This is a genomic window from Fibrella musci (assembly GCF_041321105.1).
Classification (GTDB): Bacteria; Bacteroidota; Bacteroidia; order Cytophagales; family Spirosomataceae; genus Fibrella; species Fibrella musci.
In genome coordinates, this window is record NZ_JBGGWD010000002.1 from 288,358 (window position 1) to 343,592 (window position 55,235).

The following is a 55,235-nucleotide window of genomic DNA, read 5'->3' on the forward strand; positions in this document are numbered from 1 at the left end:
CAAACACAAAGCCCCGGCTCTCTTTCGATGGCCGGGGCTTTCTTATGTTGATGTTTGCGGAATCGCTTACGCGTAGGTATTCAGCATGACGGGCATGACCAGCATTAGAATATCTTCGTGTTCTTCCTTATCGGCGGGGATAATCAGCCCGGCGCGGTTCGGGGCCGACATTTCCAGCGAAATCATCTTGGCGCTCAGATTGCTCAGCATTTCTGACAGCAGCTTGGCGTTGAAACCAATCTCCATTTCGTCGCCGTCATATTCACAAAGCAGTTTTTCGTTGGCCTCGTTCGAATAATCCAGGTCTTCCGCCGAGATAGTCAGGCTGTTAGCCTTCATCGACAACCGAATCTGATGCGTGGTCCGGTTGGCGTAGATCATAATCCGCTTCAGCGAGTTCAGCAGATCGACGCGACCAATCGTCAACACATTGGTGTTGTTGGTCGGAATGGCGTTTTCGTAGTCGGGAAAACGCTCGTCGATCAGGCGGCAGATCAGTTGGGTCGGGCCAAACGAGAACGACGCGTTGGCCTGGCTCAATTCGACTTTCACATCGGCACCTTCCGGCAATGATACCTTCAGCAACGACAGGGCCTTGCGCGGGATAATGAGCGAGGTACTGGCCGTGGTTTGAATGTCGGTGCGGCGGTACCGGATCAGCCGGTGGCCGTCGGTCGCGACAAAGGTGGCGTTATCGCTATTCAGTTGCAGATAAACCCCCGTCATGGCCGGGCGCAGGTCGTCGGTGCTGGTAGCAAACGCCGTGTTGTTGATAGCACTCAGCAGGGCATCTGACGATAGCTCAACCGACAGGTTTTTATTGACGCCCGGAATTTTCGGAAAATCGATCGGGTTCTCGCCCGATAGTTTGAAGCGGCCGTTATCGGTCAGGATTTCGGTGCCAAACGTATCGGTGTTGATATTGATCGTGATGGGTTGTTCGGGCAGGCTCCGCAACGTATCGAGCAGCAGCTTAGCCGGAATGGCGATCGCTCCGTTCTCCGACGCATCCACCGGAATCTGCGTCGTCATGGTGGTTTGCAGGTCAGAGGCCGTTACGGTAAGGGTGCCCTCTTCAATCCGAAACAAAAAGTTTTCGAGAATCGGGACGATCGGGTTCGCCGCCACCACACCGTTGATGTTCAGCAGGTTCTTGAGCAGTACGGAAGAGGATACAATAAATTTCATAAGCCGCTTTCTAGCAAAATCTTGTAAGACAAAAGTAACGAAAATAAGTCCATTTTCGACCCGCCGCTGACTCAATTATCGGGCATATTGTCGCCGTCTGACAGCCTGCCAGATCAGGCCCATCGCCAGCACCAGCGCCAGTGGGCCAAGCACATTCAGGCCCTGCCATTGGGTACGTTCCGCACCGATTTTCACGTTGTCGAGCGGGCGTAGCGGCACTTCACGTTGCCGGGCCATAATCAACCCTTCCGGGTCAACCAAATAGTCGATCGCGTTCAGCACAAAGTCTTTGTTGGCGAACTGGGTACGTGTAAACCGGTCGTAACCCAGCGGTAAGGGTGCTTTGCGTTTATAATCGACATCGTTGACAACCAGATCGCCATCCGAGCAAAGCAGCACTTTTGCCACCGCCCCGGTTTCGCGGTAGCCGTTCTTCAACGAATCCGGCAGAATCTGGTTGGCAAAGAGCGAGGTAAATGAGCCTTCCAGCAACGTACCCACCGACCGCACACCGCCCAGGTACGTTGCCGGGTCAGGCTGCTGTCGGGCTTCATTATAGGTGACCAGCGTGGGGGTTTTCAGCACTTGGGTGTAGGCGGATGTTTTCAGCAATACCGTTTTGCGGATGCCGTTGGCTCGCACGGTGTCGATGGTGCTGGCGAAACGACCGTAGATAGCGTCGAGGTTACGCGTGATGGGGCCGTCGCCAAACGAATTCAGCACCGGATAGAACCGCCACGGCACCAGTTGAATATTGGGCTTGTCGCCCATATTCCCCACGTTGAGGGGAATCACGCCGCAGTTCAGGTCCTTGACAACGTCTTTGTTCACACGGGCACCCCAGTTGAAGAACAGGTCATCGAGGCCCAGCACGAGCGGTTGGGCATACGATCCTTCGGTACCGACGCTGTCAATACGTTGCCCGTCTACGACAAACAGCGCCCGCCCTCCTTTTACTACGTACTGATCGAGTTTAAAGACCTCGCTTTCGACAAAAGGCTGATCGGGCTTCAGTACCAGCAAGGCATCGACCCCCTCAACCGGGCCGGGCTTCCGCAGATCGACAAAAAACAGGTCGTATGTCTCCTGAATCGATGCCAGGATATCGGAGAACCGTTCGGGGGGCACCTGCGTGTGACCAAACACCAGCCCAACCCGACGTCGGCTACCTTCGGGCTGCGTAAGCCGCCGGATAGCCGACGCCAGTTGGTATTCGACGCCCTCATACGATTGATTGAGCTGCTCTTCGGGTGAGGCCGCTTTGTTGCCTTTCAGGAGCAGTACGCCAAGCTGCTTGCCTTCGTAGTGTACCACAGCACCCGGCACCACAAGCTGCTCGGTGCGCTTGCCACCCTGATTGGCAAACAAATTGGTGGGTTGGAGGCCCAGTGCTGCCAGTTCTTCCAGCCGCTTGTTTTGCTCGGCCGTTGTGCCGGTAATCGGATCAATGAAGCGGTAGCTGATGTTGCTTTCGCCTTCGGCCTTAAACCCTTCCAGCGTTTCGCGCACAGCCGTTTCGAGGCGGCGGAAACCAGGCGGCAGGTTTCCTGTCAGGTACACGTCGACATGCACACGGGCGGGAAGTGTCGTCAACAGGCGGCGCGTGCCATCCGTGAGGGTGTAACGTTTGTCGCTGGTCAGGTCGAGCCGGGCATAGACGAATGCCGAGAGCAGGTTGATCACGACCAGCCCAAGCAGAAGCCCCAAAAAGCGTTTGGTGGATAGAGACATACGGCTTAGTAACGAAAAAGCCTCCGCCGGTGAGGCGTTGGCTTTTCAAAATTAGTACGATACGGGTTGGATGTTTTACTGCATCAGCTTCACGAAATCGTCGAACAAATAGCGCGAATCGTGCGGCCCAGGCGAAGCTTCCGGGTGGTATTGTACCGAGAAAGCTGGTTTGTCTTTCCGACGAATACCCTCGATGGTGTTATCGTTCAAGTTGATGTGCGTTACCTCCACGTTGGCATGGTCCTGCACCTCGTCGGCTTTCACGGCGAATCCGTGGTTCTGCGACGTCACCTCACAAAGACCCGTAATCAGGTTTTTGACGGGGTGGTTCAGACCACGGTGGCCGTTGTGCATTTTGTAGGTGTCGATGCCACTGGCCCGCGACAGAATCTGGTGACCCAAGCAAATCCCAAACAGCGGCTTCTCGGTTTCCAGTGCCTGCTTTACCGTTTCGACGGCGTAGGGCATGGCAGCCGGGTCGCCGGGGCCGTTCGAAATAAAGAACCCATCGGGGTTGAAGGCTTGTAATTCCGCAAACGGAGTTTGCGCCGGGAACACTTTACAATAGGCACCCCGATCGGCCAGGTTTTGGACGATGCTTTTCTTCACACCCAAATCGAGCACTGCTACTTTCAAGCGCGCGTCTTCCTGCCCAACTGTGTAGATTGCTTTCGTGCTGACTTCCGACGACAGTTCCAGCCCGGCCATGTCAGGTACGTTGTTCAGTTCGGCCAGCAATTGATCTGGGTCCAGGATGGCCGACGAGATAATGCAGTTCATGACCCCTTTGCTGCGGATGTGCCGCACCAGTTGCCGCGTGTCAATTCCGTGAATCCCGACGATGTTGGCTTTCTCGAAGTAATCCTGCAAGGAACCATCGGCCAGGTGACGCGAGAAAACGGGCGAAAAGAAATTACACACCATCCCCCGGATTTTTACTCCGGTCGACTCTTCTTCCAGCCCAAGCTGAATGCCGTAGTTGCCGATGTGTGAAGTTGTATTCACGATCACCTGCCCGTAGTAGGACGGATCCGTGTAAATCTCCTGATAACCGGTCATGCCGGTGTTAAAGCAAATTTCGCCACCAGCGGTACCGATCTTACCTAAGGCAAAACCGTCAAAGACGCTACCATCCTGCAATACCAATAATGCCTTGGGTTGTTGGGGACGTGTCATGAATCTCGTTGGGTATCTGTTTATTGGTTAAAAAAAAGGGTTAACCGATGACCGGCTAACCCAATTTCTGTATGACATTTGGTTCTGTCATTATTCAGCAGCTTGTTCACGACCCCCTTTCAGGCGATCGGTCAACGCTTTGAACTCATCTGTTTTTCCGTCGCGGAGCAGGGCAGCCTGCTCGTTCCACGTCGTTACATCAGCAATGTTGAATTGGTTCCCGGCCGCATCCAGAATAGTCCGTACGTCTTCGTCTTTGGCATCGGCCAGTTGAGCGAAAGTCGTGATACCGGCATTATTCAGCACCTCGGCGATTTTGGGGCCAATGCCTTCGATGATTTTCAGGTCATCGGCAGCGGGCGTTTCTGTAGCTTCAGCCACCGGAGCAGCCTCGACAGCAGCTGGTGCTTCGTCAGCAGCGACAGCCGCTTCAGGAGAAGCATCACCGGCGTTGTCAGCCTTACGACCTGAACCACCCCGACGGCTACGACGCGTTTTGGTAGCAGCCTGTTCGGCAGCTGCCGTCAGCAGCGTTTCGTTGAAGTCAACGAGTTCAATCAGGCAGGTATCGGCGCCATCACCTTTCCGGTTACCCAGTTTGATGATCCGCGTGTAGCCCCCCGGACGAGTTGCGATCTTATCCGACACCGTGTCGAACAGTTCTTTCATCCCTTCTTTGTGGTTCAGGGATTTGAAGACAATCTTCCGGTTCTGGTTGTTGTCTTCTTTAGCACGCGTCAGGATCGGCTCAACGTATTTGCGAAGCTCTTTTGCTTTCGCCACCGTTGTCTCAATGCGCTTGTGCATAATCAGCGAAACGGCCATGTTCGACAGCATTGCTTCGCGGTGCGAATGGGTCCGGCTGAGGTGATTATCTTTCTTACCGTGTCTCATTGGAAAATGAGTTCAATGTTTAACGCCCAACGTCCAAAGTCAGCACTGGTCCAACTTTAGACGTTGGCCATTGAACGTTGAACAAAATTTTTAGTCTTCGTCTAAGCGGTACTTCGCTACGTCCATGCCGAACGTCAGGCCCTTATCGGCTACCAGTTGCTCCAGTTCCGTGAGTGACTTCTTACCGAAGTTGCGGAACTTCATCATGTCGGAAATTTCCAACCGAACCAGATCGCCCAGCGTCCGTACTTCTGCCGATTTCAGGCAGTTGTAGGCCCGCACCGACAGATCGAGGTCTGATAGCGACGTTTTCAGCAGTTTCCGCATGTGCAGCATCTCTTCGTCGACAACGCTGTCTTCTTCCGGCTTCACCGTGTCGAAGGTCATCGTCTGATCAGAGAACAACATGAAGTGCTGAATCAGAATGTAAGCGGCTCCTTTCAAAGCCTCTTCCGGGTGCACTGAACCGTCCGTTTCGATGTCGAGCACCAACTTTTCATAGTCGGTTTTCTGCTCAACCCGCGTGTTTTCAACGGCGAATTTCACATTCTTGATCGGCGTATAAACGGCGTCGATCGGGATGTGGCCAAATGGCAGTTCGTTGGCACGGGGTTCATCGGCGGGAACGTACCCACGACCTTTCTCAACGAAGATTTCCATCTCCAGATCGCGTGTATCGTCAATGTGGCAAATCACCAGTTCAGGATTCAATACCTCAAACGAAGCCGAAGCTTTCGAGATATCGCCAGCCTTCAGCACCGACTTACCTTTAATATTGACCGTAATCTTGTTATCGACAACGTCGTTGATCCGTTTGAACCGAACCATTTTCAGGTTCAGGATGATCTCCGTCACGTCTTCAACAACGCCTTCAATCGAAGAGAACTCGTGCAAAACGCCCGGAAACTTTACGCTCGTAATAGCATAACCTTCCAGCGACGATAACAGGATGCGACGAAGCGCATTGCCAATCGTTACGCCGTAACCCTTTTCGAGAGGCTTGAACTCAAATACACCGTGAAAGTCGTCGGCTTTTTCCATTACGACTTTATCGGGCATTTGGAAAGCTAATATTGACATACGTTTTCGTGGTTAACAGCCTAAAATTAAGTATGCAGTTGGCATCGACTGCGGGCCAGCAGGCTGCGTTTGCCAGCACCAACTGCTCACTGGATTACTTCGAGTACAATTCAACGACGAGCTGCTCGTTGACGTTCTCAGGGATCTGATCGCGCTCGGGGTAGCTGATAAACGTACCTGCGAGTTGCTGCTGATCCCACTCCAGCCAATTGTACCGCTTGGCGTTGCGACCGGCCAGGCTAGTTGTAACGGCTTCCAGTGACTTTGATTTCTCACGCACACCGATGATCTGACCGGGCTTGAGTGAGTATGAAGCGATGTTAACCACTTCACCGTCGACAGTGATGTGTTTGTGCGACACCAGCTGACGAGCCGCCCGGCGCGTCGGCGCAATACCCAGGCGGTATACGGTGTTGTCGAGGCGTGCTTCACACAGTTTCAGCAGGTTTTCACCCGTGATACCTTCACGCACGGCGGCGCGGTGGAACAGCCCCCGGAACTGACGCTCCAGAATACCGTAGATGTATTTTACTTTTTGTTTCGCCTGAAGCTGCTCAGCATATTCTGAGGTCTTGCGCTTCCGGCCACGACCGTGCATGCCCGGTGCGTAGTTTTTCTTTTGTAAGGCTTTCGACGGGCCAAGGATAGGCTCACCGAACTTACGTGATATCTTAGCCTTAGGGCCAATATAACGTGCCATTATCTGGAATGAATAAGGTTTGACAATGATCGGACACAACTCAATGTCGCCCGACCGTATTCATTGCTTCGGCAACTGACTGAAATAGTTACTATGACTGTCAAATACCCGCAAACAACTCGGTTTTACTATACGCGACGGCGCTTCGGAGGACGGCAGCCGTTGTGGGGCAGCGGCGTAATGTCGCGGATTGTCGTTACTTCGATACCCGTGTTTTGGACGGTACGGATAGCTGACTCACGACCAGCACCAGGGCCTTTTACGAACACCTCTGCTTTGCGCATACCAAGTTCGTGGGCAACCTGAGCACAGTTTTGAGCGGCAGTTTGAGCAGCATACGGCGTGTTCTTCTTAGAACCCCGGAAACCCATCTTACCAGCCGATGCCCATGAGATCACCTGACCATTCATGTTGGTGATCGAGATAATGATGTTGTTGAACGTAGCCCGGATGTGAACCTGACCAACCGACTCCACAACGACGACCCGCTTCTTAGCTTTGTCTTTACGTTTTGCTTGTGCCATTTCTTTAAAAAAAGTCTGACGTTTGATGTCTGTGGTTTGACGTCTTAGCGAACTTCAGACGTTAAACGCCAAACGTCAAACTGTTACTTCGTTGCTTTCTTCTTGTTGGCAACCGTCTTACGCTTCCCTTTCCGGGTCCGTGAGTTGTTCTTGGTTTTCTGACCACGAACAGGCAGACCTTTCCGGTGACGCAGACCCCGGTAGCAACCGATATCCATCAACCGTTTGATGTTGAGCTGCACCTCTGACTTCAGCGCACCTTCAACTTTAAACTCTTCGCTGATAATGTTACGGACGGCGTTCGACTCTTCGTCATTCCATTCAGCTACTTTCTTATTCGCGTCAACACCAGCTTTAGTCAGGATCGTCACGGCTGCACTCCGGCCAATGCCGAAGATATAAGTCAATGAGATCGCGCCACGCTTCTTGTCGGGAATATCAACACCTGCGATACGTGCCATGTGTGCTTAACCTTGTCTTTGTTTGTAACGGGGATTCTTTTTGTTGATCACGTACAGCTTCCCTTTCCGACGGATCACGATGCAGTCTTCACTGCGCTTCTTGATGGATGCTTTAACCTTCATGGTTTGAATTTGAGTTCAATGTTCAACGTCTGCCAGTTAACATTAACACGTCTGAAGCCTGCGCTATCAAGTCAAGCAACGTTAACTGATGGACATTGAACCTTAAACGTCTATTTGTACCGGTACACAATCCGCGCCTTACTCAAATCGTAGGGCGACATCTCCAACTTTACACGGTCTCCGGGCAGGATTTTGATGTAGTTCATCCGCATCTTGCCCGAAATGTGTGCAATCACTTCATGCTTGTTGGCCAGTTCAACCCGAAACATTGCGTTTGACAAAGCTTCGAGAATTACGCCATCCTGCTCAATCGAATTCTGTTTTGCCATATAGCTGTTAAGCCGCTACTGCGGCACTCAACTCGATTTCCATGTTGGTTCCCGCCGTAACCGCCTCGATATACTCGAATGTGGTTAGTATTTCGGCCTTCCCCCGGCGCACGGCCACCGTATGCTCAAAATGAGCAGATGGCTTCCGATCCATTGTCCGGATCGTCCAGCCATCCTTTTCTTGGACCACGCTTTTCTTACCAAAGTTGATCATTGGCTCGATGGCAATGACCATGCCCGATTTGAGCTTGACGCCCTGTCCACGTTTCCCGTAGTTTGGCACCTGTGGCTCTTCGTGCAACGTTTCGCCAACGCCATGTCCTACCAGTTCGCGAACGACAGTGTATCCATGATGCTCGGCGTAACTTTGAACGGCATAACCGATATCACCGATCCGGTTTCCGTCAATTGCTTTCTCGACACCCTTGTAAAGCGATTCTTTGGTTCGCATCAACAGTTTGCGAACACCAAGACTCACTTCACCGACTGGGTACGTATAGGCGCTGTCAGCATGGAATCCGTGGTGAAAAACTCCGCAGTCGACCGAAATGATGTCGCCATCTTTCAATTCGTACTGACTCGGAAATCCATGAACAACTACGTCATTCACTGAGATACACAACGCACCGGGGAAACGGGTAGGCGTACCGTTATTAAAATTCAGAAACGAGGGAATGCCACCATTATCCTTAATGAACGTCTGGGCAACCGTATCCAGTTCCTTCGTCGTAATACCAGGACGGATCAGCTTGGCAACCTCGGCGTGTGTTTTTCCCAACAACTGACCGTTCTGCCGGATGATCTCAATTTCTTCGTCGCTGCGTAAGGTAATCGTCATTGTTTTAGACAGTCACGCCTTCTGTGCGGCCTTTAACCCGACCTGATTGCATCAGACCTTCGTAACGACGCATCAGCAGATAGCTTTCGATCTGTTGCAACGTATCCAACACCACACCAACCATGATCAGCAACGACGTACCTCCAAAGAAGGAAGCGAAGGCTGACGTCATTCCCAGCTGACTAGCAAATGAGGGTAGAATGGCTACGACAGCCAGCATAACCGCGCCGGGCAGAGTAATGTGGTCGAGTACCGTACCAATGTATTCAGACGTAGCGAGACCAGGCTTAACACCCGGAATGAATCCGCCGCTCCGCTTCATATCATCAGAAATCTGTGTCGGGTTTACCGAAATAGCCGTGTAGAAGAAAGTAAACACGATGATCAGGAATGCGAACAGCAAGTTGTAGGGCCATGAGGTGTAGTCCTGAAACAGGTTATTCAGCGTAGCCATCGTTTCGCTCTTCTCTGCACCCATCTGGAATACGAAGCCTGGAATGAACATCAACGCCTGTGCAAAGATGATCGGCATTACACCAGCAGCGTTCAGCTTCAACGGCAGGTATTGCCGCTGTCCGCCGACGACTTTGTTGCCAACGACTTGCTTCGCGTACTGAATCGGAATCCGGCGAACAGCCTGCGTTAGCAGTACAGCACCCATAATCACGAAATAAAGCGCCACCATTTCCAGGAAGAAAATGAAGATTGACGACGTACCCCGTGACTGCGCTTCACCAATGATAGCACCCGGAAGGCGTGACACGATCCCGATCATGATGATCATAGAGATACCATTACCAATGCCTTTGTCCGTAATGCGTTCACCCAACCACATGCAGAAGATGGTACCGGCCGTTAGCACAAACACCGACGAAATGGTGAAAAGCGCGCGGTCGATCAACAAAGCTTCAGCAGGGATGGTAGTCCGGATGTAGGTTATCGCCTGAACAGCCGTCACCGCGATCGTCAGCACGCGAGTGATCTGATTCAGCTTTTTACGGCCCGACTCGCCCTCCTTCTGCATTTTCTGGAAATACGGAAGGGCCAGTGTCAGAAGCTGGATGGCGATCGATGCCGAGATATACGGCATGATACCCAACGCAAAAATCGATGCCTTACTGAAGGCACCGCCAACAAAGGCATCCAGCAGCCCAAGCAGCCCCTGCGGACGCAGATTCAGCTGAGCTGGGTTGACGCCAGGGAGCACAATGTGCGTACCCAGCCGGAAGACCGTTATAAACAAAAGAGTGTTGAGGATACGCGTCCTCAACTCCTCGATTGAAAAGATATTCTTAATAGTCTCGATGAAACGGTTCATACAACTTGTACGCGGCTACCGATAGGTTAGTTCGAGGCTTCTTCTTTTTTGGCTACTTGCTCAATCACCGTCACGGTGCCGCCTGCTTTTTCAATAGCTTCTTTCGCAGCTACCGAGAAGGCGTGGGCCGTTACGTTAAGAGCAGTCGTTACCTCACCGCGGCTCAGCACTTTGATGAGGTCATTCTTGCCAGCGAAACCATGTTCGCGCAGGAATGCGAAGTCAATAACGGTTGCATTAGCATCCGTAGCCAATGCCTGAAGCACATCAAGGTTGATAGGCTTATATTCAACGCGCGTCGGGTTTTTGAAGCCAAACTTAGGCACACGACGCTGAAGGGGCATCTGACCACCTTCGAAGTTCAATTTGCGGCTGTAGCCAGAGCGTGATTGAGCACCTTTGTGGCCACGAGTTGAGGTCCCGCCTTTTCCGGAACCCTGACCGCGACCGACTCGCTTGCGCTCTTTAACTGACCCTTTTGCCGGCGTTAGATTACTGAGATTCATTGTCAGTTATGAAATTTAAATTTCTTCAACAACAACCAGGTGCTCCACTTTGCGGATGACACCAGCAATCGACGGATTATATTCCAGTTCGATGCTCCGGTTGATCTTGCCCAAACCCAGTGACTGGATCGCCAGTTTCTGCGTCTTAGGGCGTTTGATGGTACTACGTACCTGAGTGATGCGTACCCGTGCCATGTTTCGTCTTGATTAACCGTTGAACACTTTCTTCAATGAAACCTGACGCTGGAAGGCAACCTGATGAGGCAGACGCATCTTGATCAGCGCGTCGATCGTTGCTTTCACCACGTTGTGCGGGTTTGACGAACCTTTCGATTTCGCCAATACGTCGTGGATACCAGCGCTTTCCAGTACAGCACGCATGGCACCACCAGCGATGACACCTGTACCAGGCGCTGCCGGCTTAACCAACACGAAACCACCGCCAAAGCGGCCTTCCATCTCGTGGGGTACTGTGCGCTTCAGCAAAGGTACCTGAAATAGGTTCTTCTTCGCGTCTTCAACACCCTTCGTGATTGCGTCCGTTACTTCGTTGGCTTTACCCAGACCGTAACCTACCACGCCGTTGCCATCACCCACTACGACAATCGCCGCGAAGCTGAAGCGACGACCACCTTTTACTACCTTGGCTACCCGGTTGATCGCTACTACGCGTTCTTTCAGGTCAGCCTCGTTTACTTTTGAAGGTCTTACGTTCGATACCATTCTGTTAGAAATTGAGGCCACCCTCCCGGGCACCGTCGGCTAAAGCTTTCACTTTGCCGTGATACAAATAGCCGTTACGGTCGAAAACCACCGACTGTACATTTTGAGCAGCAGCTTTTTCGGCCAGCCGCTGACCTACTTTCTTCGCCGTTTCAACGGTGAAACCACTCACCTCTGTCTTCAATTCAGCCGATGAAGCCGATGCCAGTGTGCGGCCAGCCTCATCGTCGATGATTTGAGCGTAGATCGCTTTGTTTGAGCGAAATACAGTGAGACGGGGGCGGGTTGGCGTGCCGGATACTTTTGCCCGGATGCCAAACTTAATCCGCTGACGTCTTTCTTGTTTAGTTGCCATGTTATTTGATACCGACCAAATGGGCACCGATTACTTCTTACTTGCTGATTTACCCGCTTTCCGGCGAACAACTTCACCCACAAAACGGATACCTTTCCCTTTGTAAGGCTCAACCTTGCGCAATGACCGGATTTTAGCCGCTACATCGCCCAGCAGTTGTTTGTCGCTACCTTCCAAGGTCACTTTAGGGTTCTGCCCTTTTTCAGTCAGGGTCGTCACTTTAATCTCCGCCGGGATAGCCAGGAAGATGTTGTGCGAGTAACCAAGGTTCAGTTCCAGAATGTTATTAGCGACTGATGCTTTATAACCAACCCCGATGATTTCGAGGTCAAGCCGGAAGCCCGTGCTAACACCCGTCACCATGTTGTTAACCAGCGCGCGATACAGGCCATGCATGGCTTTGTGACGCTTCTGGTCAGTGGGGCGGGTTACTTTCACCTGCGTACCGTCGAGCGATACCGTGATATCCCGGTCGACAGGCTGCGAAAGGCTACCTTTAGGGCCCTTTACCGTTACCACGTTATCAGCATCTACTGACAGCGTTACGGCTGAAGGCAGTTCAATTACTTTATTACCTACGCGTGACATAGTGCTCTTTCGATCTTAATAAACGTAACACAACACCTCACCGCCTACGTTGAGCGTCCGCGCTTCTTTGTCGGTCATAACGCCTTTCGACGTAGAGACAATGGCAATACCAAGGCCGTTCAGGATGCGGGGCATCGTGGTGGCACCTGTGTACTGACGCAGACCTGGACGGCTTACCCGTTGCAAGTCAACGATGGCCGGCTGCTTCGTGGTCGGGTTGTATTTCAACGCAATCTTGATGGTACCTTGAGGACCTGTCTCATCGAACTTGTAGTTCTGGATGAAACCTTTGTCGAAAAGCACCTTCGTGATTTCTTTTTTGATATTGGATGCAGGGATCTCAACCACCCGGTGCTTGGCACGGATGGCGTTTCTGACGCGGGTCAAAAAGTCTGCAATCGGATCTGTATTCATTTCTGCAAGGAGTTACTTGCTTGCCTGTTTTCGAAAAAGGCTTGCAAAAGTACGGAAACTGTTTGAGAAATAAAACCTTACCAGCTTGCCTTCGTTACACCCGGAATCTTACCTGCGCTGGCCATCTCGCGGAAGGTTACGCGCGAGATACCGAACTTACGCATGTAGCCACGAGGACGGCCAGTCAGTTTGCAACGGTTGTGCAACCGTACCGGCGAGGCATTACGCGGCAATTTGTCTAAGCCAACATAATCGCCTGCGGCCTTCAGAGCAGTCCGCTTTGCTGCGTATTTAGCAACCAGAGCCTGGCGCTTACGCTCTCTGGCTTTGAGTGATTCTTTTGCCATGGTTCGTTTTTATTTTTTGCTGCTGTCGGCAAACGGAAGACCCAGACCGCGCAGCAATTCGATGCTTTCAGCATCAGTATTAGCCGTTGTCACAAACGTGATATCCATACCTGAGATACGAGCCACCTTATCGATGCTGATCTCGGGGAAGATAATTTGCTCTTTCACACCGAAGGTATAGTTACCCCGGCCGTCGAAGCCTTTGTCGCTGATGCCTTTGAAGTCGCGAACGCGGGGCAGCGCCACCGACGTCAGACGATCCAGGAATTCATACATCCGGTCACCGCGCAACGTTACTTTCGCACCGATCGGCATACCCTCACGGAGCTTAAAGTTTGATACAGCTTTCTTGGCAATCGTAGCGACAGCCCGCTGACCCGTGATGGTCGTCAGCTCGTCAACGCCAACGTCAACCAGTTTCTTATCCGCTACGGCGGCACCGATGCCTTTGTTTACAACGATTTTGGTAAGCCGGGGAACCTGCATCGCCGATTTATAGGCGAATTTCTCCTTCAGCTTATCAACAACCTCGTTTACGTATTTCTCTTTCAATCGTGGCGTGCTTGCCATGTCTTTGTCCGTTTAATGTGTTTGGTCGAACACAATTGGGCGTTAGATGAGGTTGTTGGTCTTCTTCGAGAAGCGCTGCAACTTACCCTTATCGTTCAGGCGACGACCCGTGCGGGTTGGTTCGCCGGTAGCCGGATCAACCAGCATCAGGTTGCTGATATGAATCGTGCCCTCTTCTTTCCGCAGTTCACCCTGGGGTGTCTGTGCCGTCGGCTTGATGTGTTTCGTGATCATGTTCACGCCTTCTACCTTCGCCCGGTCTTTGTCGCGGAGCACCTCTTTCACTACGCCCCGCTGGCCTTTGTGGTTCCCAGAAATCACAACTACGGTATCACCCGACTTGATGTGGAATTTGTGGGGAACAACTACTTTTTTCTTTTCCATCTTGTATCGTCTGGTTTAGATAACCTCCGGGGCCAGCGAAACGATCTTCATGAACTGCTTCTCGCGAAGTTCGCGGGCTACAGGGCCGAAGATGCGCGTACCGCGCGGTTCATCGTTGTTGTTGAGCAACACGGCTGCGTTGTCTTCAAAGCGGATATATGAACCGTCTTTCCGACGAACTTCCTTCTTTGTCCGAACGACAACGGCTTTTGACACCGTGCCTTTCTTCATGTTGCTTGAGGGGATGGCTGCTTTCACCGTCACGACGATCTTGTCGCCCAACGAAGCGTAACGTTTGCCTGTACCGCCCAGCACACGGATCACCAGTACTTCTTTCGCACCGCTGTTGTCCGCTACACCTAATCTTGATTCCTGCTGTACCATGGCTCGTTACTTCGCTTTTTCGATGATTTCAACTAACCGCCAACGCTTATTCTTGCTCAACGGGCGGGTCTCCATGATCCGAACCGTGTCGCCGATACCGCACTCGTTGTTCTCGTCGTGTGCCGTGAACTTCGTGGTGCTGGTCATAAATTTACCATACTTGGTATGCTTCTCTTTCCGGTCAACGGCAACGGTGATGGTCTTCTGCATTTTATTGCTGGTTACCTTACCGATCCGTTCTTTCCGGGCACCCCGCTGGGCGGCATTCCGCTCAACCGATGCCGCCTGTTCTGCCTGCGGCTGGGTTTGCTCTTGTTGTGATTCCATAGCGATGCGTGGCTATTGATTAGGCCTGGGTTTGCTTCTGGGTTAACTCCGTATACAACCGGGCAATCAGTTTGCGACTTTCACGAATCCGCATAGGGTTCTCGATGGGAGATACCGCGTGGGCAAACGTGAGCTTTTGCAACTGCGATTTTTCGGCACTGATCTGCTCCTGGAGCTGTTCAACCGACAGGGCTTTGATTTCTGCTTTTTTCATGGCTTATCGTGCGTCCTGCTTATGCCTCTTCTTCTTGATAATCCCGGCGAACGATGAATTTCGTGCGAACGGGGAGTTTCTGTGCGGCTAACCGCAGCGCCTCCTGAGCCGTTTCGAGGGGAACACCAGTGGCCTCGAACATAATTGTACCAGGCTTCACAACGGCTACCCAATACTCGGGGGCACCTTTACCTTTACCCATCCGCACCTCAGCGGGCTTCTTGGTAATCGGCTTATCGGGGAAAATACGAATCCATACCTGGCCTTCACGTTTCATAGCGCGGGTAACCGAGATACGGGCGGCCTCGATCTGGCGGGCAGTAATACGGCCCGGTTCAAGGGATTTGATGCCGAAAGTGCCGTAGGCGATCTGGTGTCCGCGTGTAGCGAGCCCCTTGATCCGGCCTTTCTGCATCTTCCGGAATTTGGTTCTTCTTGGCTGTAACATTGCTGTTATAGTGAGTTAAGAAATCGTAGTTTGGTTCCGGGTACGTTGGCCTGGAAGCCGCCCTACGATTCGCTGATGTCTATCGACGACCACCGCCGCCACGGTTATTACCACCGCCACGGTTGTTGTTATTGCCACCGCCGCGGTTATTGTTGTTGTTACCACCGCGATCATTGCTGTTGCGGTCACGGCCACGGCCACCACGGTCACCACCGCGCTCATCGCCACGGTCACGGCCACGGCGATCGCCACGATCTGAGCTTCCGCCCGCCCGATCACCAGCCGAAGCTTGCGACATCAGGGCAGCCGGCGACAGGTCGCGCTTGCCATACAGCTCACCTTTGAAGACCCATACCTTAATGCCGATTTTACCGTATACGGTTTGTGCTTCAGACAGGGCATAGTCGATGTCAGCACGAAGGGTGTGCAGGGGCACACGGCCTTCTTTGTATTGCTCTGAGCGGGCAATTTCAGCGCCACCCAACCGACCCGATACTTTCACTTTGATGCCTTGCGCACCAACACGGAGGGCCGAGTTGATGGCCTGCTTCATGGCCCGACGGAACGAGATCCGCGCTTCCAGCTGCTGAGCGATAGCTTCACCAACCAGTTTCGCGTCGATTTCAGGACGTTTGATCTCGAAGATGTTGATCTGGACATCTTTGCCCGTGATCTTCTTCAGCTCTTCTTTGATCTTATCAACCTCACCGCCGCCTTTACCGATTACGATACCCGGACGGGCCGTATGGATTGTCAGGGTGATACGCTTCAGGGTGCGCTCAATGACAACGCGGGCGATGGCTCCTTTCGGAATACGCGCCGAGATGTATTTGCGGATTTTCTGGTCTTCAACAAGTTTGTCCGAAAACTCCTTGCCGCCATACCAGCTCGAATCCCATCCTTTCACGATGCCGAGCCGGAGACCTACTGGATTAATTTTCTGTCCCATTCGATTTATGCGTTTTCAGATGACTCGGTTGCGGTTTCAACTGCGCCCAGGCCTTGCACCTTGCTATCGATGACGATAGTAATGTGGTTCGACCGCTTCCGAATCCGGTGGCCGCGACCTTGCGGAGCAGGACGCAGACGCTTCAGCATCGTGCCACCATCAACAAAAATCGTTTTGATGTACAGGTCAGCGTCTTCGATGCGCTCGTTTTCGTATTTCTGTTGCCAGTTGGCCACTGCTGAAAGAAGGACTTTTTGCAGTACGGCAGCACCGGCTTGCGGTTGGAACCGCAGAACACCCAACGCCCGGCTTACGCGCTGACCCCGAATCAGATCGGCGATCAACCGCATTTTGCGCGGTGATGAGGGTACATTTTTAAGCTTAGCTATTGCTTCCATTTGAGAAGTTTTCAGTTTTCAGTCTGTAGTTTCCAGTTGAGTTCTCAGCTAAAACTGAAAACTGTGGACTGGAAAACTGTGAACTGTTTTTACCGTTTGCCTTTGTCTTTCTTAGCCGTGTGACCACGGAAGTTGCGGGTGGGCGAAAACTCACCCAGTTTGTGACCAACCATGTTCTCGGTCACGTAGACCGGAACAAACTTGTTGCCATTGTGCACAGCAAAGGTGTGGCCTACGAAATCCGGAGAGATCATTGACCGGCGTGACCAGGTCTTGATCACCGATTTTTTGCCCGATTCGTTCAGCACCTCCACTTTCTTGTCGAGGCGGAAGTCAATGTATGGGCCTTTCTTTAAGGAACGTGCCATTTACTGCTTACTTTTTACGACGGCTGATGATCAATTTGTTAGACGCATTTTTCGGCTTGCGGGTCTTCTGACCTTTAGCAAACTGACCGTTGCGTGAGCGCGGGTGACCACCTGAGGCACGACCTTCGCCACCACCCATCGGGTGATCAACCGGGTTCATAGCTACAGGACGTGTACGTGGCCGACGACCCATCCAACGTACCCGACCGGCTTTGCCCATCGTCACGTTCATGTGATCGGAGTTGGATACCGTACCTACTGTTGCCAGACAGGTATTCAGTACACGACGTGTTTCGCTTGACGGCAGACGCAGTACAGCGTAGCGCTCTTCCCGAGCAACCAACTGTGCATACGTACCTGCCGAACGAGCCATAGAAGCACCACGACCCGGCTGCAGTTCAATCGCGTGAACGATCGTACCGATCGGCATCTTGCCCAGCGGCAGCGTGTTGCCAACGTCGGGGGTTACACCGTCCAGGCCTGACCGTACGATCTGACCAACGGTGATGCCCTGCGGCGCGATGATGTACCGCTTCTCGCCATCTTCATACTGAACCAGTGAGATACGGGCCGAACGGTTCGGATCATATTCTACTGAGAGTACGGTAGCAGGCATATCGAATTTATCGCGTTTGAAGTCGATAATCCGGTACATGCGTTTGTGACCACCGCCGATGTAGCGCATGGTCCGGCGGCCTGAATCATTACGGCCACCTGATTTTTTGAGAGGTTCCAGCAGGCTCTTTTCAGGCTTGTCGGTAGTCAGCTCCTTGAAATCAGGAGCAACCCGGAAGCGCATGCTTGGCGTTACTGGTCTTAATTTTCTTACACCCATGATAGTGTTCGGTTTGTCAGCCTATGGGATGAGGCTATAGGTCTCCGTAAATGTCGATCACTTCGCCTTCAGCGACGGTCACGATGGCTTTCTTAACGAGGGGGGCACGGCCCGAAACAACTCGCCCGTTAATGTTTTTCGACCGCTTCTTGCCGAGGGTCCGCATGGTGTTAACGCTTGTCACGTTTACGCCATACAGTTGCTCAACGGCCTGAGCGATCTGAATTTTATTGGCTTTTGGATCAACCGCGAAGGCGTATTTGCCCAGCTTGTTCTGAGCGGACATCTTCTCGGTGACGATCGGTCTTTTCAATACGTCCATGATTTAGTTCGCTAAGAGGGTTTGCAGTTTATCCAGAGCTTCGGTGCTGATCAGCAGTTGATCGGCGTTCATCAGATCGTAGGTGTTAACCTGCGAAGCCGTCATAACACGGGCTTTCTGAACGTTACGGCTCGATTTTACTACGTTGGTGTCAACGTCGGGCAGAATCAGAAGCGTCTTTTTGTCGGCCAGCGACAGAGCGCTCAGGAAAGCCACATAATCTTTAGTCCGGGGAGCGTCGAAGGTGAAGCTTTCCAGTACCGATACGTTGTTGGCCTGTGCTTTTGCAGCCAGTGCCGAGCGGCGGGCAAGCGCCTTCACTTTCTTGTTCAGTTTGAACGAGTAATCACGGGGGCGAGGACCGAATACAGTACCACCACCGATGAAAACTGGCGACTTGGCACTACCGGCGCGGGCACCGCCCGTACCTTTCTGCTTCTTGAGTTTCCGGGTCGAGTGGGCGCTTTCGGCGCGCTCTTTCGTTTTGTGCGTACCCTGCCGTTTGTTGGCCAGGTGCTGCTTAACGTCCAGGTAAATCGCGTGCGTGTTCGGCTCGATTCCGAAAATGGCATCCGACAACTCGACTTTCTTGCCGGTGTCTTCGCCTTTGCTGTTATATACGATGACTTCCATGACGGCTTACTTCTCGATAATGACGAATGAGTTTTTAGCACCCGGTACCGAACCACTCACAACGAGCAGGTTCTGATCGGGCATCACACGCAGCACGCGCAGGTTTTGCACCGTTACGCGGTGACCGCCCATCCGGCCAGCCATGCGCAACCCTTTAAACACACGCGAGGGGAACGAGCAGGCCCCGATTGAACCCGGGTGCCGCTGCCGGTTGTGCTGACCGTGTGTCTGGCCACCAACCCCGCCAAAACCATGGCGTTTTACTACACCCTGGAAACCCCGTCCCTTAGCCGTACCGACTACGTCGACGAAATCGCCCTCACCGAATACGTCGCTTACTTGCAACGTAGTGCCCAGATCAAACGACTGTTCGAATTCTTTGAATTCAACCAGCTTGCGCTTAGGCGTCGTGTTGGCCGCTTTGAAGTGGCCCAACATCGGCTTGTTGGTGTTTTTTTCTTTCTTTTCGCCGAAACCCAATTGAATAGCTTCGTAGCCATCCTTGTCCTTGGTGCGGACTTGGGTAACGACACAGGGACCAGTTTCAATTACCGTACATGCCAGAGCCTGCCCGTCCGCATTGTACACACTGGTCATCCCGATCTTTTTACCAATTAAACCAGACATTATCTGTTAGTTAAAAAGCAGGTGAACGATTGATTAAACTCGTACGGAGCGCCGTACCGCCCGAAATGGGAGCGCAAAAGTAGGGAAAATGGGCCGCTTATCCAACGGCTTGTTTTTCAGGCACAAAAAAGAGGTCAGATATGAACGTACCTGACCTCTTTGGGACGTGTGGCAACGGAGTGCGCACAGTCCTGAAAAAATCAGATGTGGTTTCCGTTCTGGACCTTCACCCGCTTCTATGTCGTTTCCTTTTCTGCTATCGCATTTGGGACTGCAAAAGTAGCGATTTTTTCAACGAAAAACACTGAGAATGAGAAAATTTTTCCAGAAGTTTTTAAGGGCAGCTAATCACGTACCCGACAGAGCAGGCACTGCCCGTTAGCCTCTGCAAAGCTCGTTTGTCGGCCGGGTCACGGACTTCATAGGCCGAAGACGCCAGTTTATTCCAGTTTACCGGCATTGGCTCTCTCGATCACGTACGTTTGGCAGCTCAATCAATTGGTAAACTGGTGAATCTGATGAGTCAATTCTCAACTATCTCGTTGTTGTTATTCATGATCAATCTGGGGGTCACTTTCGGAGCAGGGCTCTATGAGATACGCATTGTTGTACCGCTCTGGTTTCATCCCGAACCGGGAGGCAGCTATCGGGTCGATACGGTTGCTATGCAACGAATGGACGTTGGTCGGCGGTTTTGGGGTCTGGTCACCACGCTGCCCCTTTCCCTGCTCACGCTAATCAATCTTTACTACGCCTGGCAGGCAGCAGCAACGCAGAAAACCTGGTGGCTGGCGGCGGTGATACTCATCCTTATTGAGCGGGTGGGTACGTTCGCCTTTTTTATCCCAACGGCTATTCGGCTGCAACGGGCCGATTCCTTGCCCAGCCAAACCGTCTCGCGGTTGAGTCGTCGCTGGATGCTGGCCAATTACGGTCGCATCGTTCTTACTCTGCTTGGTTGGCTGTTGACGTTGAAGGCACTTCATGTTTACTGAAACCGTCCCTCATCAAATCGATGACTTTCTATTCATGCATACCACTTTTTGATTGTGGTCATTCAGGCACTGACTTTTACTGAGTACCACCTTTCGATTCACAATCATACCATTTCCGACCAAATCGTTAATAATCAGCATAGTATACCCACCCAACATAACACATGAATGACCACTTTATTTTTCATATATAAAGTGGAACGCGGTCGTTTCTGCGAAATGGTAGTATTGGACGATTTTGTTGTACTAGCCACATAGGCGGTTGCAGCGGCATCGATTCAACACTTAACCATTTAATTAATCAACGCATGAGAATCGCACTTTCAGGAGCAACCCTCCTAGGCACCTTAGGCCTGTTTCTATCATCCTGCGAACCGCAGGTCGCGACCGAGTTTCAGCCTAAGCCGAGTAGCACACGGGCGGCTGCTCCAGTAGTCAATGGGGTAATGATGCAGGGTTTCTATTGGAACGTACCCAAAACGACCGCCGCCGGTACGTGGTGGCAGAACCTCGCGGCCAAAGCCACCGAACTCCAGACAGCCGGGATTACCGCCCTCTGGATTCCGCCTGCTTACAAAGGCGGCAGCGTCGACGACGTCGGTTATGGAGTATATGACCGCTACGATCTGGGCGAATTCAATCAGAAAGGGACTGTGGCTACTCGTTACGGCACGCTGGCGCAGCTTCAGTCGGCAATTACGGCACTGCACAGCAAGAACATTCAGGTCTACGAAGACATGGTGATGAACCACCTGACCTGGGCCGATTACACCGAAAACCGCAACAACGAGAACATCTACACGGGCTTCTCGTATCCGGGCCGCAACAACACCTACAGCGCTTACAAGTGGAACGCTACGCTCTTCAGCGGCTATCAGCGCGGTGATGGTTCCTGGAATCAGTGGCAACCGTGGGATTTTGCGTCGTACAACAACGGCGACGCCTACGATAACTTGCTGGGTTGCGAAATCAAGTACAACAACGGAGTCGGCAACAACTCAGCGGCCAACGAGACCATTGCCTGGGGCAACTGGATTACCACAAAACTTGGCCTCGACGGATACCGGCTCGATGCGACAAAACACATCTATACACCTTTCCTGAACAACTGGCTCGATCAGGTCAAAACCACCTCCCGCTTTGCCGTGTCGGAAGCCTGGTTCAACAATGTGCAGTGGCTACAGGACTATGCCGCCGCTACAGGTGGCCGCACCAGCCTGTTCGACGTACCTCTCCACTATACGTTTGTGAATATGAGCAACGGCAACGGGGCCTGGGATATGCGCGGGTTGGCGTTCGCAGGCTTCACCGAGGCTAACGGTTCCCTGTCGGTTTCCTTCGTTGACAACCACGATACCGATGCCCCCTCGGGTGGGCTGCGCTCGCCGGTGGTTAATCTGAAGATGCTGGCTTATGCCTACATCCTGACCCGCGATAAAGGGTATCCCTGCGTGTTCTACCGCGATTATTACGAATATGGGCTCGGCGCGCAGATCAAGAAGCTGATCGACATTCGGAAAGCCAACGGTTACGGGTCGGGGTATGAATACACCAGCGTAAACGACGCCGATGTCTATGTGTACTCGCGGGCCGGCGATACGACCCACAAGGGCATGCTCGTGATGCTGAACGACGGCAGCGGGGTCAGCACGAAAGGCGTAACCACACCCTTCAAAAATGCTACCCTGACCGATAAAACCGGCAACCGCACCGGCACGGTAACGACCAACGCCAGTGGATTCGGCAATTTCCCTGTCAACGGCCGCAGTTATTCCGTCTGGGTGCCTAATTGAAGCGTTTGAGGTTTGATGTTTAAGGTTGGCTGACACGTCTCACTCGGGCGTCAGCCAACCTTAAACACCAAACCTCAAACGCTAAACGACAAGTTTTAAACTCCACTAGCAAATGCCAGCGCCCGCCGTTCGGCATAGGTATGCAGATCGCCGTTGAGCATGAAACCGACATGCCCACCGAGTGGCGGCGTTTCAACAAATAGATTATCCATCCGACGGGCTAGTTCGTGCGGAAAGCATTCCGCCGACAATAGCGGGTCGTTCTGGGCATTTAGAATCAGGGCCGGGATGGTCAGGTTGTCAACAAAGCGGATGGCCGACGCCTGTGTGTAGAAATCGTCGGCGTCGCGATAGCCGTTGACGGGCGCAGAAAAAGCATCGTCGAAGTCTTTCCACCAACGTACCTGGGGCCTTCGGGACAGATCGAGCCGACCGGGAAACTGTTGGGCCTTGTAGCTGATTTTCGCCCAAAGCTTTTTCATAAACCGGTTGCGGTAGAACCGATTTCGGGGTAAATCGAGCAGGGGCGCGCTGGTAATCAGGTTTACCGGCGCCGAGATAGCAATCACCTGCTTAACCGCCGTGGGCAGTTGCGCGCCCTTCACGCTGGCGTATTTCAGCGAAATATTACCGCCCATACTATAGCCCACCAGCACTACCTGCTCGTAAGCCTTCGTCGCCAGAGCATGGGTGACCACTTCCCCGATATCGCCAATTTCGCCGTGATTATAGAGCCGGAACGCCCGGTTCATTTCGCCACTACACGACCGGCAGTTCCAGGCCAGCACGTCGAATCCATTATCGTGAAATAACTTGGCGGTGCCTTTTATATAGTGGCGGTGGCTGTCGCCTTCCAGCCCGTGGGTGAGCACGACCAGCTTTTGCTGTTGCGGTTTGCGGAGCCAATCGAGGTCGATAAAGTCACCATCACTTAGGGTAAAGCGTTCGCGTTCGTAGACAACGCCCGGAATGCGGCGCGTCAGGCTGGGCACAATGGTTTGCATGTGGCCGTTGTACTGAAAACGCGGCGGACCGGGATACGCAGATAACAGAGAAGGCATTTACTAATTCAGATTTTCAGCACAACGTGGCCGATGGTGTGATAGGTTGCGTGCTTAAACGACTCGGGCCTTTATTAGTTATAGGGAAACCACCATCCACCATCGCTCTTACCCTGACATGAAAATCACCATTGCCAAATATATATCGGTTGCGCTGGCCAGTATGCTAAAGTTTATTGGTGGGCCGCTGGCGGGTCTGGCGCTCAAGTTGCCCTGGTTCGAAACGGCGCTCTGCACACTGGCCGGCATGATGATCAGCGTATTTCTGGTGGTGTTTGCCGGAACAGCCCTCGACCAGATCATGCAACGCTACCGGAAAGCCACACCCCGCCGTTTTACCCGACGTACCCGGCTGGCGGTACGTATCTGGAAACGCGCTGGCTTGGCGGGCATTGCCCTGCTGACGCCCCTGCTGCTCACACCCATCGGCGGCACAGTATTGGCCGTTTCATTCCGGGTGCCACCCCTCCGCATTGTGCTGGCGATGCTTGCCAGTGGCTCGTTCTGGGGCGTCATACTCACCCTGATTACCTACCAGTTACCGGGCCTGTTCAAGTAGCGGGTTTTGGCGTATCTTGTCGGAAACAATCCCTTCCTATGCCTTTGTCTACGATACGCCTGGCCATGCCGATGCTTGGCCTGCTTGCTGCTCTGCTGGGCTGCAACAAAACTACATCGTCAACCAACGAAGCGTCGACCTACACGCAGTCGCCGGAGACGGGTGTGCGCACGGGCGGCGTTCGGGTTATCCCGATCAAAACCCCCTCAGGTACGTTCAACGTCTGGACGAAACGGGTGGGCAACAACCCACGGATGAAAGTGCTGCTGCTGCACGGTGGCCCCGGCGGAAACCACGTGCTGTTTGAGTCGTTCGAAAGCTACTTCCCCGCCGAAGACATCGAGTTTTATTACTACGATCAGCTTGGTTCGCTCAACAGCGACCACCCCACCGACAGCACGCTCTGGCAAACGCCCCGCTTTGTGGAGGAAGTGGAGCAGGTACGTCAGGCATTGGGATTGACCAAAGACAATTTTTACCTCCTGGGACACAGCTGGGGCGGCATTCTGGCGACAGAATACGCACTGAAGTACCAACAAAACCTGAAAGGCCTCATAATCAGCAACATGATGAGCAGTTGTCCCGAATATGGCAAGTATGCCCAAGAGGTACTGGCCAAGCAGATGGACCCAAAAATACTGGCCGAAATCAGGGCGATTGAAGCCCGGAAAGACTTCGGGAATCCACGCTACATGGAGTTGCTGACGCCCAATTTCTACGAACAACACGTTTGCCGGCTCAAGCCTTGGCCCAATGCCTTCGACAGGGCGTTTCCGCAGATGAACAGCACCGTATATACGCTCATGCAGGGGCCATCGGAGTTTGGCATTGCAGGGCGGCTGGCCAACTGGGACCGGCGTGCCGATTTACCAAATATCAACGTACCTACGCTCACTATTGGCGGTGCCCATGATACTATGGATCCGAAGCATATGCAGTGGATGGCCACGCAGGTGAAAAACGGCACAAGCCTGACCTGCCCCGATGGTAGCCATTGCAGCATGTGGGACGATCAGCCGCATTACTTTCCCGGCCTGATTAAGTTCATCAAGGGCGTCGATGCCGGGCAGACGAAAAATATTCTTTAGCCATGACGCCAGCCGCCGATTTTACTCCCTTGCGGCGGGCGGTGGAGCAGTTTACCGCCCTGACCGCTGCCGACTGGGCCCTGCTGGAACCGCACCTGCGCATCGAGTCAATTCAGAAACATCAGCTGTTTGCCGAAGAAGGTAAACGCGCCGATACCATTGCGCTGGTGCTGGAAGGATCGTTCCGGCAGTTTTACACCAAAGACGGCGACGAACGAACGACGTATTTTTTCTTCGAAAACCACCTGATGAGCGCCTACATCAGTTGTTTCACGGGCCAGCCTTCGCAGCTGACGATTGAGGCCCTGAGCAATGGTCGCTACATCGCGTTTCCGTATTCGGTTATGCGGGATCTGTTTGAGCGCAGTATGGCCTGGCAACGTTTTGGCCGACTCATCGCGGAGTACGCGCTGAACGGGTTGGAAGACCGGATGGTCGGGTTGCTGACCCAAAGCCCTGAAGAGCGGTATGTGGCCCTGCTCGAAAGCAACAAGAAGAAGATCATCGAGCGCATTCCGCAGCACTACATCGCCAATTACCTCGGCATCACACCCGTGAGCCTAAGCCGCATCCGGGCGAGGGTGAAGTAATGAATAATGTACGATGTATAATGAATAATGAACGATGAACAATGTACGATGTACAATGGCCTGTCGGTGGATCGCTGCCGCGAACCCATTGTGCATCGTACATTATACATTGTGCATCATACATTGTACATTATACATTCATCCCCCCTCTTTCTTATCTTTTGTTATCGTTTCCGGTGGGCGGTGTGGGGGACCTTTGTCCTGTTCATTAAACGCAACGACGATCATGGAAACGAACAAAAAAGCCCCTCTGCACTTTCGCCACGAAGTAGTCATCGACGCCACGCCCGAGCAGGTTTGGGCCGTGCTGGCCGACATGGAACGCTGGAACACCTGGAATACCGATGTGGCTTATCTGACGCTTAACGGCGAGCTGAAAGCAGGCACCCAATTTATCTGGAAAGAGAAAGGCGCGACACCCACCTCCCACCTGCAAAGCGTGGTACCAAATCAGCAACTGGGCTGGACGGGGAAGGCCATGGGCATGTCGGCCATACACATCTTCACACTCATTCCACAGCAGGGGGGTACGTTGGTTGTACAGGAAGAATCGCTGGAGGGCTGGACTGTCAGTCTGCTGAAACCGATTATTCGTAAAATCGGCAATAGCGGCATGATTCACTGGAACCACGCCTTGAAGAAGCAGGTAGAGGCCATTGCCCGGCCGATCAACGCCGAGGCTATGGCTTCGTGCCAATGACCATCGCCCGGCCCGGCATGGTTCGATACGTAACCACTTTGCCAGTGCGTAACTCGGCGTCGCGCTGCCACGACTGAATCTCGGCGATCGAATAATTGCCAGCGGTACTCGTCAGACCGTAGAACAGGTCGGTCGAGCTACCGACGAGTTCGGGCGCAGCGCCGGTTTCGGGCCGGATAAACTCATTCACGATGTACAGGCCACCGGATTTGAGCGCCCGCGCCACACGCCGGGCCACGTCGCGGTTTTGGTCGGGCGTGAAATGGTGAGCCAGACTCGACATCAGCACCAACTCATACTGGGCCTCGCCGAAATCGTCGGTGAGGGCATTGCCAGGTACGTGCCTGACCCGGTCGCCCATGCCGAGGCGGGCTAATAGCGGAGCCGCCTGCTCGATCGCGGCGGGCAGATCGAGAATAGTCGATGACAGACTAGCATATCGTTTGCAGAGCGCCACCGAATGCTGCCCATGCGAGCCACCAATGTCGAGCATCTGGGTACGTTGTTCACGGCGAAATGCCCTGGGTACCGGTGCCCGGCGGCCAAACTCCTTGGCTTCGCTCCCACTAGCCGCTACCATGGCCTGCTGGTAGTAATTCCATTGCTCGGGGTTGAGGTGATCGTGGTAGTGAATGCCTTCGCCCGTTTCCAGGTACGTGCCAAGCTTTTCGAGCCAGGGCCACACCACCCGGTTGTTGAACAACATCATGCCGTAGACCGACTCCGGCTCGTGCTTGAGTGTCCACTTGCGGGCCATTCGGGTGAGGGTAAAACGCCCGTCGTGGTATTCAAAATAGTCAAGGGCCGTCAGCAGGCCGAGCAGTTCGCCCGTCGCTTTGGGGTTGAGCTTACACTGTTGAGCAATGGCTTCGGTGGTGATGTGCCCTTCGGCAACGGCGTCGAAGACACCTTTGTCGGCTGCTTCGAGCACGGCTTTGCTGATAACGGGCATAATCTGCGCGTGCAGCAACGGCACCGGCACCATATTGGCCCGTAAGGCAATCCACTCCAGCGGATTGTCGGGCGAGATCGTTAATTGCATAAAGTAGGCTATGTGTCCAAAGCTGAAAGTCCAAGGTTCAATGTTGGCTGGCGCATTCTCTGCTTGTGCCAGCCAACATTGAACCTTGGACTTTCAGCTTTGGATTTATTCTTAAGCTTTCAGCCGATCTTTGAGGTAGCTCAGCGATCGTTTGTAGGCATCAGCAGCGGCGGTTTTGTCGTAAACGGGGTTGCTGGGGTTGGCAAAACCGTGGTCGGCTTCGTAGCGAACTACTTCGATTTTTTCACCGGCCTTCTTCATATTGGCTTCGAACGTGTCAACCACCTGCGGGCCAATGGCTTTGTCTTTGTTGCCGAAGATCCCCAACACGTCGGTATCGAGTGCTTTCAGCTTTTCCACGTCCTGTTCGGGGAAACCGTAGTACATCACGCAGCCTTTTGCCTGTTTGCCTTCCAGCATGGCCGACTGCAACGACAGGCTTCCGCCAAAGCACCAGCCCACGCTGGCGATCTCAGCTTTCGGGCCGGCGTAGGCAATCGCGCCTTTCATGATGGCCCCCAGACGGGCTTTATCAGCACCCTGCATCAGTTTGGCGGCTTCGGTGCGCTCGGTGGCTACTTTGCCGTCGTACATATCCACGGCCAGCACGTTTACGTTTTTGAGGTCATTATAGAACGACTCGGCCTGTTGCTTGATGTTGTCGTTCAGTCCCCACCATTCCTGATACACCAGCAGCCATTTGTCGGATGGTTTTGCCGATTTCAGCAGGAAACCGTTGGCGGTTTTGCCATCGGGCGTCTGAAACGTCATCATCTCGCCGGCTTTCGACGTGTAATGAAACGGGACGGGGTTTTCGTGCAGTGCCTGAAAAGCCGGATCGCCCGCCAGCTGCTGCATGTGGGCTACGCCACAGAGGGGAATATTGGGCTCAGGTACGTTCGTAGCTGGCGCGTTTTTTTTGGGTGCTGTCCAGAGGGTCAGCAAAGACAGAATGGTAGCGAGAATTGTTTTCATGCGGTTTTTAATGTGAAGATTGTAATCTCGGGCAGAATGCCTACGCGGCCCGGATAACCAATATAGCCATAACCCCGATTCACATATAAGGTTTGCTGCCCACCAGCCGCCGTAGGTTCGTTATAGAGCCCCGCCCACTGCCGATAGAAATACTTGACCGGGCTCCACTTGTAGTCGCCTACTTCTACGCCAAACTGAGCGCCGTGCGTGTGCCCGCTGAAGGTCACGTCGATGTCGGCAAATTTGGGGCGAATTTCGGCATCCCAGTGCGTGGGATCATGCGAGAGCAGCAGCTTGACGGGGTAGTCGGCCGCGCCCTGATAGGCCTTGGCCAGATTACCCGCCCGCAGCGCCGCTGGCCCGAAACCCAGATTCTGTACGCCAAGGATGGCGAGTTTATCGCCGCCCTGAGTCAGAATATGGTTTTCGTCCATTAGCGGATTCCAGCCCATCAGCTTGTGCGCTTTTACCACATTGAGCACATTCTGGCGCTGTGCTTCGGCACTCGGCCATTTCACGTAAGCACCGTAATCGTGGTTGCCAAGCGTCGAGAACACACCGAGCGGGGCTTTTACTTTATTGAAAATATCGATGTATTCGTTGACCTCATCGGCGCGGCTATTGACCAGGTCGCCCGTAAAAAAGACCAGGTCCGGCTTTTCGCCCAGCAACATATCGACACCGCCTTTTACGGCCGTCTTGTTGAAGAAGCTCCCTGAATGAATATCAGACAGTTGGGCGATGGTAAGGCCATCGAAACTACGGGGCAGGTTTTTCAGCGGCAGCGTAATCCGGCGAATGCGATAATCGTGGGCACCCGAAATAATGCCGTACGAAAAAGCCACCAGCGGAATTGTACCCGCCGCCACGGCCGTCTTGATCAGGAAGTCGGAACGCGTAATGGTGTTGTCGCGGGGCGGAGCCGTCATGTCGACCGTTGTTGACTTAGACGGGCTCAACGTACCGCCAACGACCTGTGTCCAGATCCAGCACACAAAACGGACAATGTCGCCGATAAAAAGAAAGATGACCGAGATAAACTTGGAGAAGTAGGTGATGGCCACAAACGACATCAGCATGGTGCGGGTTACCCGGCCGAGCGAATCGACGGGGGCCAGTTGTAGCAGCAGGTACGTTAGGATAGACACGACCGATAGCCCCCAGAAGGCCCAGCTCACCATCCGTTGCGTGCTCTCCGACGAGGCCCGTAACAGGAAGCGAATCGCCTGATACACATAGAGATCGATCAGCAGAAAAACGCCAATCAAAAGAAAACCAACGAGGGTACGGTTCATGAAGGTGAGTCTGTCGTTTAGGCTTCTACAAAAAGACACAGCCTATTGTTTCACTGCGGCTAAAATCTACCGCAGACAGGGCAAAAAACACAGCGAGCAGCCTCCGGAGAAGCTGCTCGTGTTTTCTTAATAGATGGATGTACGCTTATTTCTACAGGGCTTGTCAGCGATCAGCGAAGCTATTTGTATAGCCCGCCTAGTGGACTGAAGCATACCCTCTTTATATCATTTGTTGTTTGTATTAACCAGCCGTTCACGGGTAGTTAACCTATCTACGTAAATAGTCATATGTTTGGATTGCGACTTAACCAAAAAATTGTGCATGAATTAACCCTTGATTGTGTTCTTCCCTTCCAGAGCACATCATAGCCCTTCGCCTCTTTTGACGTACCTTTGATTTTCTGATTCATTGGATGTTGGACATTGGACGTTAGACATTGGATTTGTCTAATAATCACAGGCTGACATCCAGCATCCAGTATCCAAGATCTCTTTCAGATGAAAGTCACGCTTCAGCAAACCGACCGTTTTGAAGACCGCCACAACGGTCAGTTTGACCAAGATTTTGACCAGATGCTCCACGCCGTGGGTGTCAGCAGCATCGACGAACTTATCGATCAGACCGTACCGGCCAACATCCGGCTACCACGCCCGCTCGATTTACCCGCGCCCAAAGGCGAACAAGCCTTTCTAAGCGATTTCCGCAAACTGGCGCAGCAGAACAAGCTCTTCACGTCGTACATCGGGCAAGGCTATTACGATACCGTAACGCCAAACGTCATTCTGCGCAACATTCTGGAAAACCCAGCCTGGTATACGGCCTACACGCCTTATCAGGCCGAGATCGCGCAGGGTCGGCTCGAAGCCCTGCTCAATTTCCAGACGGTCGTGAGCGACCTCACGGGCATGCCCATCGCCAACGCCTCGCTGCTCGACGAAGCGACCGCCGCCGCCGAAGCCATGACGATGCTGCACGGTGTTCGGCCGGCGCAGCGCCGAAATGCCGAGACCTTCTTTGTGTCGGATCGCTGCCACCCGCAAACGATCGACGTGGTGCGGACCCGCGCCACCCCGCTCAACATCCGTGTCGTAGTGGGCGATCATCGCCTGGTCGATCTCATGTCGGGCGATGTGTTCGGGCTGTTATTGCAATACCCCGCCACCGACGGCAGTGTGTTTGACTATACCGATCTGATCGCTGCTGCGCAGGAACAAGGCATCCACGTGGCTGTAGCCGCCGACCTGCTGGCTCTTACCATGCTGACCCCGCCGGGCGAAATGGGTGCCGACGTGGTGGTTGGTTCAGCGCAACGCTTTGGCGTTCCGATGGGCTTTGGTGGCCCACACGCGGCTTATTTTGCCACGAAAGATGCCTTCAAACGGCAGATTCCGGGCCGCATCATCGGCGTCTCGGTGGATGCACAGGGTAAGCCCGCCCTTCGGATGGCCCTGCAAACGCGGGAGCAACACATCCGCCGCGAGAAAGCGACGTCCAACATCTGTACGGCTCAAGTACTGTTGGCCGTAATGGCCGGTAGCTACGCCGTTTATCACGGCCCGCAACGCCTTCGCGCCATCGCCGAACGTACCCACGGCCTTACCCGGCTGTTTGCCAAAGCCGCTCGCCGCGCTGGGTACGTTGTCGAAACCGAGCATTATTTCGATACAGTCACGCTGCGCATCGATGATATCGATTCGTTGAAAAAATCGGCCCGGGCGGCTCAGGTGAATCTCTGCTATACAACCGACGAGCGCGTGAGCCTTTCGTTCGACGAAGCTAAGTCGCTCGAGGACGTACAGAAGCTTTTCGACGTGTTCGGTATTCAGATCGGTGCCGACGAACTCGCCAGCCTCATCGATAGCCTCAACGTTACCTGGCCCGAGCGGCTGGTGCGGCAGTCGGACTACCTGACGCACCCCGTATTCAATACGCACCATACCGAGCACGAAATGCTGCGGTACCTGCGGTCACTGGAAGAAAAAGACCTGTCGCTGGTGCACTCGATGATTTCGTTGGGCAGCTGCACCATGAAACTCAACGCCACCGCCGAGATGATCCCCGTGACGTGGCCTGAGTTTGGCAAGCTGCACCCGTTCTCGCCGAAAGATCAGACGGCGGGCTACCAACAGTTGTTCAACGAGCTGAACGCCTGGCTCTGCGAGATCACGGGCTTCAAGGCTATGTCGCTGCAACCCAACTCGGGCGCGCAGGGCGAGTATGCCGGCCTGATGGTGATCCGGGCTTACCACGAAAGCCGGGGCGATACCCATCGGAACGTGGCGCTCATTCCGCAGTCGGCACACGGTACCAACCCTGCCAGCGCCGTAATGGCCGGTATGAAAGTCGTGATTGTGAAGTGCGACGAACGCGGTAACATTGACGTACCTGACCTGAAAGCGAAAGCGGAGCAATACGCCGACACGCTGTCGTGTCTGATGGTAACGTACCCAAGTACCCACGGTGTTTTCGAAGAAAGCATCACCGACATCTGCGCCACCATCCATCAGTTTGGCGGACAGGTGTACATGGACGGGGCCAACATGAACGCGCAGGTAGGCCTGACGTCGCCCGCCGCTATCGGGGCCGACGTTTGTCACCTCAACCTGCACAAGACCTTCTGCATTCCGCACGGTGGCGGTGGCCCTGGTATGGGGCCCATCGGCGTGGCCGAGCAGCTGGTGCCGTTCCTGCCGGGTCACGTCTCGGAAGGACGCAGCAAACGCGCAGCCGGTGCCGTATCCGCCGCGCCTCATGGCTCAGCCAGCATCCTGACGATCTCATACGCCTACATTGCGATGATGGGCGGTGAAGGTCTTACCAATGCAACCAAGCGGGCCATTCTGAACGCCAACTATATCAAATCGCGGCTCGACGGGCATTACGAAACGCTGTACACGGGCACGAACGGCCGGGCGGCGCACGAGATGATTATCGACTGCCGTCCGCTGAAACAGGTATCGGGTGTGGAAGTAGAAGACATCGCCAAACGCCTGATGGACTACGGTTTCCACGCACCGACGGTTTCGTTCCCGGTAGCGGGAACGATGATGATCGAACCAACCGAGTCGGAGTCGAAAGCTGAACTTGACCGCTTCTGCGACGCCATGATCGCCATTCGGGACGAGATTCGTGAGATCGAAAACGGGCAGGCCGACCGCGCAGACAACGTGCTGAAACACGCTCCGCATACGGCAACGGTTACCCTCGCCGACGACTGGAACCGGCCCTACAGCCGTCAGAAAGCCGTTTACCCGCTGCCTTACCTGCTTCACCGCAAGTTCTGGCCGTCGGTAAGCCGGATCGATTCAGCCTATGGCGACCGTAATCTGGTCTGCGCCTGCGTGCCAACCGAAGCTTATGCCGACGAAGCGGTTACAGCCGAAGACCATATGGTTGCTACCGACGCCATGTCGCCGGCTTAAGCACTAGTTTTTGTATCGACCATTTATAAGAAAGGCGTCCTCGCATTGATGAGGACGCCTTTTTGCGTTTAGTGCGTTCGAGGCTTACTATCGACCCGGCAACGGCGGTCGATCGGCGTCGAGTCAGTCTTCGCTGCGCGTTTTGCCTAGTTGGGCCAAGACTACGCCGACCAGAACCACAGCCAAAGCGATGCCCTGCCCGGCCGTAACCTGTTCGCCCGCCACCAACCAGCCAACGAGCACCGCAACCAGCGGGTTGACAAACGTGTGGGTGCTAACCAGCGCCGGCGGCTGAACCGTAATTAGCCAGGCAAAGGCCAGATAGGCAACCAGCGACCCAAACACGATCAGAAAGGCTAGCCCGGCCCAAGCCGCCATCGGCGTACTCTGCGGTAGGAAGGTGCTCCATTCGCCGTTGGCTACCGCAATCAGGGTGGCAAATAGTCCAGCGGCCATCAACTGAACCGTCGTATGCCAAAGGGTATAGCTGTCTGACCGGATGCGTCGGGCGGCAAACAGGGTACCAACTACCCACAAAATGGCTCCCACCAATACGATCGCCGTTCCAACCAGCTGATGGGCAACGTGCTGCTGAGTCGACTCGCTCGCCGGACCGAACTGAGCAAACAGGATGACGCCAGCAAAGCCAATTAGTAGCCCGGCTACGATTTTTTTATTACTGAAATACTGTCGCCAGCGAGGCCTGTCGAACAAGACAAACCAAAGCGGTTCAGTTGCCACGATCACCGCCGTGGCACCAGATGAGATGTATTGCTCAGCGACGACCACCAGCCCCGAACCACCCACCAGCATCAGGACACCGCTGATGGCTAAGTCGCGGATTACGTTGCCCCGTGGCATAGCCTGACCTTTGCTCAAGGCCAGCGCACCCAACAACGAACCTGCCAGCAGATAGCGGAGGGCTGATATAATAAAGGGTGGTAACCCCTGTAGCGCGTACCTGTTGGCCAGGTACGTTGTGCCCCAAACGAAGTAGACAGCCCCAAAGGCAAGTATCAACCTAAGACGAGAAGACATTTCGACAGCCATATACTAACCGTTAAAAACCAGTTTAGTGGTATGAATTAACGAAAGAACCTCTAACCAGCTAACGTTGTTTTACCGGTAATAAATAAATTCATGCAATCTATGGCCAAGACTAGTACGATTACCGAGATGGATCTGACCAGCGGAGTGGCCTGTCTGGATTTTGTGAACACAGGTTTAAACTTCGACCTCCCCGTAGAACGGCTTCACACTTATGCCGATTTGGTAGTGCTGATCGAACGCCTGTCGTTGCTGGATACTGGTGCGCTGGCTGAGCTCCGGCGTCTGGCAGCAGCTAATCCCGGGCAGGCCGAGCACGTTTTGCAGCAGGCACGCAAGGTGCGGGGAGCCATGACAACCGTGGTGGCGGCCCTCGTCGAACGGCATATAGGGCAGGTGGATGCGCAGACACTGGCCTTTTTTAACAGCGCCATTCAGGAAGCGTTGGCGGCGCGGGGCTTTATGCCCATTGCTGACCAGTTGGTCTTGAGCTGGCTACCACCTGCCGTAGACCTTAGGCTGGCTATCTGGGTGTTCAGCTTGTCGGCCTACGAGCTGCTGCTTAATCAGGACCAAACACTCATTAAGCCGTGTGGTGCCTGTGCCTGGTTTTTTCTGGACCAAACCAAAAACCACCGGCGGAAGTGGTGCGACATGCAAACCTGTGGCACTCACCAAAAAGCCCGGCGTTACTACCAGCGAAAGAAACAACTTCCGCCCGAGCAAGGTGCGGCCGCTTAACGGGCTATCAGGCACCTTTCCTTGTTAGTCGAAACCGAAGCAGCCGAGTTGCGACAGGCTTATGTCGTTCTAAGCCACACGACGTAATCTGTAGGGGGAACAGCCACCGCCAAGGGACGTATAAGTTGAATGACTTGCCCACGATGATAGGCGGCGTGATGGCTTACGTGAATCAACAGATCAAGCAGCGAATTAGTGTATGGTGTGCCTTTTGTATCGGTATAGTCAATGGTGCGCTGCAATGCCGTTTCATCCTGCTGAGCCACGAAATGACGGAAGCGTTCATTCTGCCGTTGGGCCACGTTCATCAATTGATCAACAGCGATGTCTTCCCAAACAGCCACATCAACCGGCTCCTTCAGGATACGGGAAAGCCAGACCTGTCCTGCCGATAACACATGGGCCATGATAGCCACCGCTCTCGGCGGGGGATCCGCAAGCGTCGTAAGCGCTTCTATAACCCGGCTATTTGCCCAAAGCTCGTAGTTGAGTAGCTTCAAACATTGATCTTTCATAGATACGTCGTCTGTTCACCGTTTGTAAGTCGGCTACAATAACATACCTTTTTCTTCGCTCATATGTGAATCCGCCACACACTACCTGTCTGCGGAAATTCGGCAAGTTGCTCATCGGATAACCCCTGGCGGGCACTGGTAACGAAAAGAGTATGCGGATCGGGGCCGATAGCCGGCTTGGTAATGTTCCAGGCCGGAATCTCGATAGTGCGGAGCAACGAGCCGTCGGGCGCAAACTGATGTACCTCACGCGAGCCGTAACCGCCCACCCACAAATTACCCTTACCATCAACCGTGACGCCATCGGGCGACCCTTCGTACTGCCAGTCGATCAATAGTATTAGCGGGCCGAGCTTGCCATCGGGGCTGAGCGAAGCCTGATAAACACCTTTTTTACGGTCGGGGTGGCCATTGGTTTCGTTAACGTAAAGTAAGTCTTCGTCGGGGCTCAGGGCGGGGCCGTTACCAATCACGAAACCATCGACCAACAAATCAGCGTGGCGCTGCGAGAAGTCGGTATACCGATGCAGCTCGCCAATGGGGTCTTTCACATCCATATCCATGGTTGTCGCATACAACACCCCGTTACGGTCGACCCAGCCGTCGTTGAACCGAATCGTGTGGTTGGGGCTTGGTTTCAGGTACGTAAGGCGATCCACCGCTATACCGCCGTCGGCCCGGAGCGAGACCCGGTGCAAGCCCGATTGCAGGCCCGCCCACAGCGTGCCGTCGGGATGAGGCAGTACAAAACCCACTAGTTCATCGACCGTCCACGAGCGGACATGATGCCCTGTCGGGTCGGCGCGGTAAATGGTGCAATTGGTGATGTCTACCCACCACAGACATTTCCTGACGTGGTCCCAAACGGGTCCTTCGCCCAATTCACACGTTGCGTCAACAAAAAGAGAAACCATACTTCCGTTTGGGGTTTAACGTTTGATGTTGGTCGTTAATCGTCAGAATTAGGCGCGAGCCTTAACGTCAAACATCAAACCTTGAACAGCAAACGACTAATTTCGTCCCATGCACCAACACACAATTTTATCCGCAGGTCCCGACGACGTACCTGCGCTCAACCAACTTGTGAACAGCGCTTACCGGGGCGACTCGTCACGACAAGGCTGGACCACCGAAGCCGATCTGCTCGGCGGGATTCGCACCGATGAACAGGGTCTGCGGGATATGATCGAGCACCCCGACGCCACGATCCTGCTCTACAAAATTGAGGATCAACTGGTTGGCTGCGTTTATCTAGAAGTTAAAGGCGACAGCTTGTACCTGGGTTTGCTCACGGTATCACCCGAACTACAGGCGGGGGGCATTGGTCGGGCGCTACTGGCACGAGCCGAATTGTATGCCCGCGAACACGGATGCCGCCTTATCACGATGACGGTCCTCTCGCAGCGGCACGAACTCATCGCCTGGTACAAACGGCGGGGGTACCACCAAACCGGCGATACGCGCCCGTTCCCGTCCGACGATCCGCGCTTTGGCCTGCCTAAAGTACCGCTGTCGTTTATCGTTCTAGAAAAAGAAGTTTAACTGTTCATTGTGTACTGTCTTCTGTTGACTGATGCACGCCTATTCCAGTGTCAGCCAACAATGGACAGTACACAATGGACCAGTTTCGTCATGACTGAATACGATCCTAAAGACTGGTTTCGTTACCTCGTTTCGTTCGACAAAGGCGATACCGCCCGCAAACTTGCCCCGGCTTTGCTGGGCATGGCCGCTTATTGCTCGGCTGTCGCCTGGTTTGTGATTGAATACGTGCACCCCGGCCCCGACTCGGATCTGAAAAACATCGCCATTATGCACTCGTTGCTGGGCTTTGTGATATCGACTCTGCTGGTCTTTCGTACCAATACGGCTTACGACCGCTGGTGGGAAGGACGCAAAGCCTGGGGAAGCCTGACCAACAATTCGCGCAACCTCGCCCTAAAAATGGCCCATATCGTTGCCCCCGACGATCAGACTAGCCGGGCTTTTTTCCGGGCGATGATCCCCAACTATGCTTTCGCGCTGAAAAATCACCTACGGGGCCACTACGATGCCCGTGATTTTCTCTTATGCTCCGGCTTCGACCCGGCGACCATTAATCCCGACAACCACGTACCCAATCAGATCGCGATGCGGCTGTTCAGCAAGATGGACGAGCTCTACCAGTCAGGTACGTTCCGGCCCGAGCATTTGCTGGTGTTGAATGAAGAGTTTAGCTCATTCACCGATATTTGCGGCATCTGCGAACGTATCCACACGACGCCTATCCCCTATTCGTATTCGTCGTTTCTGAAAAAATTCGTGGCTGTGTATTGCCTCACCCTACCGTTGGGCTACGTGCTGTCGTTGCACTATTGGGTCATTCCCGTCGTGATCATCGTCTTCTACGTTTTGACCAGCCTTGAACTGATCGCCGAGGAAATTGAAGATCCCTTCGGTACCGACGCCAACGACCTGCCTACCGAAAAAATGGCCGAGAACATCCGGAAGGCGGTGGCGGCCCTGCTGTAGCGCTATTCGCGGGGTAATCGCCAGCACAATAGGGCCAACGCGGCCAAACTGGCGGCAAACCAGTAAAATGGCAGGCTCAGTTGAATCGTCGCCAGACCGCCATACACGAGGGTCGTGAGCAGGCTGGCAATGCCGGTAAGCGCCTGATTCAGCCCAAACAACTCGCCCCGGTCTTCGTCGGTAGTAAGTTTGGCCAGAAAACCGTTGAGCAACCCGGTGATAAGCGCTACCGACAGACTATCGACGGCCACCGCCCCGTATAGCAAAGGCAGCGAGCTCCCCACATTGGCGTAGAGGATATGCAGGCCAACGCCCAGCACCGTCGCCACGAGCAATACCACTCGCTTGTTGAGCCTGTCGACCAGATAGCGGAAATAAAGCAGGTTGGTCAGGGCGCTCAGCCCGCCCAAATACACGAAGAAGAACGAGATTTGCTGAGCATCGAACTTAAGCGGCCCCAGCGCCAGGTACGTAATAAAATAGGTCTGGTAGCCCAGATGCAGCGTTGCCAGCAAAATGAGCAGCGTTACAAACCGGAAGCCGGGATGTTCACGGTCTTTATCGGACAGGCGCTGCCAGAGTTTAGCTACATTCAGGTTGGCACCGACCTGCTGCCACAACGCCCGCCGGTCGAGTTTGCCGCGCCGTTCGGTGGTTTCGCTCATCAGCAAGGTCACCCCGATATTGATCATACTCAATCCTAGCAGTACCCAAACCACGAGTTTGGCCTGATCATCTTTATTCGTCGTGAAGAAAAGGGCCAGCCCGGCCACCATCGGCCCAAACACGTGCCCCAATGAGGTCAGCGTGCTGATGTAGCCGGTGTTTTTGTTCAGATCTTCCTCGGGCGACAGGTCCGTTACCGACGAGCGCATCAGCGCATACATGCCGTTGGTGAGGCCATCGGCTAGGCGATTGGCAAAGAAGAAGCCCGCTCTGATCGGGATAAGTAGCAGGTTGGCGGCCAACGTACCCACCGCCGACACCAATACCAACGGTTTTCGACCCAGTGAATCGGAAAGCTTCCCCAGCAACGGGGCCGAGACGAGTTGCACGCCCAAGAAAAGCGCCGTCCCGACCGAGAGCCACCATTCAGGATTGGCTAATCCTTTTACGAAAGCCGGCCTGACGGGTCCCGTTGCCGAGCCAACCACCACGTCGAGTAAAACAATCAGGAAGATGACGGTTAGCCGCCGGTCTTTAAACATGTAGGTACAACAAGGCAACGGCGCTTCTTGCCTTAAAAATCAGTGAGTGGCGACGCGGCATCAGGGATGTTGATACAACTCATGTACACATTCACACTTTATTTATACTATTGCCCACTCCTAAACCGAACTTCTCTTTCTGATGGAATCCACCGTCCAGGCCGACGTCGTCATCGTTGGCGCCGGGTACGCGGGGCTTACTGCCGCGTTGTCGTTACATCGAGCCGGCAAATCGGTACTCGTGCTCGAAGCCCGCGAGCGGGTAGGCGGGCGCGTCTGGACACAACGCTTCGACGATGGCTCGTATGTCGATCTGGGCGGGGCGTGGGTAGGCCCGACCCAGGACCGGCTCTACGCACTGGCCCGTGAATTTGGCGTTGATACGTACCCAACGTACGACACCGGCAAAAGCACACAATATTTTCGGGGGCGCATCAAGCGCTACAAAGGCCTGATTCCGCCGCTGTCCATCCTGTCGTTGCTCAGCCTTGACAAAGCCATCAAGCGGGTTAACAAACTGTCGCGGACCATCAACCTCGATGCTCCCTGGCAAAGCCATGATGCCTACCTCTACGATTCGATGACGCTGGGTACGTGGATGGAGCAATCGATCGGCTTCGATACCGCCCGGTTGTTTTTCAAGGTGGCCGCCGAAGCCATCTGGGCTGCCGACCCCAGTGATATTTCCATGTTGCATGCGCTGTTCTACACGAAATCGGGCAATGGCCTTGAAAGCCTGATGAACGTAAAAAATGGCGCGCAGGAAGAGCGGTTTGTAGGCGGTGCCCAAACCATAGCCGACCGTATGGCCGACGAACTGGGGCAGCGGATCCGGTTCAATAGCCCGGTGCGGTATATCAGCCAAAATGAGCAGTTCGTAACCATCGCCGGGCTTGATTTCAGCTACCGCGCCAGTCAGGCCATCATCGCGATCCCGCCCACGCTACAGGCCAATATTCACTTCGACCCCGCCCTACCCGACGATCGACTCCAATTAATCCGGAATCTGCCGATGGGCGCTGTCTGGAAATGTTACGCGATCTACGAACGCCCTTTCTGGCGCAACCAGGGCCTTAACGGACTCGCCGCTACGCCCGATGGGTACGTAACGGTCACCTTCGACAACTCGCCTAACGACGGAAGTCGAGGCATTCTGATGGGTTTTGTTTTGGGCAATCAGGCCCGCGCTTTTTCGGAGTTAACCGATGCGCAACGCCAAGCAGCCGCGCTCGATGCTTTCGCAACGTTCTTTGGCGAAGCAGCCCGCACACCCCAGCGTTACCTCGACCATAGTTTTCTGAACGAACCCTACAGCCAGGGTTGCTACGCCGCTTTATTCGGCCCCGGCATCTGGACTCAATACGGCAGCGCCCTGCGCGCACCGGTCGGCCGCCTGCACTGGGCTGGCACCGAAACCGCTACGATCTGGAACGGCTACATCGAAGGCGCCATCCGCTCCGGCGAACGAGCTGCGGAGGAGGTGGGGATGAATAATGGATAATGTAGAATGAATAATGGGCTGACGCATACTACTCTTGCGTCAGCCCATTATTCACTCTACATTATCCATTATTCATTCCCACCTCCTAGTTCCCCCGGCGTTGCGTGAAGAACGCATACGTACCCAGAATGAAATCCTGGATGGCGGTGCCGTGGTCTTTGCCTTCTGCCGGTGTCAGGCTGATGTCGGTGACACCACGGGCTTTCATCGCCGCTAACGCATCGGTTGAATTACGATAAAATACCTGCTGATCGGCGGTGCCGTGTACAAGCAGTAGTGGCGTCTTCGGCTTCCAGTCATAGACGTTGTTGTCGCGAACGGCTTTCAGCAAATCGGCATCCGAACCGCTGACGATGCTTGCTTTGAAGGCATCGGAAAACGCGTTATTGATGCTCGTGTTGATCGACGATCGGTTGCCGTTGGCTTGCACGTCGCCGGCATACGGCTCTTTGAAGTAAGCGCTCATAGGCCGGTTCAGGCCATACACACGGTTGTAAGTCTGTAAAACCCAGACGTACAGATTGTTGTAACCGGCATTACCGTGCGTGGTCTTCGTTGCCAGATCCTGCATGAAGCCCTCCACATTGTAAGGACCCGCGCCGCACGAAGCCGCCGTAATCCGAAACTCATTCGGAAACTGCTCTTCCATCATTTTCAGCAACGACATCGTCGAATGGCCGCCCTGCGAGTAACCCGCCAGAAAAACCTGATTATCCCAGGGTACTTTGTTCTGGGCGATAAAATCACGGGCCGCCCGCAGCATATCGAGGCTGGCCTGCGCCTCGGTCTGCCGGTGCAGGTAGGGGTGTGGCACACTTTTCGACTCGCCGTATCCGATGTAGTCGGGACAGGCTACGATGTAGCGGTTCGAGGCAAACAACGTACCTGCGTTTACGTCGGCGCTGGTTGTGAAGTACGATGGTGCCTGCGCGTCATCGAAGATGGTGCCGTGTTGCAGGCTGATTATCGGGAAGCTCTCGCTGCCGATGGCCGTAGGGACAATCAGGGCGCCAGAGGCCAATACCTCTGTCCCATCCGCGTTTTTCGTCTTATAGGTAATGCGGTATGCTTTGACGTCGCGCTGCAGAATCAACGAAATAATCGTCGAGTTACCGCCCGTATTGATGCCTAGCGTTGTTACCCGATCGGCTAGTTGGTTACGGGTTAGCGAAGCGATCTGCGTACTGCCTGCCAGCGTGGTGGTAGTTGGCTGTTGGGGGCCATCGCCACCATGCTTGCAACTGGTAAGTTGCAACACCAGCACGGTCATAAGAGACCACAAGGCCAGTAAACGGCTATTTTTCATAAATGTGATCATATACTAATAAGTGCAACGAAAAGATACGCGATTTAGTGTAATAAAAGGGGAATAACACTTAATGTTTATTGAACACCCACTTTTATTACACTAAACCACTCTCCAACGATGGCCTGTATACGTCACCGCCTACTGAACCTGCACGCGTCCTCCGCTAGAGTGCGCAGCAAACTCCGGCGCATAGAAACACTGCACCGTAGCTACGCCCGTCCCGAAGTCGCCCGCGTGCACAACCCGCAGCTTATACTCAAACACATGCGTGCCAGTGGGCAGGTACTCAATAAAGAAATCGGTGCTGGCATCGCGGGGGGCTTCGTAGTACGAAAGCCCATTCTGGTATTTCGTGCCCGATAGGGCCGCAACCGGCTCAAAACCCGATGCCCGTCCGTCTTTCAGGTGTACGTATTCCATCACCCGATCGGTGGTCAGCACCACCCGAACGCTGAGCAGATCGCCCGGTTTCAGCGGTGATTTCGGGTTGATGGGTTCCAGTACGGGCCCAGCCGCCGTATTTCGCTGCCGGAAGAGCGTCTTCTTCACATTCAGATTGCCCGGCCCCGACCGACCGACGGCATCCATTGGCTCGAAGTGCTGCCAATAAGCCGCGCCCCAGCTAATACCCGTTTTGGCGGAAGCCCCTGCGGATCTGCTTACCTCGATCACGCCGAGCTGTGGCGTTACTTCGGCTGGCGCAAACGTTACTTTCTGGTACCCCGTCAGGGCCTCACTACCCTGCGACCGCTTAGCAATGTCCTGGCCGCCCACGCGCACGGTAACCGTGTTTTTGGTGTCGAGCCAGTCGGTGCCGGTTAGCAGGAGTGCGTAGACAGCCTCAGTCGTCGCTTTGGTAGACGGCCACGACTGGGTACGTTTCTGCTGAATAAGCCACTGCCGCATTTTGTCGATAAACACCTGATTACCCGTCGTTTTGGCAAAAGCGGGTTGTTTCCGGTACCAGGCAAAGCCATCGCCAGTGGTACCCGCTTCCAGATACGCCTCGATCAGGTACGCCTGCGTTTCGATGGGCGCCTGATACCAGTACGTACCGCTGACGTTATCGGGCCAGTAGAGGCCTAGCTCGTCGGAGAGTTTGCTGCGCTCGGTCAGCGATTGCAGAATAGCCAGTGCATCAGGCTTGAGGCCATAGCGATAGAGCGTGACAGCGGCGAGCGCCTGCCCCTGTAGATTGCTTTGCGACCACCCTTTCTGAATAGCCGGCAACAGGTACGTTTGCAGGCCCTTATCGACGGGATTGGTCGTAAGGTAGAAGCTACGGGCATACAGGTACGTTGCCGCCCAATAGCTGCCATTGCTGACCTTCGTTTTAGCAAGCCGTTTTTCTTCGGCCATCAACCGTTGCGCCTCGGCGTCTACGTAGCGAATGGCGCTTGCCTGAAGCGTTTTCACATCCGCCTGTACATCCGACTCGAAACGCACGCCCAGTTTTTGCAAATGCCCCAGCCCAGCCAGCACGTGCATGGTCATCCAGACGTTGGGGCGCATGCCCGAAAACCACATCAATCCGCCGTCGGCATCCTGCAACTGCCGTAATTTGGCAATCGCCCGGCGTTGCTGGGCCACCAGATTATTCTGGTCGAAAAACCGCCCTAGTTTGGCCGTGCGTTCGGCTTCCGATTTGGCGTCGGCCAGCCAGGGTGTATTCTCCAGCACCACCGCTTTCAGCTCGTCGTTTTTGGCCAGCGGGCTCTTGGGCGGTGTTTGTTTCCAGGCATCGACCACCTGCCGGAAAGCCGGGCGGCTGTTGAGAATATGGGCACCCAGCGCGTTGGCGTAGAGCTTGCTAAATAGTTGCTCGGCGCAATCGTACTGGTACTCCATCAGGTAAGGCAGCGTTTGCAGGGCATACCAGGCCGGGTTGCTCGTGACTTCCACCGTATAGCGTTCCGTTTGCAGAGGCAACTCGGGGTTGTGATCAGCGAGCGCTTTCAACCGGAATGTTTTGCCCTTATCACCCGCAGTAGGCGTGCCCCCATCGATCCAGAAGGGCTGCACGTCGGTTACCAGTATGCGGTTGGGCAGCACCGGCACCACGCGCTCCTCGCCATCAGTGAACGTACCTGCGCGGGCCGTTACCCGCACCGCAACCGGCGGCAGGCCCTGCGGCACCACGAGGTTCCAGGTTGCCACGCTATTCTGCCCGGCTTTGGCCGAGAACGATACGTCGGCTACGCGCAGGCCCATTTTGGTTGTCAATGACTCGCCGGTGAGCGCGTCCGTGAGGGTCAGCGTGGCCGTACCAGCCAGGGGCTTTCCGCTCAGGTTATCAATGCGGGCGGTGAGACGTAGCGTATCGTTTTCGCGCAGGAAGCGAGGTACGTTGGTCGTCACCATCAACTCTTTCTGCGTTTGCACGGTGGCCTCAAAACTGCCCGTCTGCATGGTTTTGGTATGTGCGAAGGCCAGCAGCCGCCAGCTGGTGAGCGCATCGGGCATGGTGAATTTGAGCACCACCCGCCCCTGTGCGTCGGTCTGAAGCTGCGGGAAGAAAAATGCCGTTTCGTTGAAATTGGTCCGAATCACAGGCTGAGCCACATCAGTCGTTGCGGGCTGATTTGGGGCCGGGGCTGGCTGAGCCTCTCCTTCGGCTTTTTCCTTGCGTTCAGCCATCGCGGCTGGAGCGGCCATTGCCATATCGGCTGACGCGCGGCCTCGTACCGACATTTTCAGCCCCCCTTCCTGCCTGCCATAGCCAGCCATAACCACCTCATTCGAGAAGCCATTCGTTATCGGCATCAGTGCCGTAATCTTCCGTTTGGTACCCAACGCTACTTCAGTAGCGGCATACCCTACATAGCCAAACACCAGCACTGGGTTCTTCTGGGCGGTGGGTATGGTTAGCGTAAACCGGCCGTCGGCGTCGGTGTTTACCCCTTGCTTTGTACCTTTTAGCAGTACACTGGCACCAGGCAGCGGCGTCTGTTTATCATCGGTTGTGATACGCCCTTTAACGACGTTTTTAGCGTAGTCCAGCTCGATGCGGGCGGGCTCGGGTTGAATGAGCACCGCAAACCGGCCGGTATAGGGTATGTATTGATAAGGCCCCCAGCTCAGTTCAGGAAAATTACGTTGTGCATTTCCGCCACTTGCGGGCTGCGGTGGGTACCAGTATTGCCGGGTTATGGCGATACGGAACACGCTACTCACCCAATAGTCATACAGCGCCGAATTGGGCTGGTAAAAGGTCGTCGGCCAGTTGTGCGCGACGAACTGATCGAGCGAGGCATCGTAGAGCGTGGCAACCAGTTCACCCAGCACTTTGTCCTGGTTCGGGCCACTTACGCGTAACGTCCACTGCTCGGCCTGACCGGGCTGTAATTTATCCCGGAACGTCTCGGTTTCGATCGTCAACTGTTTGTTGGTGAACGGAACGGCAATGGTCTCGTTCCTGGTCAGCAAACGTCCGTTCTGCACCATCGCAAAATGCACGGCAAAGCCACCCCGGTGTTTTTCTGCAACGGGCAGTGTTATCTGCGCGGGCTTTTCAGTGGTGGTGATCCACTCCTGCCGCACGATTTTACCTTTTTCCTCAACAGCCATAAGCACGTGACCAGGCTGCCGCGTCCCGATCCAGAACACGACCTCCTCGCCGGGTTGGGCTGTGGCTTTTTGTACCTGCACAAACTCGCCCGACCGCACCGGGGCTGTGGGTTTTTGCGGGTCGATGACGGTGAAGAAGACGGCGTCGGTGGCGGTTTTGCCCGTCGAGTCGGTGGCGTCGATGGCTGCTTCATACAGGCCCGGCGTCAGGCCTGCCAGCGATACAGCCTTTGCCGGTTCGGTACGTACGGTTGTTTTCGCCCAGGTAGCCGGGTTGTCTTCGTCGGCATACAGATCAAGCGGAAACTGCTTCTCGAACTCAGCGCGGGTCAGCGTCGTGCGGTCGGGCTTCTCCCAAAGGCGATTACGCAGCAACGCTCCGTTGCGCGGCGACTCAAGCCGGGCGAGGCGTACCGTGCCGCTCTTCAGGGTCACAGGTACGTTGCTGGCGTTGGTGAGCCCTACGCTGTATGTTTTTTTGTCGGTCGTCAGCACCGGGTTGGGTAGCGGCAGGCTTGCTGTAAGGGCCGTATAGCCGATCGACAGCGTCTGCGTGGTGCTGCGGGTCTCGCCGCTACGGTCTGTTACGTCAATGTTGACGGTATAGGTGAACCGAGGTTTATCGACAGCGGCGATGCTGGCATCGGGCACCGCCGTGAAGGTCAGGCTTACGGTGCCGTCGGCGTTGGTCGTAGCCGTGCCATTGGCGATTTCCTGCTCCTGCCCCGCATTGGGCCGATACGAGCGCCACCAATACCAATAAGGCTGAATATATGTGCGCGTCACGCGGTAGGTCACGTTGGCCCCGTCGACAACCGCACCCGCCAGGGTTTTAGCGGTAGCCTGCACCGTGACGGCCTGCCCCAAAACGGGTGCCTGCTTCATGGGCTCAGCCACTACGGCAAACGTCGGCCGTTTGTATTCTTCAACCCGAACGGTCGCCTGCCCGCCACCATCGGCCCGGTCGACCAGCAAGGTCATCTCTCCTGTGAGGCGGCCTACCGGTGCCGTAAACGTACCTGACGCCGTACCGAATTCATTGGTTTTCAGTTCTGCTTTGCCAACCTCTTCACCGTTGGCGTCGTTGAGCCGGATCGTCACCGACTGGTTGGCCCGGACCGTAAAGTTGTTGTCTTTGCCCCGATAGAGCAGCGTTTTGAAAAAGATCGTTTGCCCCGGCCGGTAAATAGCCCGGTCGGTGAAGATTGCGGCCCGGTCGGCATCCCGCGCTTCGGGGGCGTCGGGCTGACCGTAACGGCCATAGCTATAGAATACCTCTGTATCCAGCACGTCACTACCGCTGGTGAACCGGACCAGATACGTTGACTGATCGGGCAACTGCGAGCGATCCAGGGTCAGGCGCCCCTGGGCATCAGCTTTGCGGGTTGCTTCCGCCACGTAACCCGAGCGGCCCGACCGATCCCGCGCTACCATCACCGTAGCCGTTACGTTGGCCAGTGGCGCGCCCGTTTGCCGGTTGGTTACGAACATGGTTGGCACACCGGCCTGATTAGCTCCCGCCTGCACGTAGGCCAGATTCGACACCACCACCTTACCGATGCTTACGATCTCGGCCCGTTTTTCGCTGGGCTTGGCAAACCGGCCTTCGTTGGATACCAGCAGCGCATAGTGGCCCAGCGGCAAGGCGTTCATGGGCACTTCGGTGCTGTGGGCGCGCAGGTCGCCGTCGTCGGGCAGGGTAAGCTGCCCCTGCGCCACAATCGTATGTTTTTGCAACGTGGCAAACCAACGGTCGCGGCTGTCGTCGTCGTTATAACCGCTATTCTCCAACGCCAGCAGTTCGTCGGGTGTGAGGCGCAGGAGTTTGTAAAACAGCGTTTTTACATTCTGGAAATCGACCCGCGCCCGGAAGGGTTTGTTGGGTTCGTTCACAGCCTCGGTCTGTACTGACAGCGTAGGCTGATATAGGTTGTTGAGTAACGGCTGGGCCTGTTGCGCCGGGTAGCTCTTCGGGAACCGCGCAATGAGGTCGCGGGCTAATTCGGCAGCGGTTTTCCGGTCCCAGCGGCGGGTCGAATCATCGGTGTTGCCGGCACTGGGTACGTTGCCACGCCCCCGTATGTAATTCCGAATAACGCCATCGGGTTGCGCCAGTAGTTGCACCAGTGCCAGGGCGTATTCGGCTTCGGCGGGCTGGTTTTTGTACCGCGCCATCTGCCGCCGGAGTGTTTGCTCCATCAGGTCGCGCTCGTTGGGCAACGTACCTGACTGCCGCACAAACTGCAACCGCTCCACGTCGATCACGGCCAACGCCAGCGGGTCTTTGTCGGCTTGGTGGAGGCGGATTAGTTGCTGGTACAGGGCCAGTGCCTGGTACTTACCCGACAGCGTATCGGTGGTTGGTAAGGTTTTGCCGACGAACGCCTCGGGATCGCTCAGGTACGTTGGGTCGTTCAGATCAAACGCGTTGATTGGCTTGGTCAGGTCGTTTTCTGAATTAGCAAAAAAGCCGATAGCCCGTTGCACCAGCACATCGTAGAGCGTGGGTCGCAGTTGTCGGCCTGCTTCGTTGCCCGGCGTCAGGATGACGTCGTAGGTGGTAAGTGGTGTTTTTTGTAGCACAGCGGGCTCCAACGACGCTCTGTAAAGCGTCGTGATGGTCTGCATCAGGCGGCGCGTATCCCAGGTACGTGGGTCGGTGCTGACGTCGGTCGAGTCGGGGCCAGCTACGTCGGCACCGGGGGCCGTGCTGGTGCGGTTGAAAAACCGGTAGCGGTTGTTCTGGTAAAACTGCCAGTATACGTCGGCCAGCACTGATTGCAGCACAGCACGGGTCGCGCCGTTGGTTTCGGCAATGTCGGCGGCCAGTTCCCGGGTCAGTGTTACGTACGTCTCTTCGTCTTTGGCTGCCTGCGTTCTGAAGACCACGCGCCGCATCGCCGCTTTCAGCAGTTGAGGCTGATTGTTGGTTTTTTTAGCCTCCGCATACAGCCGGTCGGCAATTTCCAGAGCCGATTTGGGCAGCCCTTTTGCCATCAGCGAGTCGGCTTTACGCCACTCGGTTGGGTAATCGATCATGGGGGCAGGGGCGTGGCCGACCGGGCCGGGCAACGACAATAGCCATAGCCAGGGGCCCAGCAAAAACACGCGCAGGAAGGTGAGATGAACAGACATGGTACGTACGGTTACGTGATTAAGACAACGTTGAGCGGCTAACGTTTAGTTGGCACCGGTGGGTTTACGTAACTAAGAGTATAGGGCTGCGGGAAAGGTTGGAGACGCAGATGTGCCCGAATTATAACTTTATTAGAATGTATCCGTCGAAAATCATTTTAAGCGGCAGCGTGTTATATTGAGTAGCCCGACTGGTATTTTCCACATTCTCCCCGGCTGGGCTGTGGCTATGAAAAACAGAACAATGCTCTCTGCGGCGCTGACTCTGCTGCTCGCTGCGACACTCTGGAGCTGTGGCCCGTCCTATGTGGGCGTTCGCAGCGGCCCGGCCTATGGTCCTGCGTATGGTTATTATGGCGCACGCCCCTACTATGGCTATCGCCCACGCGTTTATGTAGCGCCAAGACCACGGGCTTATTATCGTCGCCCTTATTATAATTACAGTTATCGGCCTAACACCCCTCGCTATGGCAATGGCGGGCGGCGCGGATGGCGGTAACCTTCATTCGTATTGAGCACAGGATCCCGGTCGGTTGGCCGGGATTTTTTGTTATTGGGTTATGCCTTTGGAAAATAGACAGTCTGCTACGCCACTCGACGACTTTCGGCCCGGCGACACGTTTGCCAATCGGATTGCCCTCTCGCTCAGCGGTCTGCACCGTCCGCGCCGGGCGGGCATCAGCGGTACGTCGGCGCATGGGGCCGATTCGATTATTCTGGCTGGTATGTATGAAGATGACATCGATGCCGGTGATCGCATCTGGTATGCGGGGCACGGCGGCCGCGATCAGAAAACGGGCAGGCAGATAGCCGACCAAACACTCGACGCCTACAACATGGCGTTGCTTCGGAATGTGGCGTCGGGGCATCCCATCCGGCTGATTCGGGGCGCAACCCTTCGGAATGACTATGAGCCTACCGAAGGATACCGGTACGAAGGGCTCTTTCAGGTACGTTCCTACGAGCGAATCCGGGGCAAGGCGGGCTTCTGGATCTGGCTGTTTTATCTGGAGCGGCTGACGACTGAACGAATTAGCCGATCATACACTCGAAAAGCGTAGCCGTCGCATAACGGTCGGCCTACTTTTTGCGTTATTTAGGATACGGCTTCGTAATCGCAATCAACATGAAATTGACCGCTCTGGTACTCCTGCTTACGGCCCTGCTGACGATGGTCGAGGTTCCGGTTCAAGCCTACGCTTCGGCCCCTTCCGAGTTAACGGTGAAGGCTAAAGAAGAAGCTATCTTCAAACGCAAACGAAAAGGTTACCGCCGGAAGCGTGGTTTCCTCTGGGGCCTGTTCCGCAAGAAAGACTGCGGCTGCCCGAAACATTAAAAATAGCAAGGGGCGCGGGGCAGGGATGGCAGGGTGAATGCAAAAACATACCCAGCCACCCCTGCCCCGCGCTATTCTATCCCCGCGCTGCCTGTCCGCCTGTAACGAGCCGATTGTTTTCGTCAGGAAAAACGACCAGCGGCTTGTGGGTTTTTGCCTCGTCGGCCGTTAATGTACAGTAGGCAATGATGATGATGACGTCGCCGGGTTGCGCCCGACGAGCCGCGGCCCCGTTGAGGCAAATAATGCCCGTACCGCGTTCGCCTTTGATGACGTACGTGATCAGTCGCTCGCCGTTGTTGTTGTTCACAATGTGCACCTGCTCGTTTTCAAGCAGCCCTGCGGCGTCCATCAGATCTTCGTCGATGGTGATGCTGCCCACGTAGTTCAACTCAGCCTGAGTGACCTTCACGCGGTGCAACTTCGATTTCATTAAGGTAAGCAACATGGTTCGTTGTTGATGGGCTGTTTTTAGCCCGGCAAAAGTAGAGACAACCCTCTGCCCCACAAAACAAGGCGGCCCCGCGTAACGTTCGGGCGGCTACAAACGTACCGCATTCGCCGCAAACCACGCCCGGCACGCCTCTAAACTCGATTGCCCCGAGGCGACTTGCATGACAAAATCAAACAATTCCTGCTGAGGCAGTTTCTGGTCTAATCGCATTCCATTTAGTTTTAGAAAGGCAAGCGCCGCTTCAAGACCAGTGCGTTTGTTACCGTCGGAGAAGATATGATTACCGATGATGCTGTAACAATACACCGCGGCCTTATCTGTCAGGATTGGATACATAGGTTCACCAAACAGGTCAGCTTGTACGGCGTTAAGTAGATAATCCAGACTTTCTTCGTGCAGATAATTGAAGGGCGGCATAAAATTACCACCATGCACCTCCACCGTTCGCCGATTAATGAAGCAAACGTCTTCTTTATCCAGATAAATCACGCCAGTTTACGGAAGACGGTTTCATACTCAGTGAAGTCTTCTTCGACAATCTGCTCCAGACGCTGACGCTTATTTCGCTGAAGGATATCCGTTACCTCCACGACTAAAGAACTGACGAACTCAGGCTCGTTGACGGCCATTTCAATCAATGCCTGTTTGATCGCTTCTTTATCAACTATGGTCATGATATGCACGGTTTATGCGTGTAAGTTACTCAACGCCAGTCGGCGCGCAAAAGTTGGATCAGAACGGCACCACCACTTTCAGGCTCACGTTACGGCCCATATTGAACACGCCTACCCGCCCGGTCGCATTGTTGACATCGAGGTATTTGAGGCGGCTCTGATGGGCCTGATAGATCACGTCGAAGAGGTTATTGGCCGATAGAAACACCGAGAAGAGCGTTTGTTTTTGATTGCCGGTTACGTCGGCGCCCGCACCCACGTGCACCAGTGTATAGCCGGGCGTAGCGGTTTCAGTATTGTAAGCTGCCAGAAACCGGTCCTGCCGCTGCGTTACCTCTACGTCGAGCGTCGCGTACAGATTGCGGAACCGTGATTTGATCCGGTCGCGCGTCAGGCGGAGTTGGCTCACCCAACGGGGCGCGGGCATAAACGGCAGGTACTGCGCATTTTCGGCCACAGCCGACAGGTTTCGGCCAAATACGGCCGAGTAGGTTTGTGTTAGCGAGAACCAGCGAGCCGCCGCCGGGTTGAACGTCACGGTGCCTTCCATTCCCTGCAAGCGGGCATTACCCTGCGCGTAGCGATACACAGGTACGTTCCCCTGAAACAGCGAATCGATGCCAGCCGCCGTCTGCACCCGTTCCGAGTATACGTAATTCTGAATGCTGTTCTGGAAGAGGCTAAAGTCGACGTACCAGTTCGGGCTTTCGTACGTAAAGCCCAAGTCGCCCTGATAGGCTACTTCCGGCACGGCGTCGAGCTTACCAATCTCGTACCGGAACGTACCTGCGTGCACCCCATTCGACGACAGCTCGGGTACGGTCGGCGCCCGGAACCCGCGCGATATGTTGGCGCGGATGTTGAGCCGGTCGGTAAGCGAATAAACCGCACCCAAACTCGCCGACACGTTGCTGTACGATTTGTCGGCACCCGCAAATCGCTGACTACCCGGCCCCTGCGAACGTACCTGGAAAGCCCCGTCGGCGTCGGCATAAAGCGCCCCAATCTGTAGCGAACGCGCATCATAACGTACCCCGCCGCTGATTTTCAGCTTGTCGATATTCTTCTTAAAAAACACAAACCCGCCCAGATCAAATAGATCGTAGTTGGGGTATAAAGCCTGATAGCCCTGGTTATCCAACGCCTGTTGCATACCGTTACTACCTAGTGTAACCTCCCAATTGTGACGCACCGGCAGGTTATACCGCAAGTCGAAATAGTTAGTGAAGAGCCGTAGCCCCAGCTGAGCCTGATTGGGCCGAACGATATCGGCAAACTCGTCGCGACTGTTGCGGGCGTGGCTCAGGTTGAAGGTCAGCGCGCCGCCGTTGCGGAATTGGAAGAGGTTGTTGAGCGAAACTTTCCCGTTGATCAGGTGCTGCGAATTGTAAGGCAAAAAGTCGCGGCTGTTCAGCTCGCTATCCGTAACAGGGCGGTCGGCCTGTGTACCGTCTACCCGTACAGAGGTGGTGGTGAACCGGCCGGTCAGCGAATCGCGCGTGCCGTTGATGATGTTGAACCGCTGATCGGTCCGCAGGAAATAAAGCCGCGAATAGCCCCATTTCTTATTCAGGCCAATAAAGCCGCTCAAGTCGATCACGTCGGCGTAGTTTGATGCAAACACCCGCCCATCGGCCCGGTTACGGTAGTTGGCCGACGATTTAGTGGATACTACCCCCTGCCAGACAAAACCATTCTGGTTACCAGCTACCTGCACCGAGGCTCCAAGCAGGTTGTGGTTGGTCTGGTAGTTGGTCAGCAGCCGGCCGCGCACTTTACCCTCCTCAACGGGCCGTGCCGACAGGGCCGTGACCACGCCGCCCAGCCCATCTGAACCATACATGAGGCTACCCGCCCCCCGGATGATCTCATACCGGTCGATGGCATATTCGTCGAGTTGAATGCTGTGTTCTTCGCCCCACTGATTGTCTTCCTGCCGGATGCCATCGTGCATGGTGATGACCCGGTTAAAGCCCAGCCCCCGGATAATGGGCTTGCTGAGGCCCGCGCCCGTCGTTACCTGCGACATACCGGGCAGTTTGGCCACTGCATCGATCAGGTTGGTTGAACTTTGTTGCAGCATCCGTAGCTGCGACAGCGCCGTAATGGGCACCGGGCTTTCGCGGATGATCGTCTTGGTAGCCGCGCCCGAGACAATTACCTCTTCGAGCATCTGCGAGCTGTTTTCCATTACAAAATCCTGCGTTGTTTCACCCTGCACCACAACGGTCTGCACCAGTGTTTTGTGGGAAATATAGCTCACCTGCACCGTGAACTTACCGGCAGGCAGGTTCGTAATCCGATAGCTACCGGTAACATCGGTGGTAGCGCCTAACCGCAAGTCAGGCAGGTAAATGGCGGCACCGATAACGGCCTCGCCCACGCGTTCACCGTGTGTAACTTTCCCCGTCAGGGTATTCTGGGCAATACATATAGAGAAAGGCAGCCCCATAAAGGCTACCAGGAGGAGTAACAGTTTCATGCATTCGGGAAGTCTTGGTTGATAGTCAATAGGCCGCAGCACAGGTCAAACCAGTCGTGCCGACCGAACCTGTTCCAACGAGCCTTAAAAGAAGGTGACTAGACCAACGGGGGACCCCGATGCGAAAAACAAGTGAAAGCTGCCGAGTAAACAGACTCAGCCAGAGCGATAGCCGGGGCTGGTAATAACGGCGCAACCGGAGCTACGAAGACAAAAAAGGCTGGCTCGGTGAATGGATAACACGCATCGGTTACCGCATCGAGCCAGACCAGTTCCTGCCGGGTATGGTCATTAGGCTGAACAGGCCCGTTGGCCTTGGGCAGGAAGGGGTGGGCGTGAACGACAATCGTTCCGTCGGGCAGACGGTGCGCGTGGCGGAAAACCACTGCGTTGGTCAGCATGAATAGCTGAACCAGCAGCAGAAGCCGGGCCACCGTGGAACGATATAAAAGTCGATTACGCATAGCTATCGGTCAAATATAGTGCAGCTGCGGTGGAAGCAAGGCTCTTTTAATAAGATACAAGAAATATGAGGTTTTTACATAAAGTATTTTACTTATACCATATTGTTAGTAAAACTTTTTTTGTTTGTAGGTTAGTTAACAATAAAGAAAATAGCATAATTTGATAGTTCCAGTCTTGCATTTGTACTATGTCAAGATTAACTTTGACGTAATAAATTAGTTATACCGTAACAGAATTGGCACGGCATTTGAAATAGAATTCAACGAACTCTTTTTCAGTGCCCAACCCTCAAAAGCCTACAGAGATGAAAACGATCCGTTTGTACATGATGCTGCAGTGGATTCTCTTCCTGCCCATCATTTTGCCTTTGTGCATGGTGTTCGGTGCGTTGCGCGGTGCGGTATTAATGGCCGAGCGTGTCATCGAGCAAATGAGTATCGACGTTAGCTATAAATCGGCAGATTCTTCGGTGCATTCCGAAGCCTGAACAGCCGAAGCCTATATTACAGACGGGGCGACAGCGGAACCGAATGGTTTACGTTGTCGCCCCGTCGCGTTAAAAAATATAGTCCAGGTTTTTGTCTTTGAATTCCTCGTTATCCAGTTCGAGAAATTCCTCCCAGAACCCATCATTAGGTAAGCCCGCCCGCAGAATCAGTGGTTCCTTTTTGACGGGGTGTACGAAATACAAACGGCGGGCGTGAAGGTAAATTTTCTTTTCGGGTACGGGTCGGTCATAGCCATACTTGACATCGCCCCGGATTGGGCAACCCATCGCCGCCAGCTGCGCCCGAATCTGATGCGGCCGTCCTGTCAGGGGTTCTACTTCCAGCAGATAATGCTCGTTGATCTTGCCCAGCAGGCGGTAGCTTAGCTCAGCCCGTTGCGAGCCCGGCACTTCGTAATCGTAGGTCGTTACCTGATTCTTGGCCTCGTCTTTTACCAGGTAATGCACCAGTTTCCCTTTCTTTTCGGCCGGGTGTTGGCGCACCACGGCCCAATAGGTTTTCTGCAC

At 54.5% G+C, this 55,235-nt stretch carries 63 protein-coding genes (1 of these 63 running past the window's edge); 15 read left to right on the forward strand and 48 right to left on the reverse strand.

Annotation, left to right across the window (positions count from 1 at the left end):
• Positions 1-66: 66 nt before the first annotated feature.
• From dnaN to rplC, 32 genes are all read right to left on the reverse strand, one after another.
• Positions 67-1,188: a DNA polymerase III subunit beta gene (gene dnaN / locus ACAW74_RS06845; protein ID WP_370697464.1), complete on the reverse strand. Its 1,122-nt coding sequence runs from the start codon at positions 1,186-1,188 to the stop codon at positions 67-69.
• A gap of 75 nt (positions 1,189-1,263) precedes the next feature.
• A complete protein-coding gene (gldG, locus tag ACAW74_RS06850; protein WP_370697465.1) occupies positions 1,264-2,919 on the reverse strand; it encodes a gliding motility-associated ABC transporter substrate-binding protein GldG in 1,656 nt (551 codons plus the stop codon).
• Positions 2,920-2,994: 75 nt separating this feature from the next.
• A complete protein-coding gene (gene carA / locus ACAW74_RS06855) occupies positions 2,995-4,095 on the reverse strand; it encodes a glutamine-hydrolyzing carbamoyl-phosphate synthase small subunit (protein ID WP_370697466.1) in 1,101 nt (366 codons plus the stop codon).
• 90 nt (positions 4,096-4,185) lie between these two features.
• The gene (rplQ, locus tag ACAW74_RS06860; RefSeq protein ID WP_370697467.1) at positions 4,186-4,989 is read right to left on the reverse strand and encodes a 50S ribosomal protein L17; all 804 of its coding nucleotides are present in this window, start codon (positions 4,987-4,989) and stop codon (positions 4,186-4,188) included.
• Between the two features lie 90 nt (positions 4,990-5,079).
• Positions 5,080-6,069: a DNA-directed RNA polymerase subunit alpha gene (locus ACAW74_RS06865; protein WP_370697468.1), complete on the reverse strand. Its 990-nt coding sequence runs from the start codon at positions 6,067-6,069 to the stop codon at positions 5,080-5,082.
• A gap of 94 nt (positions 6,070-6,163) precedes the next feature.
• Positions 6,164-6,769 carry a 30S ribosomal protein S4 gene (gene rpsD, locus ACAW74_RS06870; RefSeq protein WP_015334411.1) on the reverse strand — a complete coding sequence of 202 codons (606 nt, stop codon included), beginning with the start codon at positions 6,767-6,769 and terminating at the stop codon, positions 6,164-6,166.
• Between the two features lie 128 nt (positions 6,770-6,897).
• Positions 6,898-7,293 (reverse strand): 30S ribosomal protein S11, encoded by a 396-nt coding sequence (gene rpsK, locus ACAW74_RS06875; protein ID WP_085412266.1) that lies wholly within the window; start codon positions 7,291-7,293, stop codon positions 6,898-6,900.
• An 83-nt stretch (positions 7,294-7,376) separates the two neighbouring features.
• Positions 7,377-7,754 (reverse strand): 30S ribosomal protein S13, encoded by a 378-nt coding sequence (gene rpsM, locus ACAW74_RS06880; RefSeq protein WP_015334413.1) that lies wholly within the window; start codon positions 7,752-7,754, stop codon positions 7,377-7,379.
• 6 nt (positions 7,755-7,760) lie between these two features.
• A complete protein-coding gene (ykgO, locus tag ACAW74_RS06885) occupies positions 7,761-7,877 on the reverse strand; it encodes a type B 50S ribosomal protein L36 (protein WP_009284800.1) in 117 nt (38 codons plus the stop codon).
• Positions 7,878-7,987: 110 nt separating this feature from the next.
• Positions 7,988-8,206, reverse strand: coding sequence for a translation initiation factor IF-1 (infA, locus tag ACAW74_RS06890; RefSeq protein WP_009284801.1), 219 nt, complete (start codon positions 8,204-8,206; stop codon positions 7,988-7,990).
• A 7-nt stretch (positions 8,207-8,213) separates the two neighbouring features.
• On the reverse strand, positions 8,214-9,044 hold the full coding sequence (map, locus tag ACAW74_RS06895) for a type I methionyl aminopeptidase (protein ID WP_370697469.1): 831 nt from the start codon (positions 9,042-9,044) through the stop codon (positions 8,214-8,216).
• Between the two features lie 4 nt (positions 9,045-9,048).
• Positions 9,049-10,362, reverse strand: a complete 1,314-nt coding sequence (secY, locus tag ACAW74_RS06900) for a preprotein translocase subunit SecY (RefSeq protein WP_370697470.1) — start codon at positions 10,360-10,362, stop codon at positions 9,049-9,051.
• 26 nt (positions 10,363-10,388) lie between these two features.
• Positions 10,389-10,868: a 50S ribosomal protein L15 gene (gene rplO / locus ACAW74_RS06905; protein ID WP_015334416.1), complete on the reverse strand. Its 480-nt coding sequence runs from the start codon at positions 10,866-10,868 to the stop codon at positions 10,389-10,391.
• 15 nt (positions 10,869-10,883) lie between these two features.
• Positions 10,884-11,063 carry a 50S ribosomal protein L30 gene (rpmD, locus tag ACAW74_RS06910; protein ID WP_015334417.1) on the reverse strand — a complete coding sequence of 60 codons (180 nt, stop codon included), beginning with the start codon at positions 11,061-11,063 and terminating at the stop codon, positions 10,884-10,886.
• Positions 11,064-11,075: 12 nt separating this feature from the next.
• Positions 11,076-11,591, reverse strand: coding sequence for a 30S ribosomal protein S5 (gene rpsE / locus ACAW74_RS06915; RefSeq protein ID WP_015334418.1), 516 nt, complete (start codon positions 11,589-11,591; stop codon positions 11,076-11,078).
• Positions 11,592-11,595: 4 nt separating this feature from the next.
• Entirely contained in the window at positions 11,596-11,946 is a 351-nt protein-coding gene (gene rplR / locus ACAW74_RS06920; RefSeq protein ID WP_370697471.1) for a 50S ribosomal protein L18, read from the reverse strand.
• Positions 11,947-11,976: 30 nt separating this feature from the next.
• Entirely contained in the window at positions 11,977-12,534 is a 558-nt protein-coding gene (rplF, locus tag ACAW74_RS06925) for a 50S ribosomal protein L6 (RefSeq protein ID WP_370697472.1), read from the reverse strand.
• Between the two features lie 15 nt (positions 12,535-12,549).
• Positions 12,550-12,948, reverse strand: a complete 399-nt coding sequence (gene rpsH / locus ACAW74_RS06930; protein WP_370697473.1) for a 30S ribosomal protein S8 — start codon at positions 12,946-12,948, stop codon at positions 12,550-12,552.
• A 77-nt stretch (positions 12,949-13,025) separates the two neighbouring features.
• A complete protein-coding gene (rpsN, locus tag ACAW74_RS06935; RefSeq protein ID WP_015334422.1) occupies positions 13,026-13,295 on the reverse strand; it encodes a 30S ribosomal protein S14 in 270 nt (89 codons plus the stop codon).
• A gap of 9 nt (positions 13,296-13,304) precedes the next feature.
• Positions 13,305-13,865, reverse strand: a complete 561-nt coding sequence (gene rplE / locus ACAW74_RS06940) for a 50S ribosomal protein L5 (RefSeq protein ID WP_370697474.1) — start codon at positions 13,863-13,865, stop codon at positions 13,305-13,307.
• Positions 13,866-13,907: 42 nt separating this feature from the next.
• Positions 13,908-14,249, reverse strand: coding sequence for a 50S ribosomal protein L24 (rplX, locus tag ACAW74_RS06945; protein WP_015334424.1), 342 nt, complete (start codon positions 14,247-14,249; stop codon positions 13,908-13,910).
• 15 nt (positions 14,250-14,264) lie between these two features.
• Entirely contained in the window at positions 14,265-14,633 is a 369-nt protein-coding gene (rplN, locus tag ACAW74_RS06950; RefSeq protein WP_015334425.1) for a 50S ribosomal protein L14, read from the reverse strand.
• Positions 14,634-14,639: 6 nt separating this feature from the next.
• Positions 14,640-14,960: a 30S ribosomal protein S17 gene (rpsQ, locus tag ACAW74_RS06955; RefSeq protein ID WP_370697475.1), complete on the reverse strand. Its 321-nt coding sequence runs from the start codon at positions 14,958-14,960 to the stop codon at positions 14,640-14,642.
• Positions 14,961-14,979: 19 nt separating this feature from the next.
• A complete protein-coding gene (gene rpmC / locus ACAW74_RS06960; protein ID WP_015334427.1) occupies positions 14,980-15,174 on the reverse strand; it encodes a 50S ribosomal protein L29 in 195 nt (64 codons plus the stop codon).
• Between the two features lie 19 nt (positions 15,175-15,193).
• Positions 15,194-15,622 (reverse strand): 50S ribosomal protein L16, encoded by a 429-nt coding sequence (gene rplP / locus ACAW74_RS06965; protein ID WP_015334428.1) that lies wholly within the window; start codon positions 15,620-15,622, stop codon positions 15,194-15,196.
• A gap of 79 nt (positions 15,623-15,701) precedes the next feature.
• On the reverse strand, positions 15,702-16,571 hold the full coding sequence (gene rpsC, locus ACAW74_RS06970) for a 30S ribosomal protein S3 (RefSeq protein ID WP_370697476.1): 870 nt from the start codon (positions 16,569-16,571) through the stop codon (positions 15,702-15,704).
• Between the two features lie 5 nt (positions 16,572-16,576).
• On the reverse strand, positions 16,577-16,969 hold the full coding sequence (rplV, locus tag ACAW74_RS06975) for a 50S ribosomal protein L22 (protein WP_370697477.1): 393 nt from the start codon (positions 16,967-16,969) through the stop codon (positions 16,577-16,579).
• 89 nt (positions 16,970-17,058) lie between these two features.
• A complete protein-coding gene (gene rpsS, locus ACAW74_RS06980; protein WP_015334431.1) occupies positions 17,059-17,337 on the reverse strand; it encodes a 30S ribosomal protein S19 in 279 nt (92 codons plus the stop codon).
• A gap of 7 nt (positions 17,338-17,344) precedes the next feature.
• The gene (rplB, locus tag ACAW74_RS06985; RefSeq protein ID WP_370697478.1) at positions 17,345-18,172 is read right to left on the reverse strand and encodes a 50S ribosomal protein L2; all 828 of its coding nucleotides are present in this window, start codon (positions 18,170-18,172) and stop codon (positions 17,345-17,347) included.
• Between the two features lie 34 nt (positions 18,173-18,206).
• Entirely contained in the window at positions 18,207-18,494 is a 288-nt protein-coding gene (rplW, locus tag ACAW74_RS06990; RefSeq protein ID WP_015334433.1) for a 50S ribosomal protein L23, read from the reverse strand.
• Positions 18,495-18,497: 3 nt separating this feature from the next.
• The gene (gene rplD, locus ACAW74_RS06995; RefSeq protein ID WP_015334434.1) at positions 18,498-19,127 is read right to left on the reverse strand and encodes a 50S ribosomal protein L4; all 630 of its coding nucleotides are present in this window, start codon (positions 19,125-19,127) and stop codon (positions 18,498-18,500) included.
• A gap of 6 nt (positions 19,128-19,133) precedes the next feature.
• A complete protein-coding gene (rplC, locus tag ACAW74_RS07000; RefSeq protein WP_370697479.1) occupies positions 19,134-19,754 on the reverse strand; it encodes a 50S ribosomal protein L3 in 621 nt (206 codons plus the stop codon).
• 482 nt (positions 19,755-20,236) lie between these two features.
• On the opposite strand from rplC, the gene ACAW74_RS07005 reads away from it, so the two are divergent.
• A complete protein-coding gene (locus ACAW74_RS07005) occupies positions 20,237-20,749 on the forward strand; it encodes an anthrone oxygenase family protein (RefSeq protein WP_370697480.1) in 513 nt (170 codons plus the stop codon).
• 308 nt (positions 20,750-21,057) lie between these two features.
• Positions 21,058-22,542 carry an alpha-amylase gene (locus ACAW74_RS07010; RefSeq protein WP_370697481.1) on the forward strand — a complete coding sequence of 495 codons (1,485 nt, stop codon included), beginning with the start codon at positions 21,058-21,060 and terminating at the stop codon, positions 22,540-22,542.
• A gap of 95 nt (positions 22,543-22,637) precedes the next feature.
• Here the strand turns inward: ACAW74_RS07010 and ACAW74_RS07015 are convergent, their stop codons facing one another.
• The gene (locus ACAW74_RS07015; RefSeq protein ID WP_370697482.1) at positions 22,638-23,603 is read right to left on the reverse strand and encodes a YheT family hydrolase; all 966 of its coding nucleotides are present in this window, start codon (positions 23,601-23,603) and stop codon (positions 22,638-22,640) included.
• 118 nt (positions 23,604-23,721) lie between these two features.
• Here ACAW74_RS07015 and ACAW74_RS07020 point away from each other — a divergent pair, with 118 nt between their 5' ends.
• The 4 genes from ACAW74_RS07020 to ACAW74_RS07035 all read left to right on the forward strand — a co-directional run bounded on the left by ACAW74_RS07020 (position 23,722) and on the right by ACAW74_RS07035 (position 26,540).
• On the forward strand, positions 23,722-24,162 hold the full coding sequence (locus ACAW74_RS07020) for a hypothetical protein (protein WP_370697483.1): 441 nt from the start codon (positions 23,722-23,724) through the stop codon (positions 24,160-24,162).
• A 38-nt stretch (positions 24,163-24,200) separates the two neighbouring features.
• Complete coding sequence (locus ACAW74_RS07025; RefSeq protein ID WP_370697484.1) at positions 24,201-25,250, forward strand: proline iminopeptidase-family hydrolase; 1,050 nt, start codon at positions 24,201-24,203, stop codon at positions 25,248-25,250.
• Positions 25,251-25,252: 2 nt separating this feature from the next.
• Positions 25,253-25,840 (forward strand): Crp/Fnr family transcriptional regulator, encoded by a 588-nt coding sequence (locus ACAW74_RS07030; protein WP_370697485.1) that lies wholly within the window; start codon positions 25,253-25,255, stop codon positions 25,838-25,840.
• A gap of 226 nt (positions 25,841-26,066) precedes the next feature.
• Positions 26,067-26,540, forward strand: coding sequence for an SRPBCC family protein (locus tag ACAW74_RS07035; protein WP_370697486.1), 474 nt, complete (start codon positions 26,067-26,069; stop codon positions 26,538-26,540).
• Here ACAW74_RS07035 and ACAW74_RS07040 read toward each other — a convergent pair.
• The 3 genes from ACAW74_RS07040 to ACAW74_RS07050 form a co-directional block, all read right to left on the reverse strand.
• The gene (locus tag ACAW74_RS07040; protein ID WP_370697487.1) at positions 26,521-27,582 is read right to left on the reverse strand and encodes a methyltransferase; all 1,062 of its coding nucleotides are present in this window, start codon (positions 27,580-27,582) and stop codon (positions 26,521-26,523) included. The two genes, ACAW74_RS07035 and ACAW74_RS07040, sit on opposite strands and share 20 nt — an antisense overlap.
• A 111-nt stretch (positions 27,583-27,693) precedes the next feature.
• Positions 27,694-28,557, reverse strand: coding sequence for a dienelactone hydrolase family protein (locus ACAW74_RS07045; protein WP_370697488.1), 864 nt, complete (start codon positions 28,555-28,557; stop codon positions 27,694-27,696).
• Positions 28,554-29,852, reverse strand: a complete 1,299-nt coding sequence (locus tag ACAW74_RS07050) for a metallophosphoesterase (protein ID WP_370697489.1) — start codon at positions 29,850-29,852, stop codon at positions 28,554-28,556. The genes ACAW74_RS07045 and ACAW74_RS07050 overlap by 4 nt, the downstream gene beginning before the upstream one ends.
• Before the next feature lie 498 nt (positions 29,853-30,350).
• On the opposite strand from ACAW74_RS07050, the gene gcvP reads away from it, so the two are divergent.
• A complete protein-coding gene (gene gcvP / locus ACAW74_RS07055; protein ID WP_370697490.1) occupies positions 30,351-33,275 on the forward strand; it encodes an aminomethyl-transferring glycine dehydrogenase in 2,925 nt (974 codons plus the stop codon).
• 123 nt (positions 33,276-33,398) lie between these two features.
• On the opposite strand, the gene ACAW74_RS07060 is transcribed toward gcvP, so the two are convergent.
• Positions 33,399-34,295 (reverse strand): EamA family transporter, encoded by an 897-nt coding sequence (locus ACAW74_RS07060; protein ID WP_370697491.1) that lies wholly within the window; start codon positions 34,293-34,295, stop codon positions 33,399-33,401.
• Positions 34,296-34,424: 129 nt separating this feature from the next.
• Between ACAW74_RS07060 and ACAW74_RS07065 the strand changes: the two genes are divergently transcribed.
• The gene (locus ACAW74_RS07065) at positions 34,425-35,063 is read left to right on the forward strand and encodes a CGNR zinc finger domain-containing protein (protein ID WP_370697492.1); all 639 of its coding nucleotides are present in this window, start codon (positions 34,425-34,427) and stop codon (positions 35,061-35,063) included.
• 59 nt (positions 35,064-35,122) lie between these two features.
• Here the strand turns inward: ACAW74_RS07065 and ACAW74_RS07070 are convergent, their stop codons facing one another.
• Positions 35,123-35,578: a DinB family protein gene (locus ACAW74_RS07070; RefSeq protein WP_370697493.1), complete on the reverse strand. Its 456-nt coding sequence runs from the start codon at positions 35,576-35,578 to the stop codon at positions 35,123-35,125.
• A 59-nt stretch (positions 35,579-35,637) separates the two neighbouring features.
• On the reverse strand, positions 35,638-36,492 hold the full coding sequence (locus ACAW74_RS07075; protein ID WP_370697494.1) for an SMP-30/gluconolactonase/LRE family protein: 855 nt from the start codon (positions 36,490-36,492) through the stop codon (positions 35,638-35,640).
• A gap of 109 nt (positions 36,493-36,601) precedes the next feature.
• Between ACAW74_RS07075 and ACAW74_RS07080 the strand changes: the two genes are divergently transcribed.
• Positions 36,602-37,120 carry a GNAT family N-acetyltransferase gene (locus tag ACAW74_RS07080; protein ID WP_370697495.1) on the forward strand — a complete coding sequence of 173 codons (519 nt, stop codon included), beginning with the start codon at positions 36,602-36,604 and terminating at the stop codon, positions 37,118-37,120.
• 60 nt (positions 37,121-37,180) lie between these two features.
• Positions 37,181-38,089 carry a bestrophin family protein gene (locus ACAW74_RS07085; RefSeq protein ID WP_370697496.1) on the forward strand — a complete coding sequence of 303 codons (909 nt, stop codon included), beginning with the start codon at positions 37,181-37,183 and terminating at the stop codon, positions 38,087-38,089.
• A 2-nt stretch (positions 38,090-38,091) separates the two neighbouring features.
• Here ACAW74_RS07085 and ACAW74_RS07090 read toward each other — a convergent pair whose 3' ends face one another.
• Positions 38,092-39,297, reverse strand: coding sequence for an MFS transporter (locus ACAW74_RS07090; protein ID WP_370697497.1), 1,206 nt, complete (start codon positions 39,295-39,297; stop codon positions 38,092-38,094).
• 142 nt (positions 39,298-39,439) lie between these two features.
• On the opposite strand from ACAW74_RS07090, the gene ACAW74_RS07095 reads away from it, so the two are divergent.
• Entirely contained in the window at positions 39,440-40,798 is a 1,359-nt protein-coding gene (locus ACAW74_RS07095) for a flavin monoamine oxidase family protein (protein ID WP_370697498.1), read from the forward strand.
• 85 nt (positions 40,799-40,883) lie between these two features.
• Here ACAW74_RS07095 and ACAW74_RS07100 read toward each other — a convergent pair whose 3' ends face one another.
• The gene (locus ACAW74_RS07100) at positions 40,884-42,104 is read right to left on the reverse strand and encodes an alpha/beta hydrolase family protein (protein WP_370697499.1); all 1,221 of its coding nucleotides are present in this window, start codon (positions 42,102-42,104) and stop codon (positions 40,884-40,886) included.
• Positions 42,105-42,245: 141 nt separating this feature from the next.
• On the reverse strand, positions 42,246-48,809 hold the full coding sequence (locus tag ACAW74_RS07105; RefSeq protein ID WP_370697500.1) for an alpha-2-macroglobulin family protein: 6,564 nt from the start codon (positions 48,807-48,809) through the stop codon (positions 42,246-42,248).
• A gap of 229 nt (positions 48,810-49,038) precedes the next feature.
• Between ACAW74_RS07105 and ACAW74_RS07110 the strand changes: the two genes are divergently transcribed.
• The 3 genes from ACAW74_RS07110 (at position 49,039) to ACAW74_RS07120 (ending at position 50,145) form a co-directional block, all read left to right on the forward strand.
• Positions 49,039-49,308, forward strand: a complete 270-nt coding sequence (locus ACAW74_RS07110; RefSeq protein ID WP_370697501.1) for a hypothetical protein — start codon at positions 49,039-49,041, stop codon at positions 49,306-49,308.
• 61 nt (positions 49,309-49,369) lie between these two features.
• Positions 49,370-49,870, forward strand: a complete 501-nt coding sequence (locus tag ACAW74_RS07115) for a YDG/SRA domain-containing protein (RefSeq protein ID WP_370697502.1) — start codon at positions 49,370-49,372, stop codon at positions 49,868-49,870.
• A gap of 65 nt (positions 49,871-49,935) precedes the next feature.
• Positions 49,936-50,145: a hypothetical protein gene (locus ACAW74_RS07120; protein ID WP_370697503.1), complete on the forward strand. Its 210-nt coding sequence runs from the start codon at positions 49,936-49,938 to the stop codon at positions 50,143-50,145.
• Between the two features lie 76 nt (positions 50,146-50,221).
• Here ACAW74_RS07120 and panD read toward each other — a convergent pair whose 3' ends face one another.
• The 5 genes from panD to ACAW74_RS07145 form a co-directional block, all read right to left on the reverse strand.
• On the reverse strand, positions 50,222-50,593 hold the full coding sequence (gene panD / locus ACAW74_RS07125; RefSeq protein ID WP_015330104.1) for an aspartate 1-decarboxylase: 372 nt from the start codon (positions 50,591-50,593) through the stop codon (positions 50,222-50,224).
• Between the two features lie 93 nt (positions 50,594-50,686).
• Positions 50,687-51,088 carry a type II toxin-antitoxin system death-on-curing family toxin gene (locus ACAW74_RS07130; RefSeq protein WP_370697504.1) on the reverse strand — a complete coding sequence of 134 codons (402 nt, stop codon included), beginning with the start codon at positions 51,086-51,088 and terminating at the stop codon, positions 50,687-50,689.
• A complete protein-coding gene (locus ACAW74_RS07135) occupies positions 51,085-51,273 on the reverse strand; it encodes a hypothetical protein (protein WP_370697505.1) in 189 nt (62 codons plus the stop codon). The genes ACAW74_RS07130 and ACAW74_RS07135 overlap by 4 nt, the downstream gene beginning before the upstream one ends.
• 58 nt (positions 51,274-51,331) lie before the next feature.
• Positions 51,332-53,755 (reverse strand): TonB-dependent receptor, encoded by a 2,424-nt coding sequence (locus tag ACAW74_RS07140; protein WP_370697506.1) that lies wholly within the window; start codon positions 53,753-53,755, stop codon positions 51,332-51,334.
• A gap of 98 nt (positions 53,756-53,853) precedes the next feature.
• The gene (locus tag ACAW74_RS07145) at positions 53,854-54,219 is read right to left on the reverse strand and encodes a DUF8478 family putative metalloprotein (protein ID WP_370697507.1); all 366 of its coding nucleotides are present in this window, start codon (positions 54,217-54,219) and stop codon (positions 53,854-53,856) included.
• Positions 54,220-54,524: 305 nt separating this feature from the next.
• Between ACAW74_RS07145 and ACAW74_RS07150 the strand changes: the two genes are divergently transcribed.
• Complete coding sequence (locus tag ACAW74_RS07150; protein ID WP_041257561.1) at positions 54,525-54,707, forward strand: hypothetical protein; 183 nt, start codon at positions 54,525-54,527, stop codon at positions 54,705-54,707.
• A gap of 69 nt (positions 54,708-54,776) precedes the next feature.
• On the opposite strand, the gene ACAW74_RS07155 is transcribed toward ACAW74_RS07150, so the two are convergent.
• Positions 54,777-55,235, reverse strand: partial view of an RluA family pseudouridine synthase gene (locus ACAW74_RS07155; RefSeq protein ID WP_370697508.1) — the 3' portion only. Its footprint extends 273 nt past the window's final position; the window shows 459 of its 732 coding nt (coding positions 274-732); its start codon lies beyond the right edge, outside the window — the gene reads right to left on this strand; its stop codon occupies positions 54,777-54,779.

Bases quoted from the DNA above. Each gene is read 5' to 3' on its own strand.
- rplW (WP_015334433.1), bottom strand. From the start codon at position 18,494: ATGGACGTATTGAAAAGACCGATCGTCACCGAGAAGATGTCCGCTCAG.
- rpmC (WP_015334427.1), bottom strand. From the start codon at position 15,174: ATGAAAAAAGCAGAAATCAAAGCCCTGTCGGTTGAACAGCTCCAGGAG.
- rplP (WP_015334428.1), bottom strand. From the start codon at position 15,622: ATGTTACAGCCAAGAAGAACCAAATTCCGGAAGATGCAGAAAGGCCGG.
- rplR (WP_370697471.1), bottom strand. From the start codon at position 11,946: ATGGCAACTAAACAAGAAAGACGTCAGCGGATTAAGTTTGGCATCCGG.
- rpsH (WP_370697473.1), bottom strand. From the start codon at position 12,948: ATGAATACAGATCCGATTGCAGACTTTTTGACCCGCGTCAGAAACGCC.
- rplB (WP_370697478.1), bottom strand. From the start codon at position 18,172: ATGGGTGTAAGAAAATTAAGACCAGTAACGCCAAGCATGCGCTTCCGG.
- gldG (WP_370697465.1), bottom strand. From the start codon at position 2,919: ATGTCTCTATCCACCAAACGCTTTTTGGGGCTTCTGCTTGGGCTGGTC.
- rpsN (WP_015334422.1), bottom strand. From the start codon at position 13,295: ATGGCAAAAGAATCACTCAAAGCCAGAGAGCGTAAGCGCCAGGCTCTG.
- rpsE (WP_015334418.1), bottom strand. From the start codon at position 11,591: ATGGTATCGAACGTAAGACCTTCAAAAGTAAACGAGGCTGACCTGAAA.
- ACAW74_RS07115 (WP_370697502.1), top strand. From the start codon at position 49,370: ATGCCTTTGGAAAATAGACAGTCTGCTACGCCACTCGACGACTTTCGG.
- gcvP (WP_370697490.1), top strand. From the start codon at position 30,351: ATGAAAGTCACGCTTCAGCAAACCGACCGTTTTGAAGACCGCCACAAC.
- ACAW74_RS07120 (WP_370697503.1), top strand. From the start codon at position 49,936: ATGAAATTGACCGCTCTGGTACTCCTGCTTACGGCCCTGCTGACGATG.
- ACAW74_RS07095 (WP_370697498.1), top strand. From the start codon at position 39,440: ATGGAATCCACCGTCCAGGCCGACGTCGTCATCGTTGGCGCCGGGTAC.
- rpsQ (WP_370697475.1), bottom strand. From the start codon at position 14,960: ATGGAATCACAACAAGAGCAAACCCAGCCGCAGGCAGAACAGGCGGCA.
- ACAW74_RS07085 (WP_370697496.1), top strand. From the start codon at position 37,181: ATGGACAGTACACAATGGACCAGTTTCGTCATGACTGAATACGATCCT.
- rpsC (WP_370697476.1), bottom strand. From the start codon at position 16,571: ATGGGACAGAAAATTAATCCAGTAGGTCTCCGGCTCGGCATCGTGAAA.
- ACAW74_RS07070 (WP_370697493.1), bottom strand. From the start codon at position 35,578: ATGAAAGATCAATGTTTGAAGCTACTCAACTACGAGCTTTGGGCAAAT.
- rpmD (WP_015334417.1), bottom strand. From the start codon at position 11,063: ATGGCACGGGTACGCATCACTCAGGTACGTAGTACCATCAAACGCCCT.
- rpsM (WP_015334413.1), bottom strand. From the start codon at position 7,754: ATGGCACGTATCGCAGGTGTTGATATTCCCGACAAGAAGCGTGGCGCG.
- ACAW74_RS07050 (WP_370697489.1), bottom strand. From the start codon at position 29,852: ATGAACCGTACCCTCGTTGGTTTTCTTTTGATTGGCGTTTTTCTGCTG.
- rplQ (WP_370697467.1), bottom strand. From the start codon at position 4,989: ATGAGACACGGTAAGAAAGATAATCACCTCAGCCGGACCCATTCGCAC.
- ACAW74_RS06865 (WP_370697468.1), bottom strand. From the start codon at position 6,069: ATGTCAATATTAGCTTTCCAAATGCCCGATAAAGTCGTAATGGAAAAA.
- ACAW74_RS07030 (WP_370697485.1), top strand. From the start codon at position 25,253: ATGACGCCAGCCGCCGATTTTACTCCCTTGCGGCGGGCGGTGGAGCAG.
- infA (WP_009284801.1), bottom strand. From the start codon at position 8,206: ATGGCAAAACAGAATTCGATTGAGCAGGATGGCGTAATTCTCGAAGCT.
- ACAW74_RS07150 (WP_041257561.1), top strand. From the start codon at position 54,525: ATGAAAACGATCCGTTTGTACATGATGCTGCAGTGGATTCTCTTCCTG.
- ACAW74_RS07090 (WP_370697497.1), bottom strand. From the start codon at position 39,297: ATGTTTAAAGACCGGCGGCTAACCGTCATCTTCCTGATTGTTTTACTC.
- rplC (WP_370697479.1), bottom strand. From the start codon at position 19,754: ATGTCTGGTTTAATTGGTAAAAAGATCGGGATGACCAGTGTGTACAAT.
- rplO (WP_015334416.1), bottom strand. From the start codon at position 10,868: ATGAATCTCAGTAATCTAACGCCGGCAAAAGGGTCAGTTAAAGAGCGC.
- dnaN (WP_370697464.1), bottom strand. From the start codon at position 1,188: ATGAAATTTATTGTATCCTCTTCCGTACTGCTCAAGAACCTGCTGAAC.
- ACAW74_RS07110 (WP_370697501.1), top strand. From the start codon at position 49,039: ATGAAAAACAGAACAATGCTCTCTGCGGCGCTGACTCTGCTGCTCGCT.
- ACAW74_RS07040 (WP_370697487.1), bottom strand. From the start codon at position 27,582: ATGCAATTAACGATCTCGCCCGACAATCCGCTGGAGTGGATTGCCTTA.
- ykgO (WP_009284800.1), bottom strand. From the start codon at position 7,877: ATGAAGGTTAAAGCATCCATCAAGAAGCGCAGTGAAGACTGCATCGTG.
- ACAW74_RS07145 (WP_370697507.1), bottom strand. From the start codon at position 54,219: ATGCGTAATCGACTTTTATATCGTTCCACGGTGGCCCGGCTTCTGCTG.
- ACAW74_RS07065 (WP_370697492.1), top strand. From the start codon at position 34,425: ATGGCCAAGACTAGTACGATTACCGAGATGGATCTGACCAGCGGAGTG.
- rpsK (WP_085412266.1), bottom strand. From the start codon at position 7,293: ATGGCACAAGCAAAACGTAAAGACAAAGCTAAGAAGCGGGTCGTCGTT.
- ACAW74_RS07135 (WP_370697505.1), bottom strand. From the start codon at position 51,273: ATGACCATAGTTGATAAAGAAGCGATCAAACAGGCATTGATTGAAATG.
- rplN (WP_015334425.1), bottom strand. From the start codon at position 14,633: ATGGTACAGCAGGAATCAAGATTAGGTGTAGCGGACAACAGCGGTGCG.
- panD (WP_015330104.1), bottom strand. From the start codon at position 50,593: ATGTTGCTTACCTTAATGAAATCGAAGTTGCACCGCGTGAAGGTCACT.
- ACAW74_RS07105 (WP_370697500.1), bottom strand. From the start codon at position 48,809: ATGTCTGTTCATCTCACCTTCCTGCGCGTGTTTTTGCTGGGCCCCTGG.
- ACAW74_RS07140 (WP_370697506.1), bottom strand. From the start codon at position 53,755: ATGAAACTGTTACTCCTCCTGGTAGCCTTTATGGGGCTGCCTTTCTCT.
- carA (WP_370697466.1), bottom strand. From the start codon at position 4,095: ATGACACGTCCCCAACAACCCAAGGCATTATTGGTATTGCAGGATGGT.
- ACAW74_RS07010 (WP_370697481.1), top strand. From the start codon at position 21,058: ATGAGAATCGCACTTTCAGGAGCAACCCTCCTAGGCACCTTAGGCCTG.
- rpsS (WP_015334431.1), bottom strand. From the start codon at position 17,337: ATGGCACGTTCCTTAAAGAAAGGCCCATACATTGACTTCCGCCTCGAC.
- rplE (WP_370697474.1), bottom strand. From the start codon at position 13,865: ATGGCAAGCACGCCACGATTGAAAGAGAAATACGTAAACGAGGTTGTT.
- ACAW74_RS07045 (WP_370697488.1), bottom strand. From the start codon at position 28,557: ATGAAAACAATTCTCGCTACCATTCTGTCTTTGCTGACCCTCTGGACA.
- ACAW74_RS07075 (WP_370697494.1), bottom strand. From the start codon at position 36,492: ATGGTTTCTCTTTTTGTTGACGCAACGTGTGAATTGGGCGAAGGACCC.
- ACAW74_RS07080 (WP_370697495.1), top strand. From the start codon at position 36,602: ATGCACCAACACACAATTTTATCCGCAGGTCCCGACGACGTACCTGCG.
- rplV (WP_370697477.1), bottom strand. From the start codon at position 16,969: ATGGAAGCAATAGCTAAGCTTAAAAATGTACCCTCATCACCGCGCAAA.
- ACAW74_RS07025 (WP_370697484.1), top strand. From the start codon at position 24,201: ATGCCTTTGTCTACGATACGCCTGGCCATGCCGATGCTTGGCCTGCTT.
- secY (WP_370697470.1), bottom strand. From the start codon at position 10,362: ATGAACCGTTTCATCGAGACTATTAAGAATATCTTTTCAATCGAGGAG.
- rpsD (WP_015334411.1), bottom strand. From the start codon at position 6,769: ATGGCACGTTATATTGGCCCTAAGGCTAAGATATCACGTAAGTTCGGT.
- rplF (WP_370697472.1), bottom strand. From the start codon at position 12,534: ATGTCACGCGTAGGTAATAAAGTAATTGAACTGCCTTCAGCCGTAACG.
- ACAW74_RS07015 (WP_370697482.1), bottom strand. From the start codon at position 23,603: ATGCCTTCTCTGTTATCTGCGTATCCCGGTCCGCCGCGTTTTCAGTAC.
- ACAW74_RS07035 (WP_370697486.1), top strand. From the start codon at position 26,067: ATGGAAACGAACAAAAAAGCCCCTCTGCACTTTCGCCACGAAGTAGTC.
- ACAW74_RS07100 (WP_370697499.1), bottom strand. From the start codon at position 42,104: ATGAAAAATAGCCGTTTACTGGCCTTGTGGTCTCTTATGACCGTGCTG.
- rplD (WP_015334434.1), bottom strand. From the start codon at position 19,127: ATGGAAGTCATCGTATATAACAGCAAAGGCGAAGACACCGGCAAGAAA.
- map (WP_370697469.1), bottom strand. From the start codon at position 9,044: ATGACGATTACCTTACGCAGCGACGAAGAAATTGAGATCATCCGGCAG.
- ACAW74_RS07020 (WP_370697483.1), top strand. From the start codon at position 23,722: ATGAAAATCACCATTGCCAAATATATATCGGTTGCGCTGGCCAGTATG.
- rplX (WP_015334424.1), bottom strand. From the start codon at position 14,249: ATGGAAAAGAAAAAAGTAGTTGTTCCCCACAAATTCCACATCAAGTCG.